This is a genomic window from Martinezella lusitana (genome assembly GCF_010668395.1).
Classification (GTDB): domain Bacteria; phylum Pseudomonadota; class Alphaproteobacteria; order Rhizobiales; family Rhizobiaceae; genus Rhizobium; species Rhizobium lusitanum_A.
The window spans coordinates 1-56,693 of sequence record NZ_WUEY01000010.1; the positions used below are offsets into that span (position 1 = coordinate 1).

The 56,693-nt window shown below is 61.8% G+C and carries 54 protein-coding genes (1 of these 54 running past the window's edge); 37 read left to right on the plus strand and 17 right to left on the minus strand.

Annotated elements, in window-relative coordinates:
- The first annotated feature begins 53 nt into the window (after positions 1–53).
- From GR212_RS20715 to GR212_RS20735, 5 genes are all read left to right on the plus strand, one after another.
- Positions 54–824, plus strand: a complete 771-nt coding sequence (locus GR212_RS20715; protein WP_163988911.1) for an SDR family NAD(P)-dependent oxidoreductase — start codon at positions 54–56, stop codon at positions 822–824.
- Entirely contained in the window at positions 824–1,852 is a 1,029-nt protein-coding gene (locus GR212_RS20720) for a LacI family DNA-binding transcriptional regulator (protein ID WP_163988913.1), read from the plus strand. The genes GR212_RS20715 and GR212_RS20720 overlap by 1 nt, the downstream gene beginning before the upstream one ends.
- A gap of 79 nt (positions 1,853–1,931) precedes the next feature.
- The gene (locus GR212_RS20725; protein WP_163989255.1) at positions 1,932–2,903 is read left to right on the plus strand and encodes a cupin domain-containing protein; all 972 of its coding nucleotides are present in this window, start codon (positions 1,932–1,934) and stop codon (positions 2,901–2,903) included.
- A 96-nt stretch (positions 2,904–2,999) separates the two neighbouring features.
- The gene (locus GR212_RS20730) at positions 3,000–3,695 is read left to right on the plus strand and encodes an RraA family protein (protein ID WP_163988915.1); all 696 of its coding nucleotides are present in this window, start codon (positions 3,000–3,002) and stop codon (positions 3,693–3,695) included.
- Positions 3,692–4,414, plus strand: coding sequence for an alpha/beta fold hydrolase (locus GR212_RS20735; protein WP_246725841.1), 723 nt, complete (start codon positions 3,692–3,694; stop codon positions 4,412–4,414). The genes GR212_RS20730 and GR212_RS20735 overlap by 4 nt, the downstream gene beginning before the upstream one ends.
- A gap of 121 nt (positions 4,415–4,535) precedes the next feature.
- Here the strand turns inward: GR212_RS20735 and GR212_RS37760 are convergent, their stop codons facing one another.
- Positions 4,536–4,688 carry an RNA polymerase sigma factor gene (locus GR212_RS37760; RefSeq protein ID WP_432444389.1) on the minus strand — a complete coding sequence of 51 codons (153 nt, stop codon included), beginning with the start codon at positions 4,686–4,688 and terminating at the stop codon, positions 4,536–4,538.
- Between the two features lie 325 nt (positions 4,689–5,013).
- Between GR212_RS37760 and GR212_RS20745 the strand changes: the two genes are divergently transcribed.
- The 7 genes from GR212_RS20745 to GR212_RS20775 all read left to right on the plus strand — a co-directional run bounded on the left by GR212_RS20745 (position 5,014) and on the right by GR212_RS20775 (position 12,130).
- Positions 5,014–6,525 carry a sugar ABC transporter ATP-binding protein gene (locus GR212_RS20745; protein WP_163988919.1) on the plus strand — a complete coding sequence of 504 codons (1,512 nt, stop codon included), beginning with the start codon at positions 5,014–5,016 and terminating at the stop codon, positions 6,523–6,525.
- Positions 6,522–7,526 carry an ABC transporter permease gene (locus GR212_RS20750; protein ID WP_163988921.1) on the plus strand — a complete coding sequence of 335 codons (1,005 nt, stop codon included), beginning with the start codon at positions 6,522–6,524 and terminating at the stop codon, positions 7,524–7,526. The genes GR212_RS20745 and GR212_RS20750 overlap by 4 nt, the downstream gene beginning before the upstream one ends.
- 4 nt (positions 7,527–7,530) lie before the next feature.
- Positions 7,531–8,514 carry an ABC transporter permease gene (locus GR212_RS20755; RefSeq protein WP_163988923.1) on the plus strand — a complete coding sequence of 328 codons (984 nt, stop codon included), beginning with the start codon at positions 7,531–7,533 and terminating at the stop codon, positions 8,512–8,514.
- An 89-nt stretch (positions 8,515–8,603) separates the two neighbouring features.
- Positions 8,604–9,581, plus strand: a complete 978-nt coding sequence (locus GR212_RS20760; RefSeq protein ID WP_246725842.1) for a sugar ABC transporter substrate-binding protein — start codon at positions 8,604–8,606, stop codon at positions 9,579–9,581.
- Between the two features lie 66 nt (positions 9,582–9,647).
- The gene (locus GR212_RS20765; protein WP_163988925.1) at positions 9,648–10,445 is read left to right on the plus strand and encodes an SDR family NAD(P)-dependent oxidoreductase; all 798 of its coding nucleotides are present in this window, start codon (positions 9,648–9,650) and stop codon (positions 10,443–10,445) included.
- A 10-nt stretch (positions 10,446–10,455) separates the two neighbouring features.
- Positions 10,456–11,313 carry a sugar phosphate isomerase/epimerase family protein gene (locus tag GR212_RS20770; RefSeq protein ID WP_163988927.1) on the plus strand — a complete coding sequence of 286 codons (858 nt, stop codon included), beginning with the start codon at positions 10,456–10,458 and terminating at the stop codon, positions 11,311–11,313.
- A 10-nt stretch (positions 11,314–11,323) separates the two neighbouring features.
- Entirely contained in the window at positions 11,324–12,130 is an 807-nt protein-coding gene (locus tag GR212_RS20775) for an SDR family NAD(P)-dependent oxidoreductase (protein ID WP_163988929.1), read from the plus strand.
- 4 nt (positions 12,131–12,134) lie between these two features.
- Here the strand turns inward: GR212_RS20775 and GR212_RS20780 are convergent, their stop codons facing one another.
- The 4 genes from GR212_RS20780 to GR212_RS20795 all read right to left on the minus strand — a co-directional run bounded on the left by GR212_RS20780 (position 12,135) and on the right by GR212_RS20795 (position 15,830).
- Positions 12,135–13,835 (minus strand): extracellular solute-binding protein, encoded by a 1,701-nt coding sequence (locus tag GR212_RS20780; protein ID WP_163988931.1) that lies wholly within the window; start codon positions 13,833–13,835, stop codon positions 12,135–12,137.
- A gap of 115 nt (positions 13,836–13,950) precedes the next feature.
- Positions 13,951–14,238: a YciI family protein gene (locus GR212_RS20785; protein ID WP_163988934.1), complete on the minus strand. Its 288-nt coding sequence runs from the start codon at positions 14,236–14,238 to the stop codon at positions 13,951–13,953.
- 219 nt (positions 14,239–14,457) lie between these two features.
- On the minus strand, positions 14,458–14,979 hold the full coding sequence (locus GR212_RS20790) for a hypothetical protein (protein WP_163988936.1): 522 nt from the start codon (positions 14,977–14,979) through the stop codon (positions 14,458–14,460).
- A 44-nt stretch (positions 14,980–15,023) separates the two neighbouring features.
- Entirely contained in the window at positions 15,024–15,830 is an 807-nt protein-coding gene (locus GR212_RS20795) for an alpha/beta fold hydrolase (protein WP_163988938.1), read from the minus strand.
- 137 nt (positions 15,831–15,967) lie between these two features.
- Between GR212_RS20795 and GR212_RS20800 the strand changes: the two genes are divergently transcribed.
- The gene (locus GR212_RS20800; protein WP_163988940.1) at positions 15,968–16,885 is read left to right on the plus strand and encodes a LysR family transcriptional regulator; all 918 of its coding nucleotides are present in this window, start codon (positions 15,968–15,970) and stop codon (positions 16,883–16,885) included.
- Positions 16,886–17,075: 190 nt separating this feature from the next.
- On the opposite strand, the gene GR212_RS20805 is transcribed toward GR212_RS20800, so the two are convergent.
- A complete protein-coding gene (locus GR212_RS20805) occupies positions 17,076–18,245 on the minus strand; it encodes an FAD-dependent oxidoreductase (protein ID WP_163988942.1) in 1,170 nt (389 codons plus the stop codon).
- Positions 18,238–18,993, minus strand: coding sequence for an SDR family NAD(P)-dependent oxidoreductase (locus tag GR212_RS20810; RefSeq protein ID WP_163988944.1), 756 nt, complete (start codon positions 18,991–18,993; stop codon positions 18,238–18,240). The genes GR212_RS20805 and GR212_RS20810 overlap by 8 nt, the downstream gene beginning before the upstream one ends.
- Positions 18,994–19,053: 60 nt before the next feature.
- Here GR212_RS20810 and GR212_RS20815 point away from each other — a divergent pair, with 60 nt between their 5' ends.
- The gene (locus GR212_RS20815) at positions 19,054–19,650 is read left to right on the plus strand and encodes a TetR/AcrR family transcriptional regulator (RefSeq protein ID WP_163988946.1); all 597 of its coding nucleotides are present in this window, start codon (positions 19,054–19,056) and stop codon (positions 19,648–19,650) included.
- Positions 19,651–19,732: 82 nt separating this feature from the next.
- Here GR212_RS20815 and GR212_RS20820 read toward each other — a convergent pair whose 3' ends face one another.
- From GR212_RS20820 to GR212_RS20840, 5 genes are all read right to left on the minus strand, one after another.
- Positions 19,733–20,485: a YoaK family protein gene (locus GR212_RS20820; RefSeq protein ID WP_163988948.1), complete on the minus strand. Its 753-nt coding sequence runs from the start codon at positions 20,483–20,485 to the stop codon at positions 19,733–19,735.
- A gap of 294 nt (positions 20,486–20,779) precedes the next feature.
- A complete protein-coding gene (locus tag GR212_RS20825) occupies positions 20,780–21,604 on the minus strand; it encodes a family 1 encapsulin nanocompartment shell protein (RefSeq protein WP_163988951.1) in 825 nt (274 codons plus the stop codon).
- A complete protein-coding gene (locus tag GR212_RS20830; RefSeq protein WP_163988953.1) occupies positions 21,597–22,709 on the minus strand; it encodes a Dyp-type peroxidase in 1,113 nt (370 codons plus the stop codon). The genes GR212_RS20825 and GR212_RS20830 overlap by 8 nt, the downstream gene beginning before the upstream one ends.
- 164 nt (positions 22,710–22,873) lie before the next feature.
- Positions 22,874–26,029 carry an efflux RND transporter permease subunit gene (locus GR212_RS20835; RefSeq protein ID WP_163988955.1) on the minus strand — a complete coding sequence of 1,052 codons (3,156 nt, stop codon included), beginning with the start codon at positions 26,027–26,029 and terminating at the stop codon, positions 22,874–22,876.
- 4 nt (positions 26,030–26,033) lie between these two features.
- Positions 26,034–27,197 carry an efflux RND transporter periplasmic adaptor subunit gene (locus GR212_RS20840; protein WP_163988957.1) on the minus strand — a complete coding sequence of 388 codons (1,164 nt, stop codon included), beginning with the start codon at positions 27,195–27,197 and terminating at the stop codon, positions 26,034–26,036.
- A gap of 342 nt (positions 27,198–27,539) precedes the next feature.
- On the opposite strand from GR212_RS20840, the gene GR212_RS20845 reads away from it, so the two are divergent.
- Complete coding sequence (locus GR212_RS20845; protein WP_163988960.1) at positions 27,540–28,640, plus strand: helix-turn-helix transcriptional regulator; 1,101 nt, start codon at positions 27,540–27,542, stop codon at positions 28,638–28,640.
- A gap of 144 nt (positions 28,641–28,784) precedes the next feature.
- Here the strand turns inward: GR212_RS20845 and GR212_RS20850 are convergent, their stop codons facing one another.
- A complete protein-coding gene (locus GR212_RS20850) occupies positions 28,785–29,096 on the minus strand; it encodes an MliC family protein (RefSeq protein WP_163988966.1) in 312 nt (103 codons plus the stop codon).
- Positions 29,097–29,292: 196 nt separating this feature from the next.
- On the opposite strand from GR212_RS20850, the gene GR212_RS37165 reads away from it, so the two are divergent.
- Together GR212_RS37165 and GR212_RS20860 are read left to right on the plus strand one after the other, a co-directional pair.
- A complete protein-coding gene (locus tag GR212_RS37165; protein ID WP_348643499.1) occupies positions 29,293–29,811 on the plus strand; it encodes a DUF6790 family protein in 519 nt (172 codons plus the stop codon).
- 155 nt (positions 29,812–29,966) lie between these two features.
- Positions 29,967–30,557, plus strand: coding sequence for a hypothetical protein (locus tag GR212_RS20860; protein WP_163988970.1), 591 nt, complete (start codon positions 29,967–29,969; stop codon positions 30,555–30,557).
- A gap of 238 nt (positions 30,558–30,795) precedes the next feature.
- On the opposite strand, the gene GR212_RS20865 is transcribed toward GR212_RS20860, so the two are convergent.
- Complete coding sequence (locus tag GR212_RS20865; protein ID WP_163988972.1) at positions 30,796–31,677, minus strand: energy transducer TonB; 882 nt, start codon at positions 31,675–31,677, stop codon at positions 30,796–30,798.
- Positions 31,678–31,833: 156 nt separating this feature from the next.
- On the opposite strand from GR212_RS20865, the gene GR212_RS20870 reads away from it, so the two are divergent.
- The gene (locus tag GR212_RS20870; RefSeq protein WP_163988974.1) at positions 31,834–31,992 is read left to right on the plus strand and encodes a hypothetical protein; all 159 of its coding nucleotides are present in this window, start codon (positions 31,834–31,836) and stop codon (positions 31,990–31,992) included.
- On the plus strand, positions 31,989–33,278 hold the full coding sequence (locus tag GR212_RS20875) for an FAD-dependent oxidoreductase (RefSeq protein ID WP_163988976.1): 1,290 nt from the start codon (positions 31,989–31,991) through the stop codon (positions 33,276–33,278). Before GR212_RS20870 ends, GR212_RS20875 begins: the two co-directional genes overlap by 4 nt.
- Positions 33,279–33,589: 311 nt before the next feature.
- Here the strand turns inward: GR212_RS20875 and GR212_RS20880 are convergent, their stop codons facing one another.
- Positions 33,590–35,029 (minus strand): ROK family transcriptional regulator, encoded by a 1,440-nt coding sequence (locus tag GR212_RS20880; RefSeq protein WP_348643494.1) that lies wholly within the window; start codon positions 35,027–35,029, stop codon positions 33,590–33,592.
- Between the two features lie 51 nt (positions 35,030–35,080).
- Here GR212_RS20880 and GR212_RS20885 point away from each other — a divergent pair, with 51 nt between their 5' ends.
- Genes GR212_RS20885 through GR212_RS20900 form a run of 4 tightly spaced genes read left to right on the plus strand, consistent with a single transcriptional unit; the run spans position 35,081 to position 40,541 of the window.
- Complete coding sequence (locus GR212_RS20885) at positions 35,081–37,657, plus strand: ATP-binding cassette domain-containing protein (RefSeq protein ID WP_163988978.1); 2,577 nt, start codon at positions 35,081–35,083, stop codon at positions 37,655–37,657.
- Positions 37,654–38,664 (plus strand): ABC transporter permease, encoded by a 1,011-nt coding sequence (locus tag GR212_RS20890; RefSeq protein WP_163988980.1) that lies wholly within the window; start codon positions 37,654–37,656, stop codon positions 38,662–38,664. Before GR212_RS20885 ends, GR212_RS20890 begins: the two co-directional genes overlap by 4 nt.
- 53 nt (positions 38,665–38,717) lie before the next feature.
- Positions 38,718–39,722: a rhamnose ABC transporter substrate-binding protein gene (locus tag GR212_RS20895; protein WP_163988982.1), complete on the plus strand. Its 1,005-nt coding sequence runs from the start codon at positions 38,718–38,720 to the stop codon at positions 39,720–39,722.
- A gap of 54 nt (positions 39,723–39,776) precedes the next feature.
- The gene (locus GR212_RS20900; protein WP_163988983.1) at positions 39,777–40,541 is read left to right on the plus strand and encodes a glutamine amidotransferase; all 765 of its coding nucleotides are present in this window, start codon (positions 39,777–39,779) and stop codon (positions 40,539–40,541) included.
- A gap of 70 nt (positions 40,542–40,611) precedes the next feature.
- Here GR212_RS20900 and GR212_RS20905 read toward each other — a convergent pair whose 3' ends face one another.
- Positions 40,612–41,568, minus strand: a complete 957-nt coding sequence (locus GR212_RS20905; protein WP_163988985.1) for a LysR family transcriptional regulator — start codon at positions 41,566–41,568, stop codon at positions 40,612–40,614.
- 142 nt (positions 41,569–41,710) lie between these two features.
- On the opposite strand from GR212_RS20905, the gene GR212_RS20910 reads away from it, so the two are divergent.
- From GR212_RS20910 to GR212_RS20920, 3 genes are read left to right on the plus strand one after another with little or no spacing between them, the layout of a single operon-like run.
- Complete coding sequence (locus tag GR212_RS20910) at positions 41,711–43,027, plus strand: purine-cytosine permease family protein (RefSeq protein ID WP_163988987.1); 1,317 nt, start codon at positions 41,711–41,713, stop codon at positions 43,025–43,027.
- Complete coding sequence (locus tag GR212_RS20915) at positions 42,994–43,794, plus strand: SDR family oxidoreductase (RefSeq protein ID WP_246725844.1); 801 nt, start codon at positions 42,994–42,996, stop codon at positions 43,792–43,794. The genes GR212_RS20910 and GR212_RS20915 overlap by 34 nt, the downstream gene beginning before the upstream one ends.
- Complete coding sequence (locus tag GR212_RS20920; RefSeq protein WP_163988990.1) at positions 43,791–44,831, plus strand: DUF917 family protein; 1,041 nt, start codon at positions 43,791–43,793, stop codon at positions 44,829–44,831. Before GR212_RS20915 ends, GR212_RS20920 begins: the two co-directional genes overlap by 4 nt.
- A 173-nt stretch (positions 44,832–45,004) precedes the next feature.
- Here the strand turns inward: GR212_RS20920 and GR212_RS20925 are convergent, their stop codons facing one another.
- The gene (locus GR212_RS20925; protein WP_163988992.1) at positions 45,005–45,448 is read right to left on the minus strand and encodes a MarR family winged helix-turn-helix transcriptional regulator; all 444 of its coding nucleotides are present in this window, start codon (positions 45,446–45,448) and stop codon (positions 45,005–45,007) included.
- Positions 45,449–45,525: 77 nt separating this feature from the next.
- Here GR212_RS20925 and GR212_RS20930 point away from each other — a divergent pair, with 77 nt between their 5' ends.
- The 11 genes from GR212_RS20930 to GR212_RS20980 all read left to right on the plus strand — a co-directional run.
- Positions 45,526–45,930 carry a GFA family protein gene (locus GR212_RS20930; RefSeq protein ID WP_163988994.1) on the plus strand — a complete coding sequence of 135 codons (405 nt, stop codon included), beginning with the start codon at positions 45,526–45,528 and terminating at the stop codon, positions 45,928–45,930.
- A 405-nt stretch (positions 45,931–46,335) separates the two neighbouring features.
- On the plus strand, positions 46,336–47,067 hold the full coding sequence (locus GR212_RS20935; protein ID WP_246725845.1) for a TetR/AcrR family transcriptional regulator: 732 nt from the start codon (positions 46,336–46,338) through the stop codon (positions 47,065–47,067).
- A gap of 236 nt (positions 47,068–47,303) precedes the next feature.
- The gene (locus tag GR212_RS20940) at positions 47,304–48,557 is read left to right on the plus strand and encodes a sarcosine oxidase subunit beta family protein (RefSeq protein WP_163988996.1); all 1,254 of its coding nucleotides are present in this window, start codon (positions 47,304–47,306) and stop codon (positions 48,555–48,557) included.
- Between the two features lie 10 nt (positions 48,558–48,567).
- Complete coding sequence (locus tag GR212_RS20945) at positions 48,568–48,852, plus strand: sarcosine oxidase subunit delta (protein ID WP_163988998.1); 285 nt, start codon at positions 48,568–48,570, stop codon at positions 48,850–48,852.
- Positions 48,833–51,640 (plus strand): 2Fe-2S iron-sulfur cluster-binding protein, encoded by a 2,808-nt coding sequence (locus tag GR212_RS20950; RefSeq protein ID WP_163989000.1) that lies wholly within the window; start codon positions 48,833–48,835, stop codon positions 51,638–51,640. Before GR212_RS20945 ends, GR212_RS20950 begins: the two co-directional genes overlap by 20 nt.
- Entirely contained in the window at positions 51,633–52,181 is a 549-nt protein-coding gene (locus tag GR212_RS20955) for a hypothetical protein (RefSeq protein ID WP_163989002.1), read from the plus strand. The genes GR212_RS20950 and GR212_RS20955 overlap by 8 nt, the downstream gene beginning before the upstream one ends.
- A gap of 59 nt (positions 52,182–52,240) precedes the next feature.
- Positions 52,241–53,356: a branched-chain amino acid ABC transporter substrate-binding protein gene (locus GR212_RS20960; protein WP_163989004.1), complete on the plus strand. Its 1,116-nt coding sequence runs from the start codon at positions 52,241–52,243 to the stop codon at positions 53,354–53,356.
- Positions 53,357–53,598: 242 nt separating this feature from the next.
- Complete coding sequence (locus tag GR212_RS20965; protein ID WP_163989007.1) at positions 53,599–53,946, plus strand: hypothetical protein; 348 nt, start codon at positions 53,599–53,601, stop codon at positions 53,944–53,946.
- A 314-nt stretch (positions 53,947–54,260) separates the two neighbouring features.
- A complete protein-coding gene (locus tag GR212_RS20970) occupies positions 54,261–55,778 on the plus strand; it encodes a sensor histidine kinase (protein ID WP_163989008.1) in 1,518 nt (505 codons plus the stop codon).
- Positions 55,775–56,356 (plus strand): response regulator transcription factor, encoded by a 582-nt coding sequence (locus GR212_RS20975; protein WP_163989011.1) that lies wholly within the window; start codon positions 55,775–55,777, stop codon positions 56,354–56,356. The genes GR212_RS20970 and GR212_RS20975 overlap by 4 nt, the downstream gene beginning before the upstream one ends.
- A gap of 97 nt (positions 56,357–56,453) precedes the next feature.
- Positions 56,454–56,693, plus strand: partial view of a GlcG/HbpS family heme-binding protein gene (locus tag GR212_RS20980; protein ID WP_163989013.1) — the 5' end (the start) only. The gene runs 249 nt beyond the window's last position; 240 of the gene's 489 nt are visible here — the first part of the coding sequence; the start codon lies at positions 56,454–56,456; its stop codon lies off the right edge, out of view.

Genomic DNA, 56,693 nt, shown 5'->3' on the forward strand with positions numbered 1-56,693 from the left:
ACGTGCCCTATGGCCAGGCGGCCGAGTGAGACGATGACGGGACGACCCACGCCATGACCTCACCCCTACCCAGGACACCCTCCTTCCGATTGGACGGCAAGACCGCACTCGTCACCGGCGCTTCCTCGGGCATCGGACTGGGCGCCGCGGTCGCGCTGGCCGAGGCGGGTGCGGCCGTCACGCTTGCGGCGCGCAATGAGGCGAAGTTGAGCGAGGTGGTGGATAGCATTCGGTCCGAGGGCCATCTCGCCGACGCGCTTGTCCTCGATATCCAGGATGTCGAAACCGTCGATCGCATCGTCGCGGCCGCCGGCCCCTTCGATGTGCTGGTCAACAGCGCCGGACTTGCTCGCCACGGTCCTGCGGTCGAGACCCGGCATGAGGACTTCGATGAAGTCTTCGGCATCAACGTCCGCGGCGCATACTTCCTCACGCGCGCCGTCGCCAAAGGGCTGATCGCGGCCGGACGTCCCGGCTCGCTGATCAATATCTCCTCGCAGATGGCCAGGGTCGGCGGGATCGACCGGGCTGTCTACAGCGCTACGAAACATGCGGTGGAAGGCTTCACCAAGTCGATGGCGATCGAATGGGGGCCGCTCGGCATCCGCGTTAACACCATATGCCCGACCTTCATCCGCACGCCGCTCACCGAGCAGACCTTTGCACAGCCGGAGCGGGCAAGGTGGATAGAGGAGAAGATCAAGCTTGGGCGAATCGGCAGCGTCGAGGATATCATGGCCGCCGTCACCTACCTCGCATCCGATGCGTCGGCGATGGTGACGGGAACGGCACTGATGGTGGATGGGGGTTGGACGGCGGACTGATGGCAAACGAAAAGGTTACCTCGAACGATGTGGCCCGCCTGGCGGGTGTCAGCCAATCCGCCGTTTCGCGCTATTTCACGCCGGGATCGTCGGTTTCCAAAAAAACCTCGGAAAAGATAAGAGTGGCCGCCGAGCAGCTCGGATATCGCCCCAATATCCTGGCGCGATCGCTGATCACCGGACGCAGCCGCATCATTGGCCTGGTCGTCGCTTATCTCGAGAACTACTTCTATCCGGAGGTCGTGGAGCGCTTGTCCAAGGTTCTTCAGGAGCAGGGCTACCATGTGCTCGTCTTCATCTCCTCGCCGGCCTCAGCGTCCGAGAATGTCGACCAGATCACGCAGGAGATCCTCGACTACCAGGTCGATGGCATCGTGCTGGCATCCGCCAGCATGTCTTCCGAACTGGCGGCGCGCTGCCATGCTCACGGTGTTCCCATTGTGCTCTTCAACAGATCGCAGGATGACGAACGGCTATCGGCGGTCACATCGGACAACCGCGCCGGCGGCCGCAAGCTCGCCGAGCTGCTGCTGTCGCTCGGGCATGAGAAGTTCGGCTATATCGCCGGCTTCGAAGGTGCTTCCACGCAGCGCGACCGCGAGGCCGGATTTCTCGAGGGCCTTGCAGCGGCAGGCAAGTCGCTCTACCGCCGCAGTGTCGGCAACTTTCGCTACGAGGAAGCGCAGGCCGCCGCCCGCCGGATGTTCGGCTCCGACGATCGTCCCGACGCGGTCTTCGTCTGCAACGATCACATGGCATTTGCGGTCATGGATGTTCTGCGCTTTGAGCTTGGGCTGGAAATTCCGCAGGACGTCTCCGTCGTCGGCTTCGACGACGTGCCGCCGGCACGCTGGCCGGCCTATAATCTCACGACCATCCGGCAAGACGTCGACGCGATGGTGGCCGAGACAATCAGGACACTCATGCGGGCGATCGACAATGGGGACGACCAGGCCCGGCGCGTCACCCTCGACGGTACTCTGGTCGTTCGCGGCTCGACCCGAAAGTGTCCCGCAACCTCAAACTGACGACTTGACGACCTGACGCGCCATATCGGCGCGCCGGGGCACCCTGAACCAAGATTGCATACGTATGAAAGGTACGAAAATGCCGATATCCCAGCAGGAAATGGAAAGACGAATCGTCCGCTATGGTGAGCTCAAGCCATGCCGGACGGCATTCATCGATGCGCATACGCCAGGCTCGAACAGCAAGGAAAACTTTACGATCATCGGCGGCGGCGTGTCGGAAAGCCCGGACCAGCACGTCCACATCAAGGAGACGCCCGGCTTCAACATCGGCGCGGCCGGGCAGCCGCCCAAATGCCGCAACTCATTGCATTCGCACCGGACGGCGGAGGTTTTCTTCGTCCTCAAGGGGCGTTGGCGCTTCTTCTGGGGCCGCTGGGGCAATGCCGGCGAAGTTGTGCTCGAGGAAGGCGATATCTTCAATATTCCGACCGGCATCTTTCGCGGCTTTGAGAATATCGGCACGGACTACGGGATGATCATGGCCATCCTGGGGGGTGATGACGCCGGCGGCGGCGTCATCTGGGCGCCGCAGGTCATCGAGGATGCCAAGGACCATGGCCTGGTGCTCGGTGAGAACGGCAAGCTCTACGACACGAAGAAGGGTCAGGCACTGCCGGAGGGGATCAAGCCGATGCCGTTGCTGACGGACGAGCAGCTCAAGGCTTTTCCCGAAACGCCGGTTACGGCCGTGGTGCGCGATTATGTTGCTCGGTATTGGGACCTTATGGCTCTCAGCCGGAACGCGCCCGCCAAGGTCATTGGCGAGAATGCGCTGCTGCGCGACAAGCCCGGCTTCGAGGTTGAGTTTCTCACGCGAGGATCGATCCCGCAGGATGCCTATTCGGTCGATCGGCACGAAGTCCTCATGGTCATGCGCGGCCATTGGCGCCTGGCCTGGGAGGGCGGCGAGACGGTGCTGGCGCCAGGCGATACGTGTGCGGTCCCTCCGGGATTGCGTCATAGTCTTGCGCCGTCGATGACGGGTGAAGCCAGCCTCTATCGGATCTCAAACACCGCCGATAGCGCGGGAGCGACCTGGCGCGGTTGATAGCGGGAAGCCGCCGGCAAGGGTGCCGGCGGCTTCTTTGAAAACGATAGCCAGCGGCCCCTGTGATCCAGGCGGCATGCATAAGGAGGAAGGTCCTTGGACAATGATTTGCTGACCCTGTTGCGTTCGGTCGATACGCCGACGGTTTGCAACGCGATCGAGGTGGCGCAGGGCAAGCGGGGGTTCGATGCTTTCACCCGCGGAACGGTGCTGTGTTCCGCGCCCGAAGCGCCGCCGGCCGTCGGCTATGCCCGCACGGCGAAGATCGCTGCAAGAACGCCGTCGCGTGACGACCCGGCCGTTATTCGCGAGAGGCGGATGGCTTACTACGAGCACATGGCCAGCGGTTCGCAGCCACGCATCGCCGTCATCGAGGACCTGGATTTCCCGGATGCGGTCGGCGCCTACTGGGGCGAGATCAACGCCACCGTGCACCAGGGGCTCGGCCTTGCCGGCGCACTCACAAATGGCGTGATGCGCGATCTCGGTGACGTGCCGAAAGATTTTCCCATCATTGCCGGCTCGATCGGCCCAAGCCACGCCTTCGTCCGCGTCGAGGCCGTCGCCACCACCGTTTCCGTCTTCGGCCTCACCGTTTCTCCCGGCGATCTCATTCATGCAGACCGTCACGGCGCCGTCGTCATCCCGCCCGAGATCATACCTGAGCTGGCAGATTCCATCCGGAAACTTCAGGCGACGGAGCAGATCATCCTCACTCCCGCGCGCAAGCCTGGATTCGACATTCACGAATTCAAGATTGCATGGCAAGCCTTCGAGAAAAGCCGCACATGACGGCGCACGGCATCATGCGGCGGGAAGAGCAACCGCCCCTTGTCCTGGTGCCCGGGACTGCGTGCGACGAGCGGATATTTAAGCCGATGCTCGATCGGCTCAAATATCCGCACACAATCACCCTTGAGATTGATGGTGTAAGCTCGATGCATGATGCCGCGCTCCGCATCCTGTCGAAGGCTCCCGAACGTTTCATCCTCTGCGGCTTTTCTCTAGGCGGCATCGCTGCATTCGAGATCGTCGCGCAGGCCAGTGAACGTGTCGAAAAGCTTGTTCTGATCGACACCACGGCAAAGCCCGATCCGATCGAAAATACCGCTGTACGCCGTAAGGCGGTTGCCGAGGCTGAGGCGCGTGGGATGGAATCCTTTATTCTCGACGCATGGCCAAAACTGGTCGCGCCGTGTAACATCTACGACCACGAGATTAGGTCGACTATCGTCGCCATGGCCAACGATTGCGGCGTGGCAAAGCTCGCCGCTCAGGCCGAAGTAGCGATAAGTCGTGCCGACAGCCGCCCGCGGCTCGGCGCGATTACACAGCCGACGCTGGTCCTTGCAGGAGAGAGCGAAGCCGTCTGCCCGATCGACGCTCATCGGGAAATTGCGGACGGAATTTCCGGCGCCGAACTTGTAGTCATTCCCAAAGCCGGACATTTCAGTCCGCTTGAAAATCCAGCTGAAATCTCGGCTCAACTAAAACGGTTTTTAGCGAGATAATTGACGCATTCAAAAAGACACGCCAGCGAATCGCGGGTGATGACGACCCGGCCACGCCGTCGTCTGTTCTATATCCGTGCCCGGTAGCGAGGGTGGGACTTGTTTTCTATGGCTTCTGAATTCACCCGGTAACGTGGAGCAGCGCTTTCGAAAGATGCTTCTGAACGCTGCCGTCAGAAATTCCAAGGCGAGTTGCGACCTGTGAACAGGTGGGGTCTTCTATTCGGTTGAGAATGAAAATCGAGCGCGTCAATTCCGGAAGCTCATTGATAATCCCATGGAGACGCGCGAGCCGCTGACGGCTATTGCTTCATCTTCCAGTGTCGGCCGGTCGTCCGCGATATCGGCCAGATTATGCGCTGTGCGATAAAGATAAGAGCGCTCATTGGTGAGCGCCGCTCCCGCTGGCGAACGAAGTTCAGCATAACGCAGACATGTTTCTTGGGAGCGAATTCCAGCGGCTCGACGGCGATGTCGGAGGACCTGCTGGCCACTTCACGCGCCTATAGTCCAATATGGACTATTTGCTTATGGGCTGTCGGAATTTCTAGTTTAGCTTCTCTTTCATCGCTCGGAGGCGCGATGTTTAGGAGGAAATCATGGACAAAAGAGCCGTCTTAACGGTCAGCAACCTGCGCAAATCTTTCGGCGGAATCCAGGCGCTCAAAGGCGTCGACTTCGATCTTCAGGCCGGTGAGATCCATGCCCTGTGCGGAGAGAACGGCGCGGGGAAAAGCACCCTTGTGCGTATGATCGCCGGGCTTATGGCGCCGGATGCGGGCGAGATCCGCATCGGCGACGAACTCCTCAAGGCAGGCGAGCTCACCAGTCCAAAGCAGGTTTCCGTCGTCTATCAGGAATTGTCGATCATCCCGCATCTTTCCGTGCTCGACAATGTGCTCCTCGGAGATCCGGACATTTCGCAGCTCTATCTTCGCAGACGCTACACGGCGCGGGTACGCGAAACGCTCAACCAGCTCGGCCTGGCAAATGTCCCGCTTGACATCGAGGCCGGCCGGCTCGCAATCGCGGAGCAGCAGCTTCTCGAAATCTGTCGCGCCGTCATGCGCGGCGCCCGGGTCCTGATCCTGGACGAACCGACGGCGAGCCTTTCCGACGCCGAGATCCAGCGCGTTTTCGAGACGGTGCGGTGGCTGCGCGGCCAGGGAACCGCGGTGATCTATATCAGCCACCGACTGCCGGAAATCTTCGCGCTCACCGATCGCGTCACCGTTTTCCGAAACGGTCAGCGCGTCATGACCAAGCCTACCGGCGAATGGACGAACGACGAGCTCGTCACCGAGATGATCGGCCGTGAGGTATCGTCCGCGCATTCGATCCGCAACAGCGCCGACCTTGCCGCCGCCGACACGGTGGTACGGCTCGCGGGTCTCGGCGTGCCCGGAAAATTCCGGCCGGTCGATCTCTCTTTCCGCAAAGGCGAGATCGTCGGGCTCATCGGCCAGCTCGGCGCGGGCGCCAATGCGATGGTCGAAACGCTCGCCGGCCTCGAAAGACATTATGCGGGTTCGATCAGCATCGACGGACAGGCCGTGAACGTTACCTCGATTGCTGCGGCGACGCGTGCCGGCATCGCCTATGTCTCCGAGGATCGCGGCGGCAAGAGCCTCTTTCTCGGCGCTCCGATAGAGGTCAACCTGACTGCGGCGATCCTCGATCGTCTCAACCGTTTCGGCGTCCTGGCGCTTGCCGATGCCCGTCAGCGCGCCAACGATCTGGCGCGGCGGTTCCAGATCGATAGCCGGCGTCTGCCGCTTGCCGCATCGACGCTTTCGGGCGGCAACCAGCAGAAGGTGGCGATTGCAAAATCCGTTGCGCTCGAACCGAAAGTTCTTGTGCTCAATGAGCCGACCCGGGGTGTGGATGTGGGTGCCCGAACCGAAATCTATCGCGAAATCCAGGCGCTCGCCCGCCAGGGACTGGTCGTCCTGTTCTTTTCGACGGACCTGGAAGAGATCCGCGAGCTTTCGCAACGGGTGATCACGGTCTTCCGCGGCGAGATCGTCAATGACCTGCCGGTCGAAGAAACGACGATGGACTCCATCCTCGGCGATGTCGTGCGCGGTCCTGTCATGGGGAGGGCAGCATGAGCAGCAAAAGCAATACGACGCCTGGAGGCACGGCCTTGACCGAATTCGACCTGAAGGCGCTCGGCGCCAGTCTTGTCCGGCCGGAGCGTATCCAGTCGACCGCCGTGTGGATCGCCACCCTGCTCCTCGCTCTCTGGGCAACGCTGACCATTCCCGGCTTTTCGTCCAATGCCAACGTCTCCGCCATCATGTACTCGACGTCGGCGGTCGGCATCGCGGCGGTGGGCATGGCGCTGATCACGCTCTCGGGAAATCTCTTCATGCTGTCGATGGGCGCAACGGCGGCCGTCTCGACCATTCTCTTCGCGTCCTTCCTTTATCTAGGCCTGCTCCCAAGCCTGGTCGTGGTGGTGGTGATCGGCGCCCTGTTCGGATTTGCCCAGGGTATCGCGGTCGGGCTCTTCCGAACCAATCCGATCATCACCACGATCGCCATGGCCTCGATCATCACCGGCGCCGGCTCCTTCTATTCCGGGGGGCTGACTGTCATGGGCCAGGGCGATGCGAGCTGGCTCGGCGTCGGCCGCACCCTCGGCCTGCCCAACCAGATCATTCTCTTCCTGCTTGCGGCGATCGTGCTCGGCTTCATCGTCGAACGGACCCGCTTCGGCCGGGAGTTGCGCCTGATCGGGCTCAATCCGAAGGCTGCTTCCTTCACCGGCCTTCGTGTGGAGCGGACCCTCGTTCTTGCCTATGTCTTCGCCGCCATGGCAGCGGCATTTGCCGGAGCTCTCTACGGCTCCCAGGCTGCGCAGGGCAATCTGAAGCTCGGCGCGGGGCTGGATTTCGACGCCATCGCCGCCGTGCTCGTCGGTGGCGTGGCGATCAAGGGCGGCCAGGGGCGCGTGCTGGATGCCGCCATCGGCGCGGTCTTCCTGGCCATGATCTCCAATATCCTGCTGCTCAAGGGTCTCTCGCTGGAGATTCAGCTCATCGTCAAGGGGCTGGTGGTCATCGGCTCGGTCATCCTCGGCGCTCTTTCACTCGGTTTGCGGAGGTAGGCCCATGACGACGCGCTACAAATCAAAGGCGGTCTCGGGCGCGACCCTGCTTCGTCTTGCTCTTCTGATCGCGCTGGTCGTGATCTTCGCTCTCTGGAACCCGGCTTTCATCAGCGGCCGAAATCTCTATGCGCTGATGCAATCCTTCGCGTTGCTGGGCATGGTCGCGCTCGGCCTGTCGCTGACGATGATCGCGGGGGAGTTCGATCTGAGCGTCGGCTCGATGGTCGCGGTCGGCGGTCTCCTGACCCTGGTCGCCGGCGGCGACAGCCTTGTCGGTGGCATGGGGGTGGCGCTCGCCTTCGCGGTTCTGGTCGGCGGCGTGAATGCAATCGTCATCAGCCGCTTCAACGTCTCGTCGCTGGTCGTTACCGTCGGTTCGATGATGGCGCTCTCGGGATTTGCCTTCTGGCTCGCTGGCGGGAAGGTAATCAGCACGGACGATTTCGATCTCGGTTTTGCGCTCGACGATCCGATTTTCGCCGTCTTCTCGGCGCGCAGCCTGATCACGCTCGCTACCTTCGCGCTTGTCGGCATCTTCATGCACTACACTCTCATGGGCCGCGATATCCGTGTGGTCGGCAGCAAGCGACAGGTGGCCGCGGCCAGCGGCGCAAAGGTCGGGCGGTCGTTGCTGATCGTCTTCGTGCTTTCGGCCGTCACAGCCGCCCTTGCCGGCAGCATGCTCTCGATGAGCCTTGCCAGCGCGGCGGCGACGACAGGCGGCAACCTGATGCTGCAGGCGGTCTCCGCGGCAATCGTCGGCGGCGTGGCGTTGTCCGGCGGTTCGGGGACGCCGGCGCATGTGCTGCTCGGATCGCTGATCCTGACGGTGATGAACAATGGGATGAGCCTGATCGGCATGGGCGCGACAGGCATCCTCTTCGCCAACGGCCTTGTATTGATGGGAATCGTGCTGCTCGACGGTCAGTTGGGCGCATGGATAAGCGAGCGGCTCACGATGTTGCGGGCCGGTCATTCCGCTTAGCGGAACCAACCGTACGACCTTCGTAAAATCACCGCCGGCGCAATCGGCGGGCAAGAAGGCGTGCGATCTTTAAACGGGAGGAATGAGCAATGAAGCTTTCAGGACTGACAAAACTGGTGATGGCAACGACGATGCTCGGTGCGCTGATGGTGCCGGAAATGGCGAGCGCCGCCGCCAAGGGATCGAAGGTGATCCTTCTGACGGTGACGGAGGAGTGCGAATATTGCGCTCTGCATCAGCGGGCTTTCAAGGAAGTCGCCGCTGCCGCCGGCATCGATCTGGAGGTGAAGATCACCAACTACGACGCCGCCGAACAGGCATCTCAGGTCGATCAGGCCATCGCGCAGAACCCGGCTGCCATCGTGCTGTGGCCGGCGGATTCGAGCGCCATCGTGCCCTCGCTGCGCAAGATCAAGCAGGCGGGGATTCCGCTGGTCATCACGAATTCCGAGCCTGACAAGAAATACGCCGACTATTGGAACGTCTTCACCGGTCCTTCGGATCTCGGCAACGGTCAGTCCGCGGCCGAAGCCATGGTCAAGGGCTTTGCCGAGAAGAAGCTCGGCAGCGAAGGCAAGATCTTCATCGTCGAAGGCGTTCCGGGCACGCCGCCCCAGATCCTGCGCTCCAAGGGCTTCGAGGAGGTTCTCGGCCAAAAGGCCGGCGGCATCACCGTGGCCGGCAAGCAGAATGGCAACTGGGATCAGACGAAGGCGACGGATGCCGCCGCTGCTCTCTTCACGCAGATCGGCCCCGACGTAAAAGGCGTATACGCCCAGGCGGACAATATGATGTCGGGCGTCATCGTGGCGGCAAAGCGCGCCGGAATCGATCCGGCAAAACTCGTGCTTGTCGGCTCCAATTGCTCGATCGAGGGCGTCAACCAGATCAAGGACGGCACGCAATACGCCACCGTCCTGCAATCGCCGATCGACGACGGCAAATATGCGGCGAAAGCCGTGGTCGATCTTCTCGACCGAAAACCGGTCGAAAAAGAGATCTTCCTGCCGCACGAGATCATCACCAAGGACAACATTTCCGAATGCGACGCCGCCATCGGCCGCTGAATTGAACCGAGGCACGGCGTCGAGCGCCGTGCCTCACCTCTCCCGATTTCAGAAAAGGAATATCCCATGGCTTCGGAGCCAGTCTTCAACAATGCCCTTCCGGAACTCGTCGTCGTGTCCGGCACGGCCTCTGGTCTTGGAACCAACATCGCTCGCCTCCTGACGGAAAGCGGCGTACGGACGATCGGCGTGGATCTGGCCCCGGCTCCGGAAATCCTTTCAAGCGCTCTCTATTCTCATGTACAGGGCGACGTAACCGATGAGGCGACGTGGGAAGGCATCGTCGCGACCGTAAACAGCGAGGATCCCGGAACTGTCGGGCTGATCACGTCCGCGGCCATGCTGAATGTCGGAACAGTGCTCGAATTCGACAAAGCGGCCATGGAAAAGACCATGTCGGTAAACTTCATCGGAACGGCGCTTGCCTTCCGGGCGCTGCTGCCGCTGCTGATCGCGCGGGGCGGCGGCCCGATCGTTGCCGTTGCCAGCATCGACGCGACCTTCGCCGAGCAGCAGCTTGCCATCTATGCCGCCTCGAAGGGGGCCGTCCGCCAACTGACGCGCACCGTTGCCATGGATCACGCCCGCCAGGGCGTGCGGGCAAACGTTCTGAGCCCAGGCCCGATGCTTGCCGGCCTGTTCGAGCGCCACATGAAGTCGGCTACCGATCCCGACCGCTTTCTCTCGACCCGCGCCAACCGTCAGCCCTCGGGCCGCATTCTCGATCCGGCGGAAGTCGCTCGTGCCGCACTGTTCCTGCTGTCAGACGCCTCGACCGCGCTCAACGGCGCGGAGATCGTGGCCGATGGCGGGCTGACCACCAGCTTCGATTTCCGCACCGGCTCCGAAGGCGCGTCGGTGTGAGGAGAAGATCATGAGCAAGCCAATTGAACTCGTCGCCGCCTACTGGACCATTTCGGGCGACGTCTATCCCTTCGCCGAAAACGAAATCAGCCCCTTTTCCTTTGCCGAGCGCGTGGAGGCGGCGGCGAAGGCCGGCTACAAGGGCATCGGTCTCATCCATGCCGATCTTCAGGCCACGAAGGAGAAGATCGGCTTGAAGGAGATGCGCCGCATCCTCGACGCCAACGCCATGCCGCATGTCGAGCTGGAATTCATCACGCACTGGTTTGCCTCGGGCGAGTTGCGCATTGCTTCGGACAAGGTCCGTCGGGAACTTTTCGACGCGGCGGAAGTGCTCGGTGCGCGCGACGTGAAGATCGCGCCGGAATTCGAAGCCGACACAATCGACCTGCCGCATGTGACCGACAGTTTTGCCGCGATCTGCAGGGAAGCCGCAGGCCACGGGACGAAGATCGCGCTCGAGGTCATGCCTTTTTCCAACGTGCGGACGCTGGAGACGGCGCGTGCCATCGTCGAAGGGGCGGCCCAGCCGAATGGCGGGCTGCTGCTCGATATCTGGCATATCGCCCGGGCGGGCATTCCCTACGAAGCCGTTGCCGGCATTCCGAAGCAGTATGTCGTCTCGGTGGAGCTCGACGATGCCGATGCAACGGTCGTCGGCACGCTATGGGAAGACACGATCTATCAACGCCGGCTCTGCGGCGAGGGCGTGCTCAATCCGCCTGCCTTCATCGATGCCATCCGCAGGACCGGTTTCGACAGCTTCTACTCGGTGGAAGTGATCTCGAAAAAACATCGCGTTCTGCCGCTCGAAGAGGCGGCACGTCGCTCGTTCGAAACCACGATGGCGCAATTTGCCGCACAATAGGGAGGATCTCATGGAAACCAATCTCAAAGGGAAGGCGGTCTTGATTACCGGCGCGGCCAAGGGCATCGGCCGCGAGACGGCCGTCGCCTTCGGTCGCGAAGGAAGCCGGGTCGCGCTCTTCGATATCGATGAGACCGGACTTGCCGAGGCGGCGGCAGCCGTCGATGCGGCCGGCGGCAAAGCAACGACCATCAAGGCGGATCTCTCCTCCGCCAGCGATATCGAGGAGAAGATGGCAGCGGCGATCGCCCATTTCGGCGGCGTGGTCGATGTGCTCGTCAACAATGTCGGCGCCGGAGCGGTGCGGACCTTCGACCAGCTGACCGATGCGGACTGGGACAAGACCTTCTCGCTCAATTTCATGAGCTACGTGCGCACGACCCGCGCCGTCCTGCCGGTCATGCGCAAGCAGGGTCATGGCGCGATCATCAACAATGGCTCGGATCTGGCGCGGCAGCCGGAAGGCGTGCCGATCGACTACTCGGCATCGAAGGCGGCCGTGCTGGCGCTGACCAAGGGGCTTGCCCGCACGGAAGGCGCCAACAACATCCGCATCAACGCCGTTGCACCGGGGCCGATCTGGACACCGTTCTGGACGCAGCCCGGCGGCTTTGCCGAAACCATGGGCAAGTTCCACAACATGGAACCGCAGAAGGCCGTCGAGCACGAAATGTCCTTGCGCCAGCTGCCGCTCGGACGCCTCGGAAAGCCCGAGGAAGTGGCCAATGTCATCGTGTTCCTCGCCTCCGACCTCGCCTCCTTCGTCACGTCTTCCGTGTGGGGCGTCGATGGCGGCTCGATCCGGGCGATTGCCTGACGGGTCAAGCGTCGAAGCTTTTGCGATCGATGATCCGGTCGAGGCGGTCCTGAGCATGCTTCAGGGCCGCCCGGTCGGATTTCCTGCCTGAAAGCGCGTCATGGATTTCCTCGCCGATAATGCGCTCCATGTCCGTATAGAAGGGGACCGGCGGGCGTTGCCAGTTGCGCAGGAGGTTGCGATTGCCGAGGCTGCCGACGAAGCGCACGAGCTGCGACCTTCCAATCGCCTCCGGATCCGAACTGACCGAGAAGCGCGGCGCGACCGGAAAGCCGTTCTTCACATGCTCCTTCATCGCCTCGCGAGAGGCCATCCAGGCAAGGGCCTCGGTCGCCAATGGCAGCCGCTTCGGGTCGATGTTCGACGGGATGCACAGCAGAAAGCCGCCAATGGGCGACGTGTTGGTGCCGCCCGGCCCGGATGGCTGCGGCACATAGGCGACGCGTCGCTTCACGGCGGAACGCACTTCCGCCTCGAACTGCGCCGCGCGCATCGTCCAGACGTAAGCCATGGCACTCTGCCCTCTGAGGAAGATGGCGCAGGCATCGTCCCAATCCGCCTCGAGGACGCCAGGCTGCGCGATTTCGACCAGGCGGTGCATGTAATCCAGGACCAGCAGGCCTGCCTCGCTGTCGATTTGCGGCCGCATGTGCTGCGCGTCCAGGTTTTCGGTCGAGTAGCCGGTCGGCGTGCGCCGGATCGAGAGCACCGACTGGCCGCAGCAGCCGAGAAAGAACATGAAGCTGGAGGCAAGCGGCATATGCGCCGCGTTCCACGCGATGCCATATCGATCCGCGCCCGGATTGTGAAACGAGCGGCCCGCCTGGATGACGTCGTCGAAGGTGCGCGGCAGCGCGAAACCGGTTCTTTCGAAAAGATCGGAGCGACACGCCAGCACTTCGATCGTGCAGTAGATCGGCACGCCGTATTCCACGCGTTGCCAGGTTGTCGTCGACCAGATCGACGGATGAAAATCCATGGCGTTGATACCGGATTCGCGGATCATCTCGCCGATGGGAAGAATGAGCCCCTTGCTCGCAAACTCCCCCAGCCACGGCATGTCGATCGCGATGATGTCATAAGCCGAAACCGCGCGGGCGCCATTGGCGAGACCTTCCCGGTAGAGATCGTTCTGGTGGACCAGCTTGAAGCTCTTGGCCGTTGCCAGATTGTTGCGGAAGTCCGACCACATGTTGCGCATGGCGGCGAAATAATTGTCGTCGTTCAGCAGGAACTGGAGCTCGACGCCTTTGGTGATCCTGTTGGTGAGCAGATTGATCGGCGGGATGACGGGATTGCCGCGCCGAGGCGCGCCGAAATAATAGTCCGCCTCGTGCTCCTCGACGTGGCGGCCGCCGAGAATTTCCGCGATCAAAGCCTTTGTCTGCGCCGCATAGTTCACCGCCAGACCGGAAAGGCGGGCCGTCGGATGCAATGTTGCCCGCTTTGCCGTTTCAGAGGGCGATCGCCGCTCGATCAGCCCATCTTCGATCATGCTCTGGATCCGCCGGATGGCTGTGCCCCGCGGCAGATTGGAGACAAGCGCGAGCTTGCTGATCGTCACGGGATAGCCTTCGAGCTCGGACGTCATCAGATAGTGAACGATCCGCCAGGACGCCTCGTCCTCGATGCCGGCGACGTCGAGGAACGGCTTGCGCAGTCGATCCACGAACTCAAAAACACGCAGAAATTCGTGGTCGTTCATCCGGCTGTCCTCCTGAACTCATCCGGAAGGTACAACAGGTTGGACGGTTGACTCCAGCCATAGTCCAAATTGGACCGATCCAGGATCTATTCGAGGCAAGAGCGGTTTCCACCGCTCAGCCGCGATTATCGACCCGCATCAGGAAGGGATTGATGCTGACGCTTTGCCAGACATTGGCCGCGTTGAACGGGTCGCCGGCATTGAAGGCTTTCACGTCCTCAATGGTGTCCGCGGAGAACACAAAGAGCGAGCCGATCATCGTTTCGCCATCGGCGGCCACCAGCGGCCCGGAAATGATCGTCTTGACGGCGCCCGTTGCCAGATAGGCTTTGTGGGCATCGTAGTTGGCAAGGCGGCGCGGCAGCCCATCGGCGTGGTCGAGGCAGTGAACGGCAAAAAGCATGATGATCCTCCCGGTATATTTTTGTTCGGCGAACACGCCGGCATAATTTGCGTATGGGTGGCCGAGAGAATAATCGCGGAAGCATGGAGGGGAAAGCCGGAATGGTCCAATATGGACCTCCGGCGTTGAGTGCGGGAACGATGATCGGTTTCGCTGGCCGGGAAGTCGGGCGCAGACGATGTCAATGTGGAGTCTCCGCCAGCTACAGTTTTTGGGTGGCTATCCGCGGTGCGCCATACGCTCGATGCTTTTGGCGAACAGCGGTGTCTCCTCGGCGTTGTGGATTTCCAGGTCCTTCGCCATGGCGGCTTTTGCCTGCCCGATATCAATCTTGTGTTCCGCGAGAAATGCGTGGAATTCCGGCGTCGCATGCACGGCAACACGGTTGAGGAACTCGCAGCGCCCATTTTCGACGCCGGTCGCCTTCAATTCCCATGTGATGCGCAACGTCGTGCGACCGCCTTGCGCGGTCAGGACGTCACTGGTTGAGACGACACGGCAATGATCCTTTTCGGATAGGTCCTCATGATAGTGGGAGATGATCAGGTTGCCGACCTGTTCGACGTTGATCGAGACACGTTTGCCCTCCGGATCCGTGCTCGCACCCGCCGCGATATGCGCCTTGGCGCATCGTTGATATTCATCGTCGGCGAGCGTGAAAAGCCATGTGATAAGGTCCAGAGCCGCGATCGGTGCATCGATCGAGGCCGTGTATTCGGATTCGGCGAGAAGTTCGGTCATTGCAGATGTTCCTATGGGCTGAATGGGAATTTCAGGGGTGATTGTTACGTGGCCGCGCCGGAGCGCGCCGGCATTGGCAATGCATCAGCGAATTCGCCGATGATCCCGGCAAGTTCTGAGGGTGACTCCAGCATCGACAGATGCCCGGTCGCCGGCAGCACCCGCAAAAAGGCGTGCGGAATACGCGAAAGCAGCTCCGCCTTCAGCAAATCGACGCTATCGACACGATCCGCCTCGCCGGCGATGACGAGCGTGGGGACGGTGATGGCGGTGACTTCGCTTGTGATATCTTCCAGACTTGTCGAGGTCGGCCAGGCGGCTTTTGCCTGCGGTGCGCCTCGCAGGCTGTCTGCGACGACCTGTTCTCGGTCGCCGGCACTGAGCGGTCTTGCCGTCAGCACGTTATCGATCGTCATCTCGATCGCTTCGCGGCTGGAATAGGCGTTCGCCATCATCTCCCGCGCCTCTGCCGGCATGCGCATGGGCTGAGGTGGCGAAGGCGCGACCAGAACGAGGCCGGCGAGTCCTGGCGGCTGGCGCGAGGCCATCAGCTGGGCGACCTTGCCGCCCATCGAGTGGCCGACGAGCACATAATGCCGCAGGTGCAGCGCATCGATGACGCCCTGCGCATCGGCTGCGAGATCAGCCAGGCCATAACCGCTTGGAGGCGCCTCGGACTGGCCCCAACCGCGATGGTCGATGGCCACGGTTGGATGGGTCTTGGACAGGATCTCCGTGACGTGATGCCAGGTGCGCGAGGAACCGCCCCAATAATGCAGAAAGACAAGCGGAAGATCGCCGCTGCCCTGCTCTTCGACATGGATTCGAATTCCGTTTGATGCGATTTTCATGAGTGTCCACATGCTCCCCAAGGATGATGTTGCGTTCCAATCAGGTTCGAAGGGGAAATTAGAGTATCGACTGTGGATTGATAATCACCGCTCCCGTATCATCAGTTGATACTCAGGTTATCAAGCGGGATGCGATGATGGATCGATTGACAAGCATGGCGGTGTTCGTTGCGGCTGCGGAAGAAGGCAGCCTCAGTGGCGCCGCACGGCGTTTTGGCTTGTCGGTTTCGATGGCCGGAAAGCACGTCTCCGCGATCGAGGCGGACCTGAACATCCGCCTGATGCAACGCACGACGCGCAAGCTGAAACTGACCGATGTGGGGCAGGCGTATTATGCGCGCTGCAAGCGCATCCTTGAGGAATATGAAGATGCCAACAGAGAAGCAGGCGACGCGCAACAGTCGATCCGCGGTGTCCTGCGTGTCGCTGCGCCATTGACCTTCGGCGCCATGCACCTTGGCGGTATGGTGGCCAGCTATCTCGCACTGCACCCCGGCGTTGCCCTGGAGGTCGTGCTCAACGATCGATACGTCGATCTTCTGGCCGAGGGGGTCGATGTGGCGATCCGGATCGGACGCTTGCTCGACTCCGACCTCGTGGCTCAGCGCCTTGCTCCTTGCCGCATGGTGATCTGCGCTTCCCCCCGATTTCTGGAGCGGCATGGGGCTCTGAGCAGCGTGGAGAAGCTGCGCCAAGCTCCCCGATTGGCTTTCAGCGAAGCGGTTTCATCGGGAGATTGGACGCTGACGGACCCGGACGGACAAGCGCATGTGATAGACGGGCCGGTCGTAATGGCCGCGAACAACACGCAGATGCTGCTTGCCGCAGCGCTCGCCGGCGCGGGTGTGGCGTACGGCCCCAGTTTTGTCTTCGGCCAGTCGATTGCCGCCGGCGAACTGATTGCGCTCTTGCCTCACCACAAGACGTCCGATCTCACCATACAGGCCGTCTATCCGACGAAGCGGCATGTCTCGCGGAAACTGCGCAGCTTCGTCGATCATCTGGTTTTGAGTTTTGGTGGCACGCCGCCTTGGGATCTATCGCCGACCGGGTGATTTTCGATCCCTCTCACCATTGTTGAAACCGCATGGGATAGCTTATTGGGGCCGGGTGCTATCGCACGAGATCCTGGCAGGCTGAACCCGGTGACTTCATCCAGGATCGGAGCGATATAGGTGAAGACGGTAAAGAGGCCGGCAAATCCCTAAGCCGTCACGGCGCTGGCCAACTCGGACCGGCTTATGGTCAATCCATGTGCCGCCGGATCAAAGCCAGGATCGGTTCCGGCGCATTTTCTGCAATCAGCCGGTCCTGCGCTTCCAGCGTTTCTTGGATCGCCATCTCCATGCGCTTGAGCATCGAGGTTTCATAATCGGCAATCGCGGTATCGACGTCTGCCAATCCGGAAGCGGTCAGCCGGTCGGCGAGCTCGACGGCGTCGAGCATCGCAAGATTGGCGCCTCGTCCGGTGAACGGTGGCATGATGTGCGCCGCATCTCCGAGAAGGGTGACGCCGGCCACGTTTCGCCATGTCTGGCGCGGAGCGATATGGTAGAGCGGCCAGGGCTGGAAGATCGGATCGGAATGGCGGAGCAGCGCCAGGATGGTTTCCGCCCATCCATCGAAAGGCCGAAGCAGATCGGCGCGAACCGCTTCGCTGTCGGTCCAGCCATAGGGGCGAGTCCGCGCCCAGTGCTCCGGCAACCGAAGCGCGACATAGACGCGGATGTCGCCGTTGCCGTTGCGCTGCGCCATCAAGCCTCTGTTCTCTCCAAGAGCCATGATGTTGCCGTGTCCGACCAGCGCCGCTAGTTCGGGATGGCGCATCTGCGCTTCCTCGATCCAGGTCTGAACGAATGTAACGCCGCTATAGATGGGTTGCAGATCGGAGCGCAGCGAACGAATCTTCGACCAGCCGCCGTCGCAACCGAAGAGCAGGTCTGCCTCCGCGCTGTCGCCCTTGGCGAAAAGCAGCCGCCACCGTCCGTTCTCGCTGCGCTCGACTGCGTGGAGCTCCCGATCCCAGAGGACCGTTCCCGGCACCAGTGAATCGAGCAGGAGATCCCGCAGGTCACGTCGGTCGATCTCGGGGCGGCTTTGCTCCTCGTCCCGGTCCGTGAACTCGGCACGCAGCGCGCCGTGCCTGTCGTAGATGGCCGTGCGCTGTCCTTCCGGCCGGGCGATGGCTTTGAAACGATCCCACAAGCCCGCGCGGGCCAGAGCGAACTGGCCGGAATCCTCGTGCATGTCCAGGGATCCGCCCTGACCGCGCACGTCGCGCGATGCGTCGCGTTCATAGACCGATACGCGTGCGCCTTGCATCTGGAGCAGACGAGCCAGTGTGAGCCCGGCCGGGCCGCCTCCGACAATGGCAATAGACTTGTCTTGCAGGATTGGTGCTGTCATCTCAGACATGGGCCATCCCTCCGTCAACGGTGATTTCGGCGCCTGTGGTGAAGCTCGACGATGGTGAGAGAAGAAAGGCGATTGCGTCGGCAACTTCCTCGGGCTCGCCCCAACGTCTCATCGGGATCATCGCTTCGACATGGCTGCGAATCTCCGGATTGCCGGTCGCAGCCCCGGTCAGCGGAGTATCGATCGGGCCAGGAGAAACCACGTTGACCCGTATCCGTCTCGCCATGATATCCGGGGAGGTGCCGAGCGTGCGGGCAAAAGCGCGAATGAAACCCTTGCTGCCGGCATAGAGCGCGTCACCCGGCTGACCCTTGCGCCCCGCAACGGAGCCGACGAAAATCACCGATGCACCGTCGGACAGAAGCGGCAAGGCGTGAACGAAGGCAAAAACAGCGCCCCTGACATTGACGTTCATCAGCCTGTCGTAGGCGATGGCATCAAGATGATCGATATCAGGCGCTTTTGAAACGCCGGCATTGACGACGAGCCCGTGGATACGACCGTGACGGGCGGCGATCCTCCCCATGACGGAAACAATGTTAGCCGGTTCGCCGACTTCCATGCACACAGATTCGCCGTGGCTCCCGAGGTCATGGCTTACTTCGGCGAGGCGCCCTGGGTCGCGGCCGCTGGCGATGACATATGCACCGGACTTGGCAAGGCGCAGCGCCGTCGCACGGCCTATGCCGCTGGTGGCTCCGATCACGACGATCGTTCGGTTGGAAAGGCTTGGAAAAGTATCTGGCATGGCGGCTCAGCCTTTGATATCAACACTCGTTGATTATCGAAATAGCTTAGGGAATATTAAATGTCAACGACTGTTGATAATGGCGGCCGCAGAGTTCGCCTTTCAGCCACGGAAAGCCGCGCGCGCATTCTCGCGGCGGCTCGGCTCGCCTTCACGCGTGCGGGTTATGACACGGTCGGCGTGCGCGAGATCGCGGCGGCGGCGGGTGTCGATCCGGCGATGGTTCCGAGGCTGTTCGGATCGAAGGAGGCTTTGTTCACGATCATCGCGAATGAGGCGTTTGAGTTGGAGCCGGCCTTCGACGGACCCCTGGATGGTTTGGGCGAACGGGTAGCCGGCTATCTCGTTCAACCGCTCGCCGTGACGGCGCCGAACGAATTCGACGAGTTCGCGTTTCTTTTGCGGTCGGTCGGCAGTCCGGCTGCGGCACCCATCCTGTCGGCGGCGCTGCATGCGGGGTTCATCGAACCCCTTGCAGGGCGCTTCACCGGCCAGCAAGCGCAGGCGAGGGCGGCTCTCGTAACGTCCTATATCCTGGGTTTCGCGGTTCTGAGGGTTGGACTCGGTTCAGCCGCAGTCGAGAATGCTGACCGGAAGATGCTTGCCCGACTGCTTGGCGAGGCTATCCAGGTGTGTCTGGTGGGGCCGGACAGCTGACCATTGCGGCAAAGTAAAAACAGTTCAACTTCGCGTTTTCAGATGAACCCGCGAACCGGAATCCTGTGAATTCGCCGGAATTTTACGGCTCCAGCCCCGATGGAAGCTCGCCTCGACGGCCCGGTGTCCGTTTCGCGCGGCGAATGGCGTCGAGCGCTATCATGGTCAGGAGGCTTGCGGCGAGAATGAGGAGGTAGCCGCCGACGGCGCGATAGATGACCACGCCGAGAATGCCACCCGCCAGGAACGAGGTGATCGTGTAGAGATGCAGACGGAGCTTGGTTTGATTGTGCCTGGCGTCTATCGCAGGCTCGCGTCCCAGCAGGATGTCGAAGGCGGTCCCAAGTTCGATGCCGAGATCGGTGGCCATGCCGGAGACGTGGGTGGTGCGTACGCGCGCGTCGGAGATTCGGGTGACGACGGCATTTTGCACCCCCATCAGGAAGGCAAGCCCCAGGATAAGGACCGGCACGCGCCAGGCGGAGAGTAGCCAAAGATCGGCGCAGCCGAGTATGGCCAGCAGCGCCGCTTCGGTGAGGATGCTGTAGGCATAGATGGCATGCACGTTGCGGCGGCGGCCTTCATTGACGATCAGCGTCGATACCGCCGCGCCCAAAACGAAGGCGACGACGATGCCGCCGTAGAACAGAGCAGAAAGCCATTGGCCGACGGCAAGGTGATCGGAGAGCGTCGATACGTTGCCGGTCATATTGGCGGAGAAGAAGCCGACCGCATAGAACGCCGAGGCGTTGAGCGCTCCGGCGATCGCAGCGAGCGAAGCCGCCAGGTTGCGATCGATCTTTTCGTTACGATGAGAGCCTTGTCTTACGAGCATTTGTCCGAACTATTGATGCGACAGTATCAGGATCGCCTGGAGGAGGGGCGGCCCTCACACTTCTTTTCAAGCGGTTCAACGACCGGGGAGCTGATCTGCCCCACGCTTTGAGGCAGGCCAATGGTCCCGAATTGCGGCCGACGACGGCGTAGGCGCTCTCGGGCATCGATCTCTCCCTGGTCGATGATGCGGTTCATCCTTACTCCCTGGTGCGGCGTCCTCACAAGCCAAAGATCTCAACCTTGATCCTGCGAACCAGGCAATATTTGTGCGAAGGGGAGATCGCGGCTGGCTTCACTCTCCGGGATGCGCATCGTTTTCGCGCGCCGTGAGCGCGACGGCAGCTTCCGTCGTCAGCAGCCGGAAGGTGAAGCTCTCTTGCAGGTACAGCTCGACGACCTTGTCCGTATGATGGAGGTAGCCGATGGACAGGTCCTGCCCGAGGTTCAGTTCGAAGTCTCCACCTCGCGCGGTAAGCACAAGCCCGCCGTCGATGCCGGGAGCCCAGACGATCTCGCCCTCCACGAGGTGCCGGATGTGTTGCAGTACGGGGTAGCCCTCTTCGCTGCCGCCGCTGATCGCAGTGAACTGGTTGTCACCCAGCACGAGCCGGTAAGGCCCTTCCACGCCGGCGAGCCGCAATCGGTCGACAGCCTGGGCCACGACGGCAGGATAGTCCGTGGGCGCCGACGGCAGAGCCACCGGGTCGTTGCTGGCGCCTGAACGGATGCCGCCGATCCCGGCGGCGGCGTAGCCGTCGAAGACAGCGCGATTTTCGGCATAGGCGATCTTGCGCGCAGCTTCCTTCAGCGGCGACCAGTCGGAATCTTCGGAGCCGCGCTCGACGTCGTCGATCGCCTGGCGGGTCAGCGTGAACGGAACGCGGAGTTCAACGATGGCATTGGCGACGCGCCGCACTGCTTGGACGCCCTCGGACGGCGACTCGATCGGCTGCGTATGGCCTGTGCCGACGGCGGCCAGGGTGAGGCCTTTCGCTTCCGGCACGTCCACCACCCGGCGCGCGGCCAGATAGCGCTTGAGCGTGCGGGAGGCCTCTTGCTCGATTTGCTCCCAGGCCGCGTCGGAAATGGGGGCGAGTTCGCGATGGAGATTATTCATGTCCTACCTCGTCTTTCAGAGATCCAATGCGCAGGGAGCCGTTCGATGATGGCTTTGGCGCGGGTGGCGATTGGTTGGCGGCCGGCGGCTGATCGTCATCGGCGGCGATTCCGGCGGAAGGCTCCGGCGTTACCGCGTCCAGAAAGTCGGCCGACGGAACGAAATATAGCGAACCGGTCACCGCCTTGCTGACGTCGAGCAGCCGGTCGTAGTTGCCGGGCGGCTGGCCAACGAACATGTTGTCGAGCATGCGCTCGATCCGCGCGGGCGAGCGTGCATAGCCGATGAAATAGGTCCCGAACTCGCCCTTGCCGACATCGCCGAACGGCATGTTGTCGCGCAGGATCTGCAGCTGCTCGCCGTTCTCCTCGATGTTGGTGAGCACGTTGTGTGCGAAACTCGGCTTGGCCGCTTCGTCCAACTCGATGTCCGAGAGTTTCTCTCGCCCGACGATCTTCTCCTGCTGCTCGACCGGAATCGCATTCCACTTGCCGATGTCGTGCAAATATTTCTGGACGATCACATAGCTGCCGCCGGCGAAGGCAGGGTCTTCCGGCCCGATCAGCGTGGCGTCGATCGCAGCCTGTTCGACCGGGTTCTCTGTTCCATCAACAAAACCCAGCAAGTCGCGATCGTCGAAATATCTAAAGCCATGCACCTCGTCCGCCACCGAGGCCACGCCAGCGAGACGCTTCATGATCTGGGCCGCCAGTTCAAAACACAGGTCCATGCGCGCGGCGCGGATGTGGAACAGCAGGTCGCCTGGGGTAGACGGGGCATGGTGCACGCCGCGGATCTCGCGGAAGGGATGCAGCTCCTTGGGCCTCGGGGCTCCGAACAATCGGTCCCAGGCGTCGCGACCGATCCCCATGATGCAGGAGAGGCCGCCATCCGCCGCCCGGAACCCGACGCCGCGGATCAATGAGGACAGATTGGCGCAGAGGCCCCGCACCGCAGGTCCCGGCTCCGCTCTGGCGTCGATGGTGACGACAAGAAAGATGGCAGCGCGGGTGAGCCGCGCATCGACGGCCTGGGAACGCGCCGGGACGTCTTGGGAGACTGTGGTGGGCAAGCTGAACTCCTTGGCGGCATGATCATCGACCATCAATACAATATGGACAAGACATCAGCACTTAGCCCGAGTTCACGCAAGGCCATGGTCTCGATTCCTGTCCACAAAAACTCTACGTCAGCTTGTAGGATTTGACGCCTGTGCCGGCAAGGACATCCGATCCGGAGCCTTGTGGCTTTGATCGGCAGGCCATCGCCTTAGTGACCGCCTGAAGCGGCCTGATCGGTCGCTTCCGGTATTTTGGCAGGCGCCTGCTTGCGGCCTTCGCCGATCTTTCCGAACAGGACGTAGAGGCCGGGGATGATCAGGATGCCGACCAAGGTCGCGGCAAGCATTCCGCCGACGACGGTCGCACCGATCGACACGCGGCTGGCTGCGCCGGCACCGCTCGCGACGACCAGCGGCAACGAACCGAGGATGAAGGCGATCGCCGTCATCAGCACGGCCCGGAACCGCATGTGCCCGCCTTCGATCGCCGCATCCACCACGCTCCTGCCGCCTTCGTGAGCCTCCTTCGAAAATTCGACGATCAGGATAGCGTTCTTCGCGGCAAGGCCGATCAGCAGAACGAGGCCGATCTGGGCATAGATGTTGAGGCCAAGCCCGATTGCCTCGATGCCGAGGATGGCGCCCAGCAGGGCTACCGTCACAGACGTGATGACGGCGAACGGAATGGTCCAGCTCTCGTACTGGCCGACGAGGAAGAGGTAGCTGAACAGGATCGCCAAAGCAAAGACGATGATGGTCTCGTTGCCTGTCAGGGCCTCCTGGTAGGACAATCCGGACCATTCGAATGCGTATCCGGCCGGCAGCGTCTTTGCTGCAACTTCCGTCAGCGCCTGCATGGCCTGGCCCGACGAGACGCCTGCGGCCGGCTGGCCGTTGATCGTTGCGTTCGTGAACTGGTTGTAGCGGGAAAGCAGGGTCGGCTGCAGCGTGGTCGTGACGGATGCGAGCGCGCGGATCGGCACCATGGCGCCGGTGCTGCTGCGCACATAGAGGTTCAGAATGTCGTCGACCGTTCGGCGATACTGCTGGTCGGCCTCTATGTTGACCTGGTAGACCTGGCCCATAATATTGAAATTGTTGATGTAGCTCGAACCGAGTTGGGCCTGCAGCGCCGTGAAGATGGTCGAGATCGGCACCTTCAGCCGCTCGGCCTGTACGCGATCGATATTGAGGTAGAAGCCGGGCACCTCGGCGGAGAAGGTCGAATATGCCGAGCCTATGCCAGGATGTCCGTTGGCCGCGACGATGAACGAGCGCATGACCTGCGCAAGCTCTTCAGGCGATTGTCCGCCCAGCGCTTCGAGCCGGAAGTCGAAACCGTCGGCATTGCCGACGCCGGGAATGGCCGGCGGCGGGAAGGCGATGATATTGGCCGCATTGAAGCTCGCAAAAGACTGACTGAATTTGCCGAATATGCCGCGTAACGATGTCTGCGGCGTCGTCCGCTCGTCCCAAGGTTTCAACACCACCAGAACAAGGCCGCTATTGGGCTGCGATGCGCCGGTAAGCAGACTGAAACCGGACACTGTGACGACGTTTGCCACGCCTTCGGTCTGGCGCACCATCGCGCCGACCTGGTCGAGAACCGCCTGCGTCCGCGGAAGGGCGGCAGCGTCGGGCAGCTGGACGTTGAGGAACAGCACGCCCTGGTCCTCGTTGGGGATGAAGGCGGTGGGTGTGTGGGCGAACGTCCAGTAGGCCGCGCCGCCGATGACGACCACAAAAAGACCGGCAATGATCGAGCGGCGTGCAAAGAAGCCGATGATGCCGCTATAGCCGTTCCGGGCGCCGTCGAGCACCCGGTTGAACCATCGGAAGGGACCACGCGCCGGACGTGGCGGCCGCAGAAAGGCGGCGCAGAGGGCGGGGCTCAATGTCAGGGCGTTGAGCGCCGAGATCGCCACCGCCGCGGTGATTGTCACGGCGAACTGCCGGTAGAGCTGGCCGGCTATACCCGGCAGGAAGGCAACCGGCAGGAAGACGGCGATCAGTACGAGGGTCGTCGAGACGATCGGCCCGGTCACCTGCCGCATGGCGGCAATCGTCGCTTCGGCTGGCGTGATGCCCGGTTTCTCCTCCATGATCCGCTGGACGTTTTCCACCACGACGATCGCATCGTCGACCACCAGCCCGATCGCGAGGATCAGCGCGAACATGGTGACCGTGTTGGCCGAATAACCGAGCGCCAGGAGGATCGCGAAGACGCCGATGAGCGAGACCGGGATGGTCAGGGCAGGGATCAGCGTTGCGCGCCAGTCCTGCAGGAAGACGAATACGACGACGAGCACGATGATGCCGGTCAGCAGAAGCGTGTAGATGATTTCATTCACGGTGGCGCGGACGAAATCGGTCGAATCGTAGATGACCTGCGACGAGACATCGCCCGGGAAGCGATTTTGCAACGATTGGAGCTCGGCGCGCACGGCCTTGGCGACGGCCAGCGCATTCGAGCCCGGCGACTGGTAGATGGCGATTGTTGCCGCCGGGCTTCCGTTGAGCTGGCTGATCGACGTGTAGGACTGAGCGCCAAGCTCGATCCGCGCGATATCGCGGACGCGGACGATGGCGCCGTTTGTATTGGTTCGCACGATGATGTCGCCGAACTGGTCCGGGCTGTCGAGCAGGCCGAGGGCCGTGATCGAATATTGCAGGACCTGGTCGTTCGGGATCGGGGGTGCGCCGATCAGGCCGGCTGCCGCCTGGACATTCTGCTCCTGGATGGCGGCACTGACGTCGTCAGCGGTAATGCCGAGGGCGGCCATTCGCTGCGGGTCGAGCCAGATGCGCATGGAATAATCGAGCGGCCCCATCAGAGAGGCCGAGCCGACGCCCGAGACGCGCGATATCGGATTGACCACGTTGATCTTGGCGTAGTTCGACAGAAACAGCCCGTCGTGGCTTCCCTTCGGCGAGAACAGGTTGACGATCATCAGGAAGTTGGGCTGCGAGGCGCGGACGTTGACGCCGAGCTTGGTCACGGCGGTCGGCAGCTGCGGCGTTGCCAGCGCGACCCTGTTCTGGACGTTGACCTGTGCGATATCCGGATTGGTTCCGATGTCGAAAGTGACGGTAAGCGTGTACTGCCCCGACGAGCTGGTCGTGGACGACATGTAGATCATGCCCTCGACGCCGTTCACCTGTTGCTCGATCGGCGTCGCCACCGTATCGGCGACGGTCTTGGCATCGGCGCCTGGATAGCTCGCGGTCACCTGGATGGTGGGCGGCGTTATATTCGGATACTGCGCGACCGCGATGTTGAGCAGCGCAATGGCACCGGCAAGCGTGATCAGAACGGCGATGGCCATCGCCAGGCGCGGCCTGCGGACGAAGATCTCGGCGAACATCGGTTCAGTTTCCTACGGTTGCTGACGTGGGGCTGACGGTCATACCCGCCCTTATCTTCTGGATGCCGGAGACGATGATGGTCTCGCCGGCGGCAAGGCCGGATGGCGTTGCCCAGTCGGTGCCGACGCGCTGGCCGAGCGTCACGCGCCGGATGACGGCCCGATTTCCCTCGTCGAGCACGAAGACGAAGGCACCGTCCTGATCCTGCTGCACGGCGGCGGCCGGCACCACCGGCAATTGCCGCGGTTCGCCGGCCGCGACGGTCACCTGCACGTATTGGCCGGAAACAAGCTGCAGATGCGGATTGGGGAAATCGGCGAAGACGGCGATCGTCCCGGTGCTGGGATCAATCGTGTTATCGATGAAGGCGATCTTGCCGGGCGATTGGTAGTCCGTACCGTCCGAAAGTTTCAGCTTCGGCTGGAATTCCGCCGCACTGCCGCCAAAGCCCTGGTCGTTCGGTTTCACCATGTCGATGACCTTGAGGTAGTCCCGGTCGGCGATGGAGAAGGCAACCCGGATCGGGTCGCTCTGGACCACGGTCGCAAGCGTACCGCTCGACGAGGAGACGAGGTTGCCGGCGGTTATCTGCAGCTTGCCGACCCGTCCGGAGATCGGGCTGACCACTTGCGTATAGCCGAGGTTAAGTTGCGCCGTCTTTACCTGGGCGTCTGCCTGCGCGATCGCGGCCTTGGCCTGCTCGACCTGAGCGGCGTCGCTGTCGCGCGTCGCGGTCGCATCGTCGACCGCGGATTGCGCTACGGCATGCTGCGTCAGCAGCTCCGTCTGCCTTTTCAGGTTTATGTCGGCATGGTTCAGATTGACTTGCGAGTTCGTCTCGTTGGCCCTTGCGCTTTGGAGCTGGGCCTGTGCGCTGGCGAGCGCCGCCTCATAGGGCGCCTTCTCGATCTCCAGGACCGTGCTGCCCGCCTTGATGAAGCTGCCCTCGGCGAAGTTGACGGATTCGAGCACGCCTTCGACACGGGCAACGAGGTTGACCTGCTGGATCGGTACGACCGTGCCCACATACTGGCCTTGCTGCTCGACGGGCGCAAGCTTGACGGGAGCAGTCCCGACCGTTGGCGGAGGGCCGCCGGGAGGAGTCTGTGCTCTCGCGCTATCGTGGGCGGCACCTGCGAGAAGCAGCGCCAGGGTCAGCGACAACATCGCAAAGTCCCTGCCAAGCCTACCCAACATCATCGAAGGAGATGCACCCGGCATAGGCCGAGGCCCTGCCTTCGGACAGCGCTGCCGCGCCGCCGGTATCTCGGAATCTGAACGCAATCTCTGGGTTGGTTGCTGCCCCAGCGTGACTTTCAAGGATCGTGCAAGTCTGATACCGTAGCGCATCCGAAATCTTCCGTGTCTTGGAGACCGATATGCTGGCTGTCTAGGGCTAAGCCGGATGTCGTGCATCCCCAGAACTGGTGAGAAATGCCGCATCGCGACACAGCCAATTTGATCGGCGAGCTGTACGAGGCAGCCACAGGCATGCACGACTGGCTTACAGTGAGCAGAAGTCTGTGTGACCTCCTCGAGGCGGAAGGCGCATCGCTCAGCGTCGCGCTGGGAAACGCCACGCCGCACAATCTGCTCCGGCCCGACGATGCCAGCGAAACGGCCTATGTCAACTTTTATCGCAAGATCGATCCCATCCGTGCAGCCGCCGCCCGGCTTCTGCTCCCCCAGGCGCAGCAGGGGATTCGCACGGAGAGGGAACTGGTGCCGGAAGCAGACTATCTTCGCAGCGAATTCTATCAGGATTTCGCGCGTCACGCCAATCAGCGCTATATGATGGTGGCAGCGGTCGGCGACTTCGACAACACCATGCTCGCCTTTTTCCGCGGTGATCGGCGATCTCCCTTTTCGGGGCCTGATCGGGATCTCGTCACCGGGTTCATCCCCCATCTGCGCCGCGCGCTGCAATTGCGGCGTCGGCTGATGGTTGACGGTGTCGGCGCCGACGCCGGTCTGGCGGCACTGGAACGCTCACGATCCGGCCACGTCATCGTCGATCCGGGAATGCGTATTCTCTTTGCCAACGAAGTGAGTGTCCGGATCGCCGAAAGCCCGTCCTCCGGCCTGTTGATCAGGCGCTGGGGGCCGCGACCGGACCCTGGATCGACAATCCTGGCTGCCCGTCATCGCAAGGACAATATTGCTCTCAAGGAGTTCGTGGCCAACGTTGCGAAGGGCGGCGCTGGGGGCGCCCTTCGTCTGCACAGCGGCGAGGAGGCGAACGACAATTCCGCATCCTCCATTGCCGCCATTGTCTCGCCTGTGCCTGCGCGCCTTGCGTCCCAGCGTACGGCGTCCGCGATGTCGGGCATTGCAGCCCGTCAGGCGATGATCATGTTGCATGACCTTGCCAAGCCCATCGCACCGCCGGCTGCTCTGTTCCGCGATCTCTTCGGCCTCAGCGCGGCCGAAGCCGCCGTCGCGGTTGCCTTGCTCGGCGGTAAGACGGCCGAGGACGTTGCCCATATGCGCCAGGTATCGCTTGATACGATCCGCAGCCAGATTCGCACCGTGCTGAACAAGTCCGAAGCAACCAACCTGCGCGACCTGGAACGCATCGGCGCGATGCTGGGCTCGATGGCGGGTTCTTAGAAGAGAGGCCGGGCCAGCGGTGTGGTGCGGTAAACCGTTGGGCAAACGTTCGGGCGACCGCATGGGTGCACAGGACACCCAGGGCGCGAATGCGGGCATAGGCGTGGGCAAGCCGCCGGATCGGTCAATCATCTGCCGTCTTGCTCATTGTTTCGTCTCGCATGTCGTTGCCTTGCCATCGTGCCTGAAGCTCGCCTGCCTGCCCTTGATCCAGAATTCGATCTTGCCGTCGGCATACCTGCCGCCATCGGCCGAGAGCACTTGAGGCAGATCGATCCGCTTGCCGGATGCGGCAAGCGACAGCTCGACTGATCCCGGCTTCGTCGCGGGCGTATGGAATATCGCGGTCATCCGCGTCCCGTCCGCGCAGGTATAGTCGGCGGTCACATCGGCTGCACAGGCCATGGAAACCAATGCCGGCAGCATGGTGGCAGACAGCAAAATCCGTGTCAGCATCTTTCGTCCCGTCCGCTCCATCCGTGGCATCACATCGAATCCATGCCACGAGCCTGGTATCGGCGCATCATCAGTTGTGGGGATGTCTGCGCCTCTCTTTGTTGCTTTCTTGATATCGGCCTGCAACGCAACCATAACGCCCGGAAGGTGAAGCATCATGTTAGCTGATCTGATCAAAGCCGCCATCATATTTGTGATGTCGAACTACTCGCTGAGTTTCTTCTTACTCGGATTGATCGTCTCAGTTGCGGCGATTGTACGATCTGGAACCTCAATTGACCGGCCTCTCGTCGTGGAAAAGCTCCTCGCCTGGTACGTATTCTTCAGCATCGGTATCGACAATTTCTACAACTTTGTCATGCATGTGTTCTTCGGCGAGATGTCCGCGGGTTTCATCGGCTGGGCCGACAGTCCGTTCCAGTTCGAGGTCGGAACTGCGAGCCTTGGTTACGCCGCTGTCGGGCTGCTCGCAGCTTTCAGGAGCTATGATCTGCGCCTCGCGGCCGTGCTTGGTCCGAGCATCTTCACGCTGGGGGCGGCAGCCGGTCACATCAATCAGATGATTACCGCGCATGACTTCGCGCCGGGCAATGCCGGCATCATCTTCTGGACGGATATTTTCATCCCCGTCTTCGGATTTGCGCTGTTGTGGTTGCAGCGTCGTCATTTCGGTTCGAGCACGATATCGGCGCCAATCTCGATCAGGTCGGTATAGAGGCCGGTCCGACTTGCGCTCTTCGCATATGATCCGGTCAACACGGCGAGCGACTTCGTTCGACTTGACGCAGCGCATATCGACGCCGAGCCGATATCCGCCAACAAGCGTTGCTATTGCCCGATCCGCGCTGCCGAGGGCAGAAGGAGAAAATAATGGGAACTCTGCTGGCCTTCGCGCCGTTCATAGCGTTCGCGCTCGTCGACCGTCTGGTCGGTGCGACTGAAGGATTGATCGTGGGCGCCATCGTGTCGGCGGCTCTATTGCTGCGCGATTGGGCGGTGCTCGGCCGAAGCCCGAAAATTCTCGAGATCGGTACCACGATCCTATTTGGCGCGCTTGCCCTCTACGCGGTTTTCGGAGGGTCGAGCTGGTCTATCGTGGGCGTTCGGCTCTGCGTCGATCTTGGCTTGCTCCTTATTGTTCTGATTTCCATGGCGCTACGGCGGCCGTTCACACTGCAATATGCGCGCGAGCAGGTGTCGGCGGAGCTATGGAGCAGTCCGCAATTCATGCGGACGAACTATGTGATTACAGCCGCCTGGGCGCTGGCCTTTTTCGTTCTGGTGGCCGCCGATATCGTTCTGCTCTATGTGCCGGCCCTGCCGCCGCGGATCGGCATCATCTCGACGATCGTTGCGTTGATTGCCGCCGTCAAGTTCACCGCATGGTATCCGGAGCGACGAGGCCCGGCTGAACCGACGAGTGAATCGCGGCCGGCTACGCCGGAAACACCGGAAAGGTGAAGTCACATGACTGGACGAAGGATCAGCTAAGGACATGCGCGAGCACAAGGATTAGCGGCTGCAAGCAGCGACTGTCGAAGTTCGGCCGTTCTGCTGATTGAGGTGCGGCTTGGCCGAGGACGCGCGCCACAACCACAAAGCTCGTTCAAGCGCATCCCGTGATCGATTGTGTGGCTGCCGGAAGCGGCGAAGCCCATGATATTGCGGACGCCGGGCGGTCGGACATGTGGCTTGGGGGTCAGCGTTTCATTGCAAAATCTATGGGAACGATGACGAAGGGAACGACCCCGGGAGGCGGCTTCGGAACGGGAGAGGCTCGATGCAGGAGATCGAGCACCTCCTCGTCGAGGGCCGGCACGTTCGAGGACTGCGCAAGCTCCGCATTCGTCACGGTGCCGTCAGGCTCCACGTAGAAGCGCACGAGAACCTTTCCTTCCTGCCGACGTGACAATGCCGAGAAGGGATAGCGTTTCCTGCGTTCGAGATGGGCGGTAAGTTGCATCTGCCAACGCTCCTGAGCCTTCAAATCGCTGACGACCCCACGCGTGACTTCTTCGCCTATCGTTGCCTCCATCCGGCCGGGCGCTTTCAGTGTGTCACCCATGTCGACATCGGGAAGCGGATCATCGGCCAGCCCTTTGGCAACCGCGATCTTCGTCTTGTCGGGTGCCTTCTTTTCCGACTTGCGCAGCTCGGGCTTCGGCTTGCGGACCGGGACTGGGATTTTCTTCAGCTGCGGGGTGTCGTCAGGCGGAATGAAGGTCTCGGCCCTGGCCTCCTCGATCGGCTTCTGCTCGTTCGGCTCAAGTGCGGCATCATGGTCGGCTTGCGACTGAGGGTCGCCTCTCTGGACCTCCTGACGCTTTTCCTTTTTGATTATCGGATCGGGGACGAATTCCACCATGATCGCCATCGGTTGCGGCTGTGGAGGCGGAGGATCGGGCGGCAGCTCTGTCATGATCGCGGCGATGCAGGTGGCGGCATGGGCGAGCAGCGAGAGGCAAATGCCGGCTACGATCCCGGAAATCGAGCGACGGGAATGCGCCGCCGCCCCGGAAATTCGTGAGGTCTCGTCGACGGTCGCAAGGCAGATCGGGTCGAATTGAATCTCGTGCCGCATTCGATCTTTCGGTCAGAACGCAGACGAACGGCGGTCTCGCCGCTCTCGCGACCGGTTATTCCGGAATTGATCGAGTTCGAAACACACCCCGTTTTTCCTTCGGCAAGCCATCGTCCTTCTAAATCTTGACATTATTTCTCAAGATAAGAAAGGGATATGTTGACGATCGTCGGCAAAGGCGCTGAAAAGCGGTGGGGCGGAAACTTGTTTCAGTGGATCTTCAATCATTCGACCGAGAAGGAAGGTGCGATGCCACAGGCCAGATGGATAGCCGCAGTCGCCACGGCGCGCATGTTCGCGGCGACGCGAGCATGAGCGCGGAGGTCTCTGACAGCGCAGCCGACGCGACAGGCAGGGAGCCTTCCTCCGATAGGGTGCTCGAAACCGGCTGCGCTATCGTTGGCGCCGGCCCGGCTGGATTGATGCTCGGCCTGTTGCTGGCGCGCGCCGGCGTCGAGGTCACGGTGCTGGAGAAGCATGCGGACTTCCTGCGGGATTTTCGCGGCGATACGATCCATCCCTCGACGCTGGAAGTGCTGCATGAGATCGGCTTGCTCGATGAATTCCTGCAGCTGCCGCACACCCGGGCGCCGCGCCTGCACGCCGAGATCGGCGGCAGAGACGTCACGATCGCCGATTTCTCGCGGCTTCCGACCAGATGCCGCTTCATCGCCTTCATGCCGCAATGGGACTTTCTCGACTTTCTGGCGCGGGAAGCGGGAAAGCTGGCGAATTTTCACCTGATGATGGGGACCGAAGTCACGGATCTTCTCCCCGCTGACCAAAGCGGGGCGGCTCTGCGGGCAAGAGGGCCCGATGGTTCGCTTGTTATTCGTGCGCGGCTTATCGTCGGCGCCGACGGCCGCAACTCGATCGTGCGGGACAAGGCCGGGCTGCAGGTGGAAAGCTTCGGCAGCCCGAGCGATGTCCTCTGGATGAAGCTCTCTCATCTTCCCGACGACCCGCCCTACACGATGGGCCATGGCGGCCCCCGGCAGGGCTTCGTGATGGTCGACCGCGGCGATTACTGGCAATGCGGCTACGTCGTGCGCAAGGGCACGTTCGCGGACGTCAAGGAGAGAGGGCTTGACGACTTCAGGAAGGTGGTCGCGGCCGCATCGCCATTGCCGCCGGAGCGGATGGACGAGGTCCGTTCATGGGACGACGTGCATCTCCTCAGCATCCGCATCGATCGTCTGAAGCGCTGGTGGAAACCGGGCGTCCTTTGCATCGGCGACGCAGCCCACGCCATGTCGCCAATTGGCGGCGTCGGTGTCAATCTGGCAATTCAGGACGCCGTCGCCGCAGCAAACATCCTCGCCGGGCCGTTGCGGAATGACGCGGTTCTCGATCGGCATCTGCGGGCGGTCGAACGGCGTCGGATCTTCCCGACGAAAGCGACGCAGAAGATCCAGGTGATGATGCGTCGGAGACGCCGGAGCGCCGACACGAAAGATCCGGGGCGCTCTGGTCCGCCGGCTTTCATGCGCTTCATCGCCCGGTGGCCTGTATTGGCGCACCTTACCGGGCGTCTCGTGGGCGTCGGCTTCAAATCAGAGCATGTTGCGCACGCCATGCGCTCCATCCATATCAGGAAGTAGCGCGGGAAGCCGCATTGGCAAACCACATGCGACGGCGCCGGGCCGACGATGATAGTAGATGGCTGCCTCGACCGGATCTGCGTGCCATATGTTTGAGTGGGGACGAAATCCAATCACCATGACTGAAGCGCGAGGTCTCTCACGCCTGGTCAGCAAACACCTTGGCGCGTCGTAGCTGTACGAAGCCTGTCTGGCCTGCCTCAAGCGTCCTTTCCGGTTCGACATCGAACTCAAGGTGCTCGTTGCCGCTGGTCGTCGCCAGGACGCGCCGTCCGTCGGGGCGGTCGATGTCCACCGGCTCGAAACCGAATTCATCCGCCGCGTCGATTGTATTCAGAACCGATCATGAGAGGCTTCTTGTCCAAGCCTTTCTTCATCAACACACCCGTATCCGGTCCGAACATCGAGTAGATCGGCAGGAGGCTCGCTCCGAGCGCCGAACCGCGTGCTCCAAGGAGCCCCGCACTGATCACCGGCGGGATGAGTCCGGGCGGCAGCATCTCGGCAAAGCAGTGCCGGACGCGTTCCACCGTGTCCTCGAGCAGAGGGTGCGGCAGCAACCCGTCGATAACGACGGCTTCCAAATCGACCACGGCGATGCTGCCGATGATCGCCTGCGCCAGCGCGTCAGCGCAATCGTCCTGCCACTCCGACACTAGGCCTTGTGCAGCTTGTGGCATGGGGTCAAGGTCCCGAACCCGTGTAATTTGAAAGCCGTTCGTTCTCAAATGATGGACGAGCGTATAGATAGACGCGCGATGAAGCAGCACTTCAAATTTCCCCGCTGGTTTCGGAACCGAATTCAGCCTTGAGTGCGTCACCGGGAAGGGGCCATAGGCGGCGGTATTGCCGTTCGGCCCCGTCTGCAGCGTGCCGTCGAGGACCAGACCGCCGCCGACGAAGGTGCTGAGGGAAATGTGCAGGAAGTCGGAATACTGCTTACCCAAACCATAGACGAGTTCGGCAACCGCCGCCGCGGACGCATCGTTCTCGATCATAACGGGAAGATCGTGGCCTTCGGCAAAGTATGATTTCAGGTCGAAGGTGCGCCATTCCATCTGCACGTCCGACGGAAACCCCAGCTCCGCGTCCCAACCACCGATGAAGTAGGGTGCCGAGATCCCAATGCCGACAAGCCGCTTCTGCTGCTCTCTGCCAAGTTTGCTTCTGAAGCGCGCCACCGAAGCATCTCCGAACTCGCATATGCTGATCGGGCTGGGGTGATCATATTCCTGGGTCTCGAAGGCGACGGTCTCGCCGGCGAAGTCAATCAGAATGGCATCCATCGCCCGGCGGCCAATATGAAGACCGATCGAATATGCCCCATCTTTCGCAAGGCCGTACATCGCGGAAGGTTGGCCCTTGCCGCCAAAGCGCTTGCCGTTTTCGATAAGGTAGCCGCCGGCAACAAGGGCGTCGACGATCGTTGCGACGGCCGGAGGGGTCAGGTGGGCGAACCTGGCGATTTCTGCCTTGGATGTCTCGCCGAAGCGGCGAACGGCGTCCAGAACCACCCGTTCGTTATAGTAGCGCAACTGCATTGAATTGCTGCCTTTGCCCGCCATGCCGTCGGCCCCCAGTTCTGAATAATCAATGTTCCACGCTGTTTTACGCACTGCCCGCTGCTTGTCAAAAGAGCTTACGGCCGGCCTTGACGGATCGCAAGATAAATTATAGTAAACTGCTTTAATAAAGCTGCCCAAGGGAGTCGGCGGCTCGGAATGCGACAGGGTGAGGATCCCAAATGACATCTCATGAATGCCGGACCGCGGCTTCCAGCGCCGCCGCCAATGGTGTCGGACATGGTTGAACCGGTGGTCCTCCCACGGACGTCTTCCGTGCCGGGTAGCGGCACCGTTGCCGCATCGCTTACAGGCGTTACGAAGATATTCGGTGGCACGGTCGCCGTGTCCGATGTCACCATCGAGCTCAGGGCAGGAGAGGTCCTTGCTCTTCTCGGCGAAAACGGCGCTGGTAAGAGCACCTGCGTGAAGCTCCTTGCGGGCGTGTATAAGCCCGATGCAGGGGCGGTCGTAGTCGGTGGCCAGCAAAAGCGTTTTTCCTCGCCGCTCGAAGCCCAGCATGCCGGCGTCGCCGTCATGCACCAGCATCCGGGTTTGTTTCCTGATCTGAGCATTGCCGAGAACCTGTTCATTGGTCAGACGGGAACCAGGTGGAAGCTCGATTACGGCGCGATGCAGTCCGAAGCTGCCCGCCTGCTGAACACGATCGGCCTCGACGCTGACGTTTCTCAACCACTTGGCAAGTTGCGAACCTCCGAACAGCAGTTGGTGGAAGTCGCTCGCGCCCTGTCTCTCGATGCTCGCGTCCTCATCATGGACGAACCCACCGCGGCGCTTTCCCAACGCGAGGTCGAGCGGCTGTTCACGGTCGTGGACTCGCTGAGACGGCGCGGTGTGGCCATGATGTTCGTCGGACATCGCATGGATGAGATCTACCGTGTTGCCGACCGGATCGCGGTTCTGCGCGATGGACGGCTCGTTGGAACGGAGCCGACTGCCGATCTGTCTCGCGATCGGGCCATCACGATGATGGTCGGGCGATCGCTCGACGGTCTCTATCCGCGCCACACGGCTGTCCCGGGAAAGGTTGTCCTTGAGGTCAAAGGCCTGGCGCGTGAGGGAACTTTCGACGATATCTCGTTCCAGCTACGGGCCGGGGAAATCCTCGGTTTCGGGGGCCTGGTCGGGAGCGGGCGCACCGAGATCGCTCGCGTGCTGTTTGGCATCGATCAGCCGACGTCGGGGACCATTTCGATCGACGGAGCTGCGGTTCAATTTGGATCGGCGAGCGCCGCCATGGAGCAGGGCATTGCCTATGTCTCGGAGGACCGGATCGGCCAGAGTCTGGTCATGGACTTCTCGATCCTCAACAACGCCTCGCTGACGGTTCTCGACGAGGCGACGACCGGCGGGATGATGTCTCGCTCGAAAGAGCTGAGGCTGGCCGAGCCCTTTCTGGACCGGCTTCGTCTCCGTTTCAGTTCCTATGGGCAGCCGGTCAGTTCGCTGTCCGGCGGGAACCAGCAGAAAGTCGTCCTATCGAAGTGGCTGGCAACCAACCCAAGGATACTCATCCTCGATGAGCCGACCCAGGGTATCGACGTCCAGGCCAAGGCAGACGTGCACGCGATGATGGCCGACCTTGCCAACGAAGGCATGGCGATCATCCTCATTTCGTCCGAGCTCCCCGAGTTGCTCGGCATGTCCGACAGGATGATAGTCCTGCGGGAAGGACACATCTCGGGACGCTTCGAGCGTGACGAGGCAACGCAGGAAAAGGTCATTGGGGCTGCGACGGATGCGATCGTTCAGAAGGTCGATGGCGAGATTGTCGCAAAACCGCTCCATTCGGGCGTCGAGCATGTCGAGCTTCAATCACAGCGAAGTCCTCTGAGGCGGATTTTTGCGCGTCGCGAGTTCGGGCTGGTTGCATCCATGCTCGCAGTGATCGTACCGATCTCGATCCTGAACATCCGAATGCTGAGCGGCTCCAACCTGTCCGCCTTGGCCATGGATGCCGGCCTTCTGATGATCGTCGCCGTAGCGCAGATGCTGGTACTGATTACACGAAGCATCGATCTCTCGGTCGCGGCCATCATTGGCCTTGCCGCCTATGGAGCGGCATCGACATTGCATGCTCACCCGGACATCGGTGTGCTTGGCGGCGTGCTTCTTGCCTGTGGAATCGGCCTGGTCGCCGGGATCGTGAACGGATTGGTCATCACCTACGGCAGGGTGCCCGCCATCGTCGTGACCCTCGGTACGATGTCTGTGTTTCGCGGTATCAACAGCATTTGGGCTGGCGGAACGCAGGTGAGCGCCGATCAGGTGCCGCAATCATGGCTGGACATGACGAGCGCCAACATTCTTGGGGTTCCGGCCATCATTCTGATCGCAATCGTCACCTTGCTGATTGCGGGCTACGTGCTTCGCTACACCTCGCTTGGGCGCGAACTCTACGCAATCGGCTCCAACCCGGACGGTGCTCGATTGATCGGTATTCCGGCGCGTCCTCGAATTCTGCTTGCCTTCGCCGCCGCCGGTTTGCTGGCAGGCTTCGACGGCGCGCTGTGGGCGTCGCGCTATGCCACCGTCGATGCCCGTGTCGCCTACGGTTTCGAACTTACGGTCATTGCGGCCGTCGTGGTTGGCGGCGTCGCGGTGCGCGGCGGTTCCGGGACGGTGCTCGGTGTGGCGGCCGGAGCCTTGCTTCTGCTGGTCATCAACAACGGCCTCACCCTGGTGCGGGTCGATCCGCTGTGGCTCCAGGGCGTCTACGGTCTCGTCATTCTCGTCGCCATCGGCATTGACGCCTATGTCGCCCGCCGAGCGTCCCGGGGAGGAGCGCACCCATGACCGACAGATCGAAGCAGGACAAGGATTTCGTCGCCCGCATCGGCAACTGGGATAACTTCCTGGCCGCGATTACCATCGCCGTTATCGCATACGCCGTCTTCGAAGTGCCGAACTTCGCATCGACGTTCAACATCTCCCAAGCCGTTGCCGGGATTTCCGAGCGAGCGCTGATCGTCCTGCCGATGGTGCTCCTGATCATCGCCCGTGAGATCGACCTTTCGGTCGGCAGCACGCTTGCCCTCACGAGCGTCGTTTTCGGGCTGCTTACCCAGGCGGAGTTTTCGCTCTATGTGGCAATCCCGTTGACGTTGCTCGCCGGTGCGGCGTGCGGGGCATTCAATGGCGTCCTCGTCACGAAGCTGGGGCTGCCGTCGCTTGTGGTCACTCTGGGCACGATGGCCTTGTTCAGGGGCATCGGCTACATCCTCCTCGGTTCGGACTCGATCAACGATTTTCCGGACAGTTTTCTCGATTTTGGCATCAACACGGTTGGAGATACGCCCGTTCCATGGACGATCGTGCCTTTCATCGTGCTCGCGCCGCTGTTTGCCATCGCCCTTCAGAAAATGCCGCTCGGACGGCGGATATATGCCATCGGCGGAAGCCCGGAGGCAGCGCGATATTCAGGCATTCGTCTGGCCCGCACCGTCCTTGGATTGTTCATAACCTCTGGTGTCGTGTGTGCCGCTGCCGGCATGGTCTATGCAGCGCGGCTGGCCAACGCCCGTGCCAACAACGCGCTCGGCATCGAACTCGACGTGATCACGATTGCGCTCCTCGGCGGCATCAGCGTCTTCGGAGGGAAGGGCAGGCTGACGGGCGTTCTCTGGGCCCTGCTGCTGTTTGCGACCATCCGCAACGTTCTCGGCCTTCTGCAGATCGGCGGCGACGCGCAGGGAACCGTCATCGGTCTTCTCCTGATCGTCTCGCTGCTCGCCAGCAATGCGGCCGAGCGGATCTTTGCAAGCGTCAGGACCCGTTACTTCAAACCAAAGGCAAGCGAGTAGCATCCGGCGGCTCGACTGTTCACCCAAGCCGGACTCACGGAGGAGGAAACCCAATGAAATCGAAAGTTCTCACATCGCTGCTTCTCGCCAGTGCCCTGATTGGCAGCGTGACAACGGCTCTTGCCGCCGATTGCGCCAAGGGACCTGTCACCGTCGGCTTCCTGCCCAAGCTCGACACCGACCCCTACTTCCAGGTTGCGCAGACCGGCGCAGAAGAAGCTGCCGGCGAGATCGGCGGAAAGGCGATCAAGCAGGCACCATCGCAGGCAACAGCCGAGGCGCAGATCGACTTCATCAACAATCTCGTTTCCCAGAAGGTCGGCGTCATCGCCATTTCTGCAAATGACGCCAACGCTGTCGCTCCGGCCCTTCGCCGCGCGGAAAAGCAGGGTGTCAAGATTGTTTCCTACGATTCCGACGTGGCAACGAATGCGCGTGCGCTCTTTCTCAATCAGGCGGCTGGCGACAGCCTGGCCGAGATGATGCTGGAGTCCATGGGGCAACTCATCAACTACGACGGCGACTTCGCCATCCTGTCTTCCACGCCGACGGCGACCAACCAGAACGCCTGGATCGACTTCATGAAGAAGAAGATGGCCGCCGACAAGAAATATTCGAAGATGAAACTGGTCCAGGTCGCCTACGGTCAGGAGAGCGAGCAGGTGAACCAGCAACAGGCTCTCGGCCTTGCTCAGGCATTCCCGAACCTGAAGGGCATCATCATACCCGCCGGTATCGGTCTGCCCGCGGCAGCCCGCGCAATGGATCAGGCCGGCCTGCTTGGAAAGATCAAGCTCACCGGTCTGGCACCCGCGACGCTGATCAAGAAGTACATCCAGGATGGCTCCGTCCAGGACATCTGGTGGAACGTCAAGGATCTTGGCTATCTGACCTACTATGCTGCCCAGGCCGTGGCTCAATGCAAGGTCACCGGCAAGGACGGCGAAACATTCTCCGCAGGCCGCCTCGGATCCTACAAGGTCGGCACCAAGGGCGAAGTCCTGCTCGGACCAGCCAAGATCGTGACGCCGGCGAATATCGAAGAATTCAAGTTCTGACATTGTCGGGCAACGCCGATCCGGCGTTGCCCTTTTCCCCATCGAGGATCCATCATGAAGCCAGTGTTGCTCGCGGGCGAGACTTTTCACGTAACGTCGTTCGCTGCCAAGGGCCTGGAAGTCGGCGCATCCTCTCGCTATTCGAATGGTGCGACGCGTTACATCTCGGGGCTTGCCAGGCAGGGGATCGAGGTCGTCCAGATCGGCGGCGAGCGGTGTGAGGCCGAATTTCCGAGGTCGCTGGAAGCTCTCGCCGACTATTCGGCCGTCGTCCTTTCGGATGTCGGCGCCCTCTCGCTGCTCTACACGCCGGAAACGCGGATCGGTCAGCGCTCCGTCAATCGGCTCGAACTTCTCCGCCGCTGGGTGGAGCAGGGTGGAGGGTTGATGATGGCCGGCGGCTATACCTGCTTCCAGGGCATGGACGGATCGGCGATGTTCCACGGTACGGCCGTCGAGGAATGCCTTCCTGTCGAGATCAATGCGGGTCCGGATGGGTTGGAGGCACCCGAAGGTCTCGACCCGGCCGTTATCGATGCCGAGCACCCGGTGCTCGCGGGTCTGACATCGCCCATTCCTTTCGTTCTCGGCATGAATCGCGTCAAGGCGCGGGCAGGCAATGAGGTGAAGACGTTAGTCCATTGCTCCAGCCGAGGGCAGAATTTGCCGCTTTTGTCTGTCCGCGATTATGGCGCTGGACGATCGCTTGCGTGGACGACCGATATCGGACCGCATTGGTTGTCCGAAGATTTCATGCGCTGGGACGGCTACGATACGCTCATGGCCAACATGGCGCGTTGGCTGGCGCGGAAGATTTAGAGGTGGACGCGTCGAAGACGATATCCGCCTTGCCGTCTTGGTCTCACAGCAATGACGCGACGCAGGGCGGCTAACGTGTCGACATATCCTCGGGATTTCGGGTGACAAGTCGCGCGCCGTCGTTCTCTGTTCCGAGAGGCGGCCAAAACTGTCGAAAATGGCGGATGAGCAAGTCCGTTAGCACCCGTGTTCTCAGGTTCATGTCGCGTCGATGCGGCCATACGGCCTGAATAGGCAATCCTTTCGGGGATGAGGCTGGCATGACGGTCACGACAGATCCTTGTTTCAGGGCTTCGGCGACAAGCCATTCAGGCAGCTGCGCCACGCCGAACCCCCGCAAGACGCAGTCGTAGATTGCGTCATAGCTGCCGACGCTGAACGTGCCGGAAACGTCGACTTGCCCGACCGAGCCGGTCTCGTCGGCCAACAGCCAGGGGGCTCTGCCATCGCTTCGCGAATAGGTGATGCAGTCGTGGCCGGCAAGGTCCGACACCACTTTCGGCGTGCCGCGACGCGCGAGGTAGTCGGGCGACGCGCACATGACAATGTTCTGCGTGCCCAGGCGCCGGGCGACCAGATCGGCGCTGTTTCCGACGTTTCCAATACGGACGGCGAGATCGATGCCGTCCTCCACCAAGTCGGTGAGGCGGTTTGAGAAGCTGACATCGAAGGTCAGCATGGAATAGGTCTGCGACAGCTCCAACAGAATCGGCATTATCACCTTGCGGCCCAGTAGTTCAGGCAGGCTGACCCTGAGCCTGCCGGCGGGTTCGCGCGTTCTGGATGTCAGCGTCGCTTGTACAGCCTCGAGCTCATTAAAGGCGCGCTGGCAGGCCTGCAGAAGCAGTGCGCCATCCTCCGTCAACGTCATTTGGCGCGTGGTGCGGTGAAACAGGCGCGCGCCGAGCCGCGTCTCGAGCCGCGCCACTGCCTTTCCTACGGCGGAGCTTGTCAATCCAAGCTTAAGGCCGGCATCCGAGAAGTTCTCGCTCTTGGCCGCCTGTACGAACGTACGGATCGCCGTCAATTGCTCGCTCGAAATCATATGCCCTCCCATAACGGAACTGAATTCCGATATTATAGGAATAATCGGATAAACTGAGAATTAGAAGAACGATTATGGTTCGTTTCGCGTGCCGGGCTCACGGCGCAAAAAAAGGGAACGGACTATGGAAACTCGACCGGATATAAATCGCGATCTTGATGACTTTACCCTCAGCCGGGTACCGATGGGCGCGCGATATTCCTGGCTATCGGTTGCGATGCAGCGGTTTGGTCAGCTCTCATGCCTTTCTCAATTCATGGTCGGCGCACTGCTGGGCTACGGCATGACCTTCAAGGACGCCTTTCTGGCCCTGACCCTTGGGGCGGTCATCCTGGAAATCGTTTCGATCTTTGTCGGCATAGCAGGGCAAAGGGAGGGGATGAGCACGGCGATGCTGGCCCGCTGGACCGGCTTTGGTCAACACGGCTCCAGCTTGCTGTCGCTGGTCATCGCCATCAGTCTCGTGGGCTGGTTTGCGGTTCAGAATGCAATATTCGCTTCCGGAATGCAGTCCTTGGCCGGCGGATTGCCATTTTGGGGCTGGGCCCTGGCGTGTGGCCTCGCGGTCACCCTTGTCGTCACCTTCGGATTCTCCGCGATGGCTTGGCTTGCCTATGTCACGGTCCCGGCATTCATGGTGCTGGCAGGCTGGTCGATCGCGTCAGCGCTCATGACCCATTCACTGCAAAGTCTGGTGAACTCAGCCGCTCCCGGCCCGTCGCTGAGCCTGACCGCCGGGGCGACCATGGTGGCGGGCTCGTTCATTATCGGCGCGGTCGTCACGCCGGATATGAGTCGCTTCAACCGCTCGGCCTTTGATGTTGTCAGGCAAACCGTGGTCAGCATCACCTTCGGGGAGTATCTGGTCGGCCTTATCGGGGTTCTGCTTGCGCACGCCGTAGGCAGCGCGGACGTTGTCAAGATTATCGTCACCACAACCAGTTTTGTCGGCATCATTATCCTGGTCGCCTCGACGGCGAAGATCAATGACTGGAACCTGTATTCCGCCTCACTTGGCGTCGTGAACTTTTTCCAGAACGTCTTCGGCGTTGCGATTAGCCGCACGACGGCGACGCTCGTCATCGGCAGCTGCGGAACGCTGCTGTCGCTCTGGGGCGGTCTTCAGCAATTCACCGGCTTCCTTATTGTGTTAGGCGTCGCAATTCCTCCTGTCGGAGGGATCATGATCGTCGACTACTTCGTCTTGCGTCGGCAGAGGGCTTTGCTGGACCGTTCGGCGATCCGCGGGGCGGTGCCCGACACAAGCGAGGCTTGGAACCTCCCGGGTCTCGTCAGCTGGGCCGTCGGCTTTCTCACCGGCTTTTATATCAGCGCCGGCATTCCTTCCATAAACGCGCTTTGCGCCGCCGGCTTCTCCTACTGGCTGATCCAGGGGTTTTTGGCGCCATGCTGCGCAAAACTCACATCGCGCAACGCGTAATGCGACAGCGATATTCGGACATTGACCAGGCAATCATTCAACGAGGATCGAATATGTTTAATAGCAAGACTGTTGCCATCATCGGCGGCACCTCCGGCATCGGCCTGCGTGTAGCAGAGATCGCCATTTCGCAGGGAGCATCCGTCATCGTCGGCGGACGAAACATTGAACGCATCGACAAAGCGGTTCAGCGTCTCGGTTCCTCGGCGCGGGGGGCTGAGGTTGACAACCTCGATCAGGCCTCGATCAAGGCGTTTTTCGAAGCGGCCGGAGCCATTGACCATCTTTTCACGCCCGGCGCGTCGTACGCGCGGGGCCGCATAGATGAAGCATCCGACGACGTGGCGGAAAGCTCGTTCAAGTCCAAGTTTTGGGGGCAGTATTACGCTGTCAAACATGCTCTGCCTTACCTGGCAAAGGATGGCTCGATCACCTTGATGGCAGGTGCCTATAGCGTTCGCCCGGCGTCGAACGGCGCGGCCTATGGCGCCTGCAATGCGGCAATCGAAGGCCTCGGCCGTTCGCTTGCGGTGGAATTGGCACCGGTGCGGGTGAATGTCGTATCGCCTGGAACGATTGACAGCGATCTATGGCAGCGCCAGCCGCCAGCGCTGCGGGATGCGTCTTTCTCGTCCTACGGCGACGTTGCATTGCTAAAGCGTGTTGGTACGACCGATGAAGTGGCCGATGCGGTGGTCTTCCTCATGAAAAACACCTTCATGACCGGATCCACGCTTTATCCGGACGGCGGGTTTGCACTGCGATGAAACGGAACCTGACACCGGACGACATCGAACCGGCCGTCTTGGGAGGAGCCATTCTCGGTGGCGGCGGCGGCGGCTTGATCAACGAGGGCCTGCGCAGCGCGAGGCTGGCATTGGAGGCTGGGACCCCGCAACTATGGAGTCCGGAGGAGCTCTCACCCGAGACGCTTTCCGTGACGGTCGCGCTTGTGGGTGCTCCTTCATCTCCGCAGGCCTATGTTCGCGCAACCCACATGCTGCAGGCGCTCACGCAAATTCGGCAGGCAGAGCCCCGAATTGCGGCCATCAACACCAACGAGAACGGAGCGGAGACAACGGTCAACGGTTGGCTACAATCTGCTTTGACCGGATTGCCTCTGCTGGACCTCGCCTGCAACGGCCGCGCTCACCCGACGGGCTTGATGGGAGCACTGGGACTGCACAGAGTGGAAGGTTACCGCTGCCGACAGGCCTTTGCGGGAGGCGACGACGCGCATTTTGTCGAGGGCCTGTTGTCCGGAAGGCTGGAGGAGGTGGCCAACACCGTTCGTTGTGCTTCCGTTGAAGCCGGCGGGCTTCTGGCTGTCGCGCGTAACCCGGTGCCGCTGTCCCTTGCGGTCGCCAATGGTGCTCCGGGTGCGATCAGTCAGGCCATCGGCATTGGACGCGCGTTGCTCGATGGAGGTATCCGGGCCGTCGTAAGGCACATGGACGGCAATATATCCTTGCAAGGGGAGGTGACTGGATACCAATGTCAGCGGCGCGACGGCTTGGACATAGGTCATGTGACATTTTCCTCGAACGCGAAGCTGCGTTTTATCAATGAGTTCATGACCTTCGATGTCGACGGCCGGCGTAGAGCGTCTTTTCCCGACTTGATCATGACCTTCGATGAGGAAGGCCGGCCGATCGTCTCCGCAAAGATAACCAAAGGACAACGACTGACCGTGATCACCGTCCCGCGAGGAAAGTTGCTTCTATCGTCAACGATGGCAATGCCGGAATTGTTTGAGCCGCTCAATCGCATCCTGACAGCCACTCCTGGCGAGACGCCTCTGTGATGGCTCGGTGGAACGGTTCGTGTCACAGGGAATGACCGCAACCGGCGTCGGGGCGGGGCAAATCCTGAATGTCGCTGATGGGTTAAGCGGGTGGCCCACAACGGGGCGATGGTTCGCCCCGCCGAACACACTTCACCGACACAATTGATGGAATTCGGAGAAGAATCACCGCCTCAGGAACCGAGCGCTGCGAGAACTTCGGCGATCACCGCTGTCGCCTCGCGAAGTCTCGCCTCGCCGAAAGCCGCCCCGTTGCTGTTGGCCCAGATCGCTTGACGGCCTTGAATATCGGCCAGAGCGGCTCTGCCTGCGGCCGTCAATTCCATCAGCTTGGCACGCTGATGGGCGGGATTGTCGCGATAGGCAATCAACCCTTCGCTTTCCAGAAGATCCGCGATGCGCTGGACGCCTTGTCGTGCAAGGCCGAGTGCCCGCGCTGCATCGGCGACCGACATCGGCGCATGGTCGGCAGCGGCAAGGACTTGCCAGCGTGCACTGGTCTGCCCGGCAGGCTTGGCGAGAATATCGCCCGCGACCTGCAGATGACCCGCAAGCCTCAATACCGCGATTGAGAATTGCGCGAAGGCATCGCCTTCGCTTGTTCGTTTCGAGTCCATATTGACAACATATTGTCCATTGCTGATAATGACAGCATGTTGTCATGATGCACACGGAAACGCAAGGAAGAGAGCGAATGAAGAAGACCTACCACGGCAGTTGCCATTGCGGCCGGATCGCCTATCAGACCGACATCGATTTGGAGGCCGGTACCGGCAAATGCAATTGTTCCATCTGCTGGAAACGCCGATACTGGGGGTTCAACATCAAGCCTGAAGACTTCCGCCTGACCTGTGATGAAACGGGGGTCGGTGACTACCAGTTCGGCACGATGTCGGGCCATCACCGGTTCTGCGGCACCTGTGGCGTGGCACCCTATGGCCACGGATACATAGAGGAAATGGGGGGCGCCTACGTCTCCATCAATCTCGCCTGCCTGGACGATCTCGATCCAAGCGAACTTGCCGAGGCACCTGTGCGATACTTCGATGGCCGCAACAACAGCTGGTGGAACACGCCGGCGGAGACCCGACACCTTTAGAAAGCGAAAGGCGTCGCTGGCGCCCTGGCAACAGGGCCGCCGATCCATGAGCGGGCACGCAGTCCCGGCATTTTCATGCTTCGGGCACTCATCCCGGCCAGGTCCAGCTCATAGCGGAGCCGGATCTGGCGACAGAAGCATCGCGCCGGTTGCTCGCCGGCGACAGCGAGAGACCCTTCGTCGCGACCGGCCTGCTGCCTGCTCCGTTCGAAGGGGATGCCAAAAGACCGATCTCCCGAGAGATACGTTCTGATTCGGGAAACGCGCACGCAGTTGCCGCGGAGCGGCCACGGCGATGGCGCTAATCGGGCGTTTGACGCGACGGCCCGAATTGTGGAGGTCTGGTTTCAAATTCCGTTGCTGCGATATGGCGCGCCCCGGCGCTGCTCCTAACTTGATATCCGTTTGGCGTTGGGCAACATGACATTCCATATCCGCTGGATGTGGCGACACGATCGGCCGAGAGGAGAAACTGTGAGTGCAACACCGCCCTCCAGGGCAAAAAAAGAGGTTGTCAAACAGACGGCCGGCCGCATGACCCGCGAGGTCTGGATCGAGGCGGCTATTGCGGCACTCATTGCAGACGGCATCGCCAATGTGAAAATACAGGTCATGGCCAAGGCGCTCGCGGTGTCGCGGTCGAGCTTTTATTGGTTCTTTGCCGATTTGCAGGAATTGCACAGGGAACTGCTTGAATACTGGCTCCGGAAAAATACGAGCCCGATCCTCGAACGTGCCCTTCGCCCAGCACCCACGGTGACGAAGGCGGTGTGCCACGTCTTTGAATGCTGGGTGGATCCAAACCTCTTCAACCCCCGTCTCGACGCGGCGGTCCGGTCCTGGGGACAGGTGGACGCAGCCGTGCGTGCCGTGGTCGATCAAGCCGACGATCAGCGCGTCGATGCCGTGACGCGCATGTTCCTGCGCTACGACTATCCGGAAGACGAGGCCTTCATCCGGGCCCGTGTTCTCTATTTTACGCAGATCGGTCACTATACGCTTGGCATGCGGGATGATCGGGAGATGCGGCTGCGTCTTTTGCGTCCCTATCTCTTGAGTTTTACAGGGCGTCGGGCATCGGATGAGGAGGTCGACGCTTTTGAAACGCTGATGCGGCGTGTTCAGCCAAACGGCTGAGATCTGTTCATCTCTGTACTTTCTTGCGACCCATCGATGTGAGCGGGGAACGGCTGCTCCTTTCCATGCCTGCCGCAATTATCTGGACATATATGTACAGAATGGGTATTTCTGTTGCCTGGCGGGTGCATGGGGGCTCTCGCACGGTTTTTCAGAATGGGGCAGCGCATGAAACCGCACTCAGCCTTGCCGCTTTACCGCCGCGCAACGCACCATGCCGGCGGCGGGATTTCGCGATGACGCGGCACTATTCCGCACTTTCACTCCTGAAGGAGGGGCTTGCTGGTCAGACGGGCTGGTGGCAGGCCTGGCGGTCACCCCAGCCGAAGCCACGCTACGACATCCTCATCATCGGCGGCGGCGGGCACGGGCTGGCAACGGCCTATTATCTCGCCAAGGTTCATAACATCCGCAACGTGGCGGTCATCGAAAAGGGTTGGCTGGGCGGCGGCAATACCGGCCGGAACACGACGGTCATACGCTCCAACTACTTCTTTCCCGAGAGCGCGGCGCTCTACGAAATGGCCTTGAAGCTCTACGAGGGCCTCGGCCGCGAGCTCAATTACAACGTCATGCTTTCCCAGCGTGGGATTATCACGTTGGCCCACAGCGAGACGGAGATGGAGATGGCGGCACGTACCGTCAACGCCATGCAGATCAATGGCACTGACGCCGAGCTTTTCGGCGTGGAGGACGTGCGACGCGTATTGCCGCTGCTCAACATGTCGCCCGAGGCGCGCTATCCGGTCTTCGGTGGCGTCTGGCAGGGAAGGGCCGGCACAGCGCGCCATGATGCGGTCGCCTGGGGCTATGCGCGCGCTGCCGACCGGTTGGGCGTCGATATTATCCAGTCCTGCGAAGTCGAGGAATTCCTCGTCGAGGGCGGCCGGTGCCGTGGCGTGAAGACCAGCCGCGGCGAGATCCGCGCCGATCGGGTCGGCATGGTCGTTGCAGGCCATTCCTCGCATCTCGGAGCCAAGGCCGGCTTCCGCCTGCCGATCACGTCCTATGCCTTGCAGGCCTGTGTTTCCGAGCCGATCAAGCCGGCGCTCGATACGGTCGTGCTCTCGCCGGCAACCGGCACCTATGCCAGCCAGTCGGACAAGGGTGAACTCGTCATCGGCGGCGGTCTCGACCGGGTTCCCTCCTATGGCCAGCGCGGCAACCTGCCGATGCTCGAGGACGTGATCGCGGGGCTGCTCGAAATGTTCCCGAGCTTCCGACAGCTGCGATTGATGCGCCAATGGGCGGGCATCGTCGACGTGACGCCGGATTCCTCGCCGATCCTTGGCGAGAGCCCGCTGCCGGGCCTCTTCCTGAACTGCGGCTGGGGAACGGGGGGCTTCAAGGCAATACCGGCCGGCGGCACGCTCCTTGCTCATCTGCTCGCCACGGGCAAGCATCACGACGTCAGCCGACCCTTCGATCTCGACCGCTTCACACGCGGGCGGTTGATCGACGAGGCTGCCGGCTCCGGCATCGCGCACTAGGGGGACCGCAATGCAGCTTTTCCCATGCCCATTCTGCGGCCCCAGAAGCGAGACCGAATTTCATTTCGGCGGCGATGCCGGCAACCATCGCCCGGAGGGTTTTCGCGACGTGACCGACGGAAAATGGACGGCCTACCTGTACGAGCGGAACAACCTGCGCGGCCCGGCGAACGAGATCTGGATGCACATGACCTGCGGGGAGGTCTTCCGTATGGAGCGCGACACCGTGCACCATGGCGTGGCGCGGTCCTTCGCACTCACGGAAGGAAGCGGCGATGACGGCATGGCGCACTAAGGGCGGTACGGCCATCGACACGACACGGCCGCTGCGCTTCACCTTCGACGGCAAGGCAGTCGAGGGATTTGCGGGCGACACGGTGGCCTCGGCGCTGCTTGCCGGCGGTGTCTCCGTTCTCGGTCGCAGTTTCAAATATCATCGCCCGCGCGGGCTATGGGGGGCGGGCGTCGAGGAGCCGAATGCCCTGGTCGATGTTGCGGGCGCGATGCCGAACACGCGCGCCACGCAATTGCTGGCCGCAGATGGGCTCATCGTACGCAGCGTCAATGCCGAGCCAAGCGCGGAGAAGGATCGCCACGCCTTCCTCGACGCTTTCTCGCGCTTCATACCGGCCGCCTTCTACTACAAGACCTTCATGTTTCCCGATTGGCACCTGTTCGAGCCGCGCATCCGGCAGATGGCGGGCCTCGGCAGGCTGGACGCGACACTGCGGGAGCCGTCCTTCGCCGAGCAGATCAATCATCATTGCGACGTGCTCGTGGTCGGCGCCGGGCCGGCGGGCCTTGCCGCGGCGCGCAAGGCCCTGCGCGCCGGGCAGCGTGTCGTGCTCTGCGACGACGGGCGGCAAGTCGGTGGCAGCCTGCTCCACCGTGCGGCGATCCTCGAAGGCAAGCCGGGCGCGGAATGGGCTGCGGACGTGGCAGCGGAACTGCGGCAGGCCGGCGCGCTGGTGCTGACCGACACGACGGCGTTTGGAATCTACGACCATCGCCTGGTCGCCCTAAGCCAGAAAGGCGCGGACGGCGTACCTGAGCGGCTGTGGCGCGTTCGCGCGAAATCCATCGTGCTTGCCACGGGCGCCATCGAACGGCCGCTGCCATTCGGCAACAACGACCTGCCGGGCATCATGTCCGCCGAGGCCGCGCTCGTCTATCTTCGCCGTTTCGGCGTTGCCGCCGGACGCAAGGTCGTCGTCGCCACGAACAACGGTCTGGCCTACGAGACGGCGGAGGCGCTGGCGGCAACGGGTGCTGAGGTCACGGTCGTCGACTATCGCGATGATATCCCCGTGCCCACCGGGCTCCGGGTGCTGAAAGGCCTGACCGTGATTTCCGCAAGCGGTCGGGAAGTGGTGAGCGCCGTGCGGCTTTCCGACGGCAGCGTTCTGGAGGCCGATGCTGTGCTCGCCTCCGGGGGCTTCACGCCGACCGTGCATCTGTACTGCCAGGCCCAGGGCAAGCTCGACTGGCGCGATGACATCCTCGCCTTCGTGCCCGGCCGGCCGGTCGAGGGCGTCGCGGTTGTGGGAGCGGCGGCGGGTGACTTCGGCCTTCCAGCGGAATTTGCGGACGGCGCGACCCGTCATTTCGGCATCGTCGCCGCCTGGCCGAAGCCGCGGGTGAAGGATCGCGTCTGGATCGACCTTCAAAACGACGTCACGGCCAAGGACGTCGAGCTTGCCGTGCGGGAAAACTTCGTCTCCGTCGAGCATCTGAAGCGTTATACCACGCTTGGCATGGCGACTGACCAGGGCAAGACCTCCAATGTCAACGGTCTGGCGCTGATGGCCGAAATCACAGGCCGGCGCATTCCCGAGATCGGCACGACGACCTATCGCCCACCCTTCACTCCGGTTCCGCTTGTCTCCTTCGCCGGGGTTCGTTCCGGCACGCGCATGAACCCCCTGCGCCGCCTGCCGCTCGAAAGGGAGCATCGGGCGCACGGTGCGGTGTTGCGCGACTATGGCGGCTGGCTGCGGCCGGCCTTCTATGGCGAGGGGTCGCCGGAGGCACGTATCCAGCTGGAGGCCAAGGCTTCGCGCACGGGCGTCGCACTCTTTGACGGGTCGCCCCTCGGCAAGATCGAGGTTATCGGGCCGGATGCCGCGGCTTTTCTTGACTTCATCTACTACAACACCGTGTCGACACTTGCGCCCGGCCGCTGCCGCTACGGCTTCATTCTTACCGAAGGCGGAAACATCTATGACGACGGCGTGCTCGTGCGGCTCGAGGAAAACCGCTTCGTCGTCTCCTGCTCCTCCTCCCACGTCGCGGGGGTGCACGCCTTGCTGGAAGAGTGGCGGCAGGACCGTTTCGACCGGCGGCGTGTCTTCATCCACAATGCCACGGCCGAGATGGCAACGCTGACGGTGACGGGGCCGCGCGCGTCGGCGCTTGTCGCCGCGATCGGCCTTGACGCTGCTCTCGATGATGCGAGCTTGCCGCATATGGCCGTCGTGCCGGGCACTTTCGAGGGCATTCCGGTGCGGATCGCCCGTGTCAGCTTTACCGGCGAACGATCCTACGAGATTTCCGTCCCCGCCGATCATGCCGCCGCGCTATGGTCGCGGTTGTGGCGGGAAGGCGAGGTTTTCGGCGTGACGCCGCTAGGCCTCGAGGCGCTCATGATCCTGCGTGCGGAAAAGGGTTACATCGTCATCGGCAAGGATACCGACGGCACCAGCCGGCCGATGGATTTCGGCCTGACCGCGCCGCTGGAAAGGAAAAAGACTGAGTTCATCGGTCGCCGCTCGCTGATTACGGAAGATGCCATGCGGCCTGACCGCCGGCAGTTCGTCGGGCTTGAGGCGGCGGACGGCAAGGGCCACCTGCCGACCGGCGCGCATGGTATCGAGCGCGGCGCGTGCGGTTTGCGCAGCACAGGCTATGTCACGTCGAGCTATTTCAGCCCGACCCTGCAGAAGCCGATCGCGCTCGGTCTTATCGAACGCGGTCTCGCGCGCATGGGCGACGTCATCGAACTACAGCACCTTCGGGAGGTGCGGCATGCCCGCATCGTCGCCCCGTGCGCCTTCGATCCGGAAGGAACCCGTCTTCATGCTTGACCATTCCTGCAAGTGGCGGCCGGAGCCGGATTGGGCGAATGCGCGTCTTGCCGCGCCGAGCCTGCACGTCAGCGCCATCATCGGCCTGCCGCAGCGCCTCGTCAGTGGCGACATCGGCCGCTTCCTTGTCCGACATGAGCTTGCGGAGGTCGGCGCGTTGGGACTTGCCTCCGGCGAGCGCTATGCTGTGCGTGTTGCCCGTGACCGGCTGCTCGCCGTTGGCATTCCGGCCTCGGCCTGCGCCGACGGCTGGCATGACGACGGCTATGGCGTGACGACGTTCGGTTCGGCATTTCGCGTCCTTCAAGCGCGCGGAGAAGGCGTGCCCGATCTTGTCGCGCGGGCAACGACGATCGATCCGAACAATCCCGGACCTTGCGCTGCAATGCTCTTTTGCGGCGTTATGGCCACCGTGTACCGATACAACGACATCGAGACCCTGCGCATTCATGTGGACCGGGGGCTTGGCGCCTATCTCTGGGAATGGCTCGAAGCGCAGCCGCTCTCTTGGAGAGCGGCTGCCGGCGTTGCCGGCCGGTAAAGATTTTATTCTGGAAGGAGCGACCCGCGCTGGTGCGGGCAAAAAAGGGAGTTGAGACAATGAGAAAAATTCTAATCATCGGCACGGCAATCGGCCTGCTCATGGGCACCGCCGCACGGGCCGAAGACCTGACTTTCGCTGTTGCCGGTCCATTGACCGGTCCGCTCGCCACGATTGGCGACCAGTTCAGGCAGGGTGCGCAAGCGGCGGCCGACGCGATAAACGCCAAGGGTGGCGTGATGGGCCGCCAGATCAAGCTGCAGTTCGAGGATGACCAATGCGATCCGAAGCAGGCCGTCTCGGTCGCAAACCGTATCGCAGCAAGCGGCATCAACTTTGTCGACGGTCACGCCTGCTCCGGCTCGAGTATCCCCGCTTCCGCGGTCTATGCCGAAAATGGCACGCTGATGATGAGTCCGGCTTCCTCCAACCCGGCAATGACGGACGATGCCGCCGCCAAGGGCTGGACCAATATCATGCGTCTCTATACGCGTGACGATGCGCAGGGCGCTTTCATCGGCCCGTGGATCGCCAAGCAATATGCCGGCAAGAACGTCGCTGTCCTGCACGACAAGACGGCCTATGGCCAGGGTGTTGCGGATGCCGTGCGCGCCACCATGAACGCGAATGGCCTCAAGGAGATACTCTTTGAAGGTATCAACCCAGGTGAAAAGGACTACAACGCCCTCGTGCTGAAGCTGAAGAACGCCAAAGTCGATGTCGTTTATTTCGGCGGATACCATCCGGAGGCCGGCCTGATCCTGCGGCAGGCGGCCGAGCAGAACTACAAGTTCCAGCTGATCATGCCCGATTCGATTGCATCGCCGGAATTCTGGCAGGTTGCCGGTTCCGCTGGCGAGGGCACCATGTTCGTCTTCCCGTCCGATCCACAGGCCAAGCCCGAGGCGAAGGAAGCCGTCCAGAAGATCCAGGCCGGCGGCTTCAAGCCGGAAGGCTTCACGCTCTTCTCCTATGCCGTGATCCAGGCTTTCGCCCAGGGTATCGAACGTGCCGGTTCGGATGATCCGACCAAGGTTGCCGAGGCGCTGAAGGACGGCAAGCCGATCGATACGGTCGTCGGCAGCGTCACCTTCGACCAGAAGGGCGACTTGAAGAACGCCAGCTACGACATCAACCGCTGGAGCAATGGCAGCTACGCCCCGATCGCAAAGTAACGAATGCGGGATAACCAAAAAGGAGGCCCGGCTCACGGCCGGGCCTCTTCATCCCGGGAGGAAACATCAATGCTTCGGTTCGCGTCGAGACAGTCAAACAGGGCGAGAGTTCGGCTAGCCCATCCGTTCCGATGCAGAGTCTTTGTCGTCATCGGTGCCATCGATCGTTGAAAGCAAGATGAATTGCCTGTCCCGCCTATGCTAGGCTGTCGTCATTGATGGCCTTGAACCGGACAATCGCGATGCCAGAGCCTGATCCAGAGGAAAAGATCGATTCGACGTTCCGCAACGGCTCGCTGACGGCTGCGGGGATCATTCTCGGCTTCTCGCTGAACTTCATCGGCCGCTGGCTCTCGAACCCAAACGACTGGAGTCGCATCGACATCGCCCCGATGGCATTGCTGACGATCGGTATCGCCCTCCAGGTGAAGGTATTCGCTGACCTGCTTGCGCGCGATTCCCTGATCGCCGCGAAATACGACCGCTCGCGGAGGCTGTTTCTAATCGGCCTCATCATCGTGGCGGCAGGGATAGCGCTCGCCTTGCTGAACGATATTCTGGGGCTTGGGTCGATGCAGATGTTGGGGTGACGCGCCAAGGTCGGCAGTTTGAGTGGCAAGGAACGGTCGAGTTCTTTCTTGCCGCCGGAATGACCCGACCGGGCGGTAGCGATGGGCCTGGCATCAGCCAAGCCGAAGATGCGACCTCGCCTCCCTAGGACAGCTGCAATCTGTGCGAAGCTCTTGACGATCAGCAGTCTCCACGTCCGTCCTGCTCCAGCCGGCTGACTGAATGCCGTCCGAGATCTGACCGGTCGTAATTTCGAGGTTGCGGCTATCCCCTCTGTCATGATGAATAAGCGCTCAGAAAACCAATAGGATGCGCCGCCGCCTTGACGCTGCCCATGATGAGACGATTTTCAATCTCGCGGATCATCCCTTTCGGCTCTCTTGTGATCTGGCTGTCGACGGGAGTGGTTGTTGTCGCTCTTCTGGCCGCTTTTCAATATAGATCCGGGCTTTCCGAGCTGTCTGACTGGACGCGGGAGACCGGGACGTTCCTGGCCGAGAAGCTGGCGCAGCACGATGCGCACATGACGGCGCTTGCCGCGGTGATCCGCATGTCCCCAGCAGAGCCATCGGCGAGCGTTCAGGGCCTCGCCGAGTCGGTAACGGCCTTCTATCCCCGCATCACCGATATAGCGACGATCCACGTCGACGGAACGAGCGCCCGCGTGATTGCCTACGGCAGGCCCGGCGGCCCCGTCTTCGAAGCGGAACATTCGGCCGGCGATCTGCCCGTGCTCGGCAAACCGGGCGAAACGGCTCTCCGACCAATCCCGGAGCAGCATGCCTACGACATATACAAGCTCGTCGAAACCGGGCTGCTGCTGCGGCTTCGTATCAGCGCCGGCGGGCTTCTGGATATGGACCGCATTCCTCCGGGATATTCGGTCAGCCTGTTGCTCGGCGATACCGTGCTCTTTACCCATGCGGCACGCGCCACATCCATCCTGAACGTGAAGACCGGCCTTTTCGCCAGCAATCCGGGACAGCCGCTGCATCTGTTGATCAGCAGGGGGTTCAGCCTTGGCGAGCTGCTTCCCTTAAGGTTGCTGATGCCGCTGCTGATCGGAGCGGCGCTATTGGTCTGGCTGGGCGCGCAATATCGCAATGCGAGCCGGGAGAGGCGGAGGCAGGAGCTGCGTGCCACGCTGCTGGAGCAGGAGGCACGACTCGCCCATGCCGGCCGTGTCAATGCGCTGGGCGAAATGGCTTCGGGCATCGCCCATGAACTGACCCAGCCCATCGCCGCCATGCTGAGCCAGAGCCAGGCGGCGCGGCGGGCGTTGACCTTGGACCGCGCGGACATTCTCGAACAGGCGCTGGACGGCAACATCCGCGAGGCGAAGCGGGCGGGCGATATCCTTGGCCGCATGCGTGCCTATATCTCCGGTGCGGAGGCGCGGATCGAGAACGTAGCGCTGGCCGAGGCGCTGAACGATGCGTTGCGTCTCATTGAAGCGGATCTGGCGCAACAGGGCATCGCGCTCGACGTTACGATCGCCCAAGCGCCCTGCGTCGTTGCGGTCGATGTCATTTCGTTTCAGCAGGTCATCCACAATCTGATCCGCAATGCCGCCGATGCTGTCGTTGGCCAGCCGGGCGGGCGCGTTGTCCTCACGGCCGGTCCCGAGGGCGGACAGGCGATCGTTACGATCGCCGACACTGGACCGGGGATCGAACCCGCCTTGCTCGACCGCATCTTCGAGCCATTCTTTACCACCAAGCCGGACGGCATGGGGCTCGGTCTGCCGCTTTGCGTTCGGCTGATCGAAAAGATGGACGGCACGATCGAGGCGCGAAACGACGCCGGCGGCGCTCGTTTTACCATTCGTTTGCCATCCGGAGGGGCGACATGATCTATCTCGTCGATGACGACGCCTCGGTGCGCGAGGCGCTGAAGCTGCTGCTTTCCACTTACGGGAAGGACGTGACGGCATTTCCGGATGCGGCGCATCTGCTCGCCCATATGGACAAGGCAAGGCCCGGCATATTGATCCTCGATCTGCGCATGCCGGCAATCAGCGGATTGCAGCTTCTGAAGAAATTGGCGGAGATGAACGTCGATTGGCCGGCAATCATGATTACCGGTCATGGCGACGTCGAAGCCTGCCGCCGCGCATTCAAGGCGGGCGTGGCGGATTTCCTTGCCAAGCCCGTCGACGAGCATGTGCTGATGGAAGCGATCGAATCTTGCGAAGCGCAGCTTGTCGAGCTTCTGGCGCGCAACGAAACCGGCCGCCTGCTGGACCAGCTCACCGCCCGGGAGCGGGAGGTCATCGAACTTGTCTCGAAGGGCCTGGGTAGCAAGGAGATCGCGGCAGCGCTCGACGTTTCCGTCCGTACAGTGGATAGCCATCGGGCGAGCATCGCCATGAAGCTCGGCACGCCGGCCGTAGCCGAACAAACGCGCATCTGGCTCGCTGCCCATCGGTAATCCTACCGATATGCCTCCGTGGCGATGCGAATTTCCGGCAGGCGATGCCCCGGCTAGACAGGCCTCCAGGAAACACAACGCCTTGGAGACTCCCGAAATGAAAAACGTCCTGCTTTCGCTCGTCCTCGCCGCCTCCTTCGCCGCTCCGGCGCTTGCGGACAACACCGTCAGGCAGACCAGTCTTGGAACCGCGCTTGCGGTCGATCTTGCCCAGGCTGCCGTTACCGCTTGCGCAGCCGATGGCTATAACGTCGCAGCCGCCGTCACCGACCGTTCCGGCATCCTGCTGGCACTGGTGCGCGCCGAGAATGCCGGCGCCCACACGGCAAATGCCGCT

Coding starts and splice junctions, on each gene's coding strand:
- GR212_RS20715 (WP_163988911.1), top strand. CDS start 54: ATGACCTCACCCCTACCCAGGACACCCTCCTTCCGATTGGACGGCAAG.
- GR212_RS20720 (WP_163988913.1), top strand. CDS start 824: ATGGCAAACGAAAAGGTTACCTCGAACGATGTGGCCCGCCTGGCGGGT.
- GR212_RS20725 (WP_163989255.1), top strand. CDS start 1,932: ATGCCGATATCCCAGCAGGAAATGGAAAGACGAATCGTCCGCTATGGT.
- GR212_RS20735 (WP_246725841.1), top strand. CDS start 3,692: ATGACGGCGCACGGCATCATGCGGCGGGAAGAGCAACCGCCCCTTGTC.
- GR212_RS20745 (WP_163988919.1), top strand. CDS start 5,014: ATGGACAAAAGAGCCGTCTTAACGGTCAGCAACCTGCGCAAATCTTTC.
- GR212_RS20750 (WP_163988921.1), top strand. CDS start 6,522: ATGAGCAGCAAAAGCAATACGACGCCTGGAGGCACGGCCTTGACCGAA.
- GR212_RS20755 (WP_163988923.1), top strand. CDS start 7,531: ATGACGACGCGCTACAAATCAAAGGCGGTCTCGGGCGCGACCCTGCTT.
- GR212_RS20760 (WP_246725842.1), top strand. CDS start 8,604: ATGAAGCTTTCAGGACTGACAAAACTGGTGATGGCAACGACGATGCTC.
- GR212_RS20765 (WP_163988925.1), top strand. CDS start 9,648: ATGGCTTCGGAGCCAGTCTTCAACAATGCCCTTCCGGAACTCGTCGTC.
- GR212_RS20770 (WP_163988927.1), top strand. CDS start 10,456: ATGAGCAAGCCAATTGAACTCGTCGCCGCCTACTGGACCATTTCGGGC.
- GR212_RS20775 (WP_163988929.1), top strand. CDS start 11,324: ATGGAAACCAATCTCAAAGGGAAGGCGGTCTTGATTACCGGCGCGGCC.
- GR212_RS20780 (WP_163988931.1), bottom strand. CDS start 13,835: ATGAACGACCACGAATTTCTGCGTGTTTTTGAGTTCGTGGATCGACTG.
- GR212_RS20785 (WP_163988934.1), bottom strand. CDS start 14,238: ATGCTTTTTGCCGTTCACTGCCTCGACCACGCCGATGGGCTGCCGCGC.
- GR212_RS20790 (WP_163988936.1), bottom strand. CDS start 14,979: ATGACCGAACTTCTCGCCGAATCCGAATACACGGCCTCGATCGATGCA.
- GR212_RS20795 (WP_163988938.1), bottom strand. CDS start 15,830: ATGAAAATCGCATCAAACGGAATTCGAATCCATGTCGAAGAGCAGGGC.
- GR212_RS20800 (WP_163988940.1), top strand. CDS start 15,968: ATGGATCGATTGACAAGCATGGCGGTGTTCGTTGCGGCTGCGGAAGAA.
- GR212_RS20805 (WP_163988942.1), bottom strand. CDS start 18,245: ATGTCTGAGATGACAGCACCAATCCTGCAAGACAAGTCTATTGCCATT.
- GR212_RS20810 (WP_163988944.1), bottom strand. CDS start 18,993: ATGCCAGATACTTTTCCAAGCCTTTCCAACCGAACGATCGTCGTGATC.
- GR212_RS20815 (WP_163988946.1), top strand. CDS start 19,054: ATGTCAACGACTGTTGATAATGGCGGCCGCAGAGTTCGCCTTTCAGCC.
- GR212_RS20820 (WP_163988948.1), bottom strand. CDS start 20,485: ATGCTCGTAAGACAAGGCTCTCATCGTAACGAAAAGATCGATCGCAAC.
- GR212_RS20825 (WP_163988951.1), bottom strand. CDS start 21,604: ATGAATAATCTCCATCGCGAACTCGCCCCCATTTCCGACGCGGCCTGG.
- GR212_RS20830 (WP_163988953.1), bottom strand. CDS start 22,709: ATGGTCGATGATCATGCCGCCAAGGAGTTCAGCTTGCCCACCACAGTC.
- GR212_RS20835 (WP_163988955.1), bottom strand. CDS start 26,029: ATGTTCGCCGAGATCTTCGTCCGCAGGCCGCGCCTGGCGATGGCCATC.
- GR212_RS20840 (WP_163988957.1), bottom strand. CDS start 27,197: ATGTTGTCGCTGACCCTGGCGCTGCTTCTCGCAGGTGCCGCCCACGAT.
- GR212_RS20850 (WP_163988966.1), bottom strand. CDS start 29,096: ATGCTGACACGGATTTTGCTGTCTGCCACCATGCTGCCGGCATTGGTT.
- GR212_RS37165 (WP_348643499.1), top strand. CDS start 29,293: ATGTCGAACTACTCGCTGAGTTTCTTCTTACTCGGATTGATCGTCTCA.
- GR212_RS20860 (WP_163988970.1), top strand. CDS start 29,967: ATGGGAACTCTGCTGGCCTTCGCGCCGTTCATAGCGTTCGCGCTCGTC.
- GR212_RS20865 (WP_163988972.1), bottom strand. CDS start 31,677: ATGCGGCACGAGATTCAATTCGACCCGATCTGCCTTGCGACCGTCGAC.
- GR212_RS20870 (WP_163988974.1), top strand. CDS start 31,834: ATGTTGACGATCGTCGGCAAAGGCGCTGAAAAGCGGTGGGGCGGAAAC.
- GR212_RS20875 (WP_163988976.1), top strand. CDS start 31,989: ATGAGCGCGGAGGTCTCTGACAGCGCAGCCGACGCGACAGGCAGGGAG.
- GR212_RS20880 (WP_348643494.1), bottom strand. CDS start 35,029: ATGTCATTTGGGATCCTCACCCTGTCGCATTCCGAGCCGCCGACTCCC.
- GR212_RS20885 (WP_163988978.1), top strand. CDS start 35,081: ATGGTTGAACCGGTGGTCCTCCCACGGACGTCTTCCGTGCCGGGTAGC.
- GR212_RS20890 (WP_163988980.1), top strand. CDS start 37,654: ATGACCGACAGATCGAAGCAGGACAAGGATTTCGTCGCCCGCATCGGC.
- GR212_RS20895 (WP_163988982.1), top strand. CDS start 38,718: ATGAAATCGAAAGTTCTCACATCGCTGCTTCTCGCCAGTGCCCTGATT.
- GR212_RS20900 (WP_163988983.1), top strand. CDS start 39,777: ATGAAGCCAGTGTTGCTCGCGGGCGAGACTTTTCACGTAACGTCGTTC.
- GR212_RS20910 (WP_163988987.1), top strand. CDS start 41,711: ATGGAAACTCGACCGGATATAAATCGCGATCTTGATGACTTTACCCTC.
- GR212_RS20915 (WP_246725844.1), top strand. CDS start 42,994: ATGCTGCGCAAAACTCACATCGCGCAACGCGTAATGCGACAGCGATAT.
- GR212_RS20920 (WP_163988990.1), top strand. CDS start 43,791: ATGAAACGGAACCTGACACCGGACGACATCGAACCGGCCGTCTTGGGA.
- GR212_RS20925 (WP_163988992.1), bottom strand. CDS start 45,448: ATGGACTCGAAACGAACAAGCGAAGGCGATGCCTTCGCGCAATTCTCA.
- GR212_RS20930 (WP_163988994.1), top strand. CDS start 45,526: ATGAAGAAGACCTACCACGGCAGTTGCCATTGCGGCCGGATCGCCTAT.
- GR212_RS20940 (WP_163988996.1), top strand. CDS start 47,304: ATGACGCGGCACTATTCCGCACTTTCACTCCTGAAGGAGGGGCTTGCT.
- GR212_RS20945 (WP_163988998.1), top strand. CDS start 48,568: ATGCAGCTTTTCCCATGCCCATTCTGCGGCCCCAGAAGCGAGACCGAA.
- GR212_RS20950 (WP_163989000.1), top strand. CDS start 48,833: ATGACGGCATGGCGCACTAAGGGCGGTACGGCCATCGACACGACACGG.
- GR212_RS20955 (WP_163989002.1), top strand. CDS start 51,633: ATGCTTGACCATTCCTGCAAGTGGCGGCCGGAGCCGGATTGGGCGAAT.
- GR212_RS20960 (WP_163989004.1), top strand. CDS start 52,241: ATGAGAAAAATTCTAATCATCGGCACGGCAATCGGCCTGCTCATGGGC.
- GR212_RS20965 (WP_163989007.1), top strand. CDS start 53,599: ATGCCAGAGCCTGATCCAGAGGAAAAGATCGATTCGACGTTCCGCAAC.
- GR212_RS20970 (WP_163989008.1), top strand. CDS start 54,261: ATGATGAGACGATTTTCAATCTCGCGGATCATCCCTTTCGGCTCTCTT.
- GR212_RS20975 (WP_163989011.1), top strand. CDS start 55,775: ATGATCTATCTCGTCGATGACGACGCCTCGGTGCGCGAGGCGCTGAAG.